This window comes from Microbispora sp. CA-135349 (assembly GCF_050947365.1).
GTDB lineage: Bacteria > Actinomycetota > Actinomycetes > Streptosporangiales > Streptosporangiaceae > Microbispora.
Genome location: NZ_CP192001.1, coordinates 5,168,273 through 5,223,792, shown reverse-complemented (window position 1 = coordinate 5,223,792; position 55,520 = coordinate 5,168,273). Strand labels below are relative to the sequence as shown.

At 73.4% G+C, this 55,520-nt stretch carries 53 protein-coding genes and 1 pseudogene (2 of these 54 running past the window's edge); 30 read left to right on the top strand and 24 right to left on the bottom strand.

Annotated features, from left to right (window positions below):
- Both ACQPZZ_RS24120 and ACQPZZ_RS24115 read right to left on the bottom strand, forming a co-directional pair.
- Nucleotides 1-191, bottom strand: partial view of an isoprenylcysteine carboxyl methyltransferase family protein gene (locus ACQPZZ_RS24120; RefSeq protein WP_432922298.1) — the 5' end (the start) only. It extends 397 nt beyond the left edge of the window; 191 of the gene's 588 nt are visible here — the first part of the coding sequence; the start codon lies at nt 189-191; the stop codon falls past the left edge of the window.
- Between the two features lie 39 nt (nt 192-230).
- Entirely contained in the window at nt 231-1,298 is a 1,068-nt protein-coding gene (locus ACQPZZ_RS24115; protein ID WP_432922295.1) for a type III polyketide synthase, read from the bottom strand.
- 117 nt (nt 1,299-1,415) lie between these two features.
- Between ACQPZZ_RS24115 and ACQPZZ_RS24110 the strand changes: the two genes are divergently transcribed.
- The gene (locus ACQPZZ_RS24110) at nt 1,416-2,624 is read left to right on the top strand and encodes a UbiA family prenyltransferase (RefSeq protein ID WP_432922292.1); all 1,209 of its coding nucleotides are present in this window, start codon (nt 1,416-1,418) and stop codon (nt 2,622-2,624) included.
- A 97-nt stretch (nt 2,625-2,721) separates the two neighbouring features.
- On the opposite strand, the gene ACQPZZ_RS24105 is transcribed toward ACQPZZ_RS24110, so the two are convergent.
- Complete coding sequence (locus tag ACQPZZ_RS24105; RefSeq protein ID WP_432922289.1) at nt 2,722-3,879, bottom strand: MFS transporter; 1,158 nt, start codon at nt 3,877-3,879, stop codon at nt 2,722-2,724.
- Between the two features lie 75 nt (nt 3,880-3,954).
- Here ACQPZZ_RS24105 and ACQPZZ_RS24100 point away from each other — a divergent pair, with 75 nt between their 5' ends.
- Entirely contained in the window at nt 3,955-4,698 is a 744-nt protein-coding gene (locus tag ACQPZZ_RS24100; RefSeq protein ID WP_432934508.1) for an AraC family transcriptional regulator, read from the top strand.
- Nucleotides 4,699-4,887: 189 nt separating this feature from the next.
- Here the strand turns inward: ACQPZZ_RS24100 and ACQPZZ_RS24095 are convergent.
- Nucleotides 4,888-6,261: pseudogene (locus ACQPZZ_RS24095) on the bottom strand (DUF2079 domain-containing protein); the annotation flags it as partial.
- A 187-nt stretch (nt 6,262-6,448) separates the two neighbouring features.
- On the opposite strand from ACQPZZ_RS24095, the gene ACQPZZ_RS24090 reads away from it, so the two are divergent.
- From ACQPZZ_RS24090 to ACQPZZ_RS24080, 3 genes are all read left to right on the top strand, one after another.
- Nucleotides 6,449-9,139 (top strand): helix-turn-helix transcriptional regulator, encoded by a 2,691-nt coding sequence (locus ACQPZZ_RS24090; RefSeq protein ID WP_432922286.1) that lies wholly within the window; start codon nt 6,449-6,451, stop codon nt 9,137-9,139.
- Between the two features lie 79 nt (nt 9,140-9,218).
- Entirely contained in the window at nt 9,219-10,466 is a 1,248-nt protein-coding gene (locus ACQPZZ_RS24085) for a M24 family metallopeptidase (protein WP_432922283.1), read from the top strand.
- Nucleotides 10,463-11,461: an MBL fold metallo-hydrolase gene (locus ACQPZZ_RS24080; RefSeq protein WP_432922280.1), complete on the top strand. Its 999-nt coding sequence runs from the start codon at nt 10,463-10,465 to the stop codon at nt 11,459-11,461. The genes ACQPZZ_RS24085 and ACQPZZ_RS24080 overlap by 4 nt, the downstream gene beginning before the upstream one ends.
- A gap of 75 nt (nt 11,462-11,536) precedes the next feature.
- Here the strand turns inward: ACQPZZ_RS24080 and ACQPZZ_RS24075 are convergent, their stop codons facing one another.
- Genes ACQPZZ_RS24075 through ACQPZZ_RS24065 form a run of 3 tightly spaced genes read right to left on the bottom strand, consistent with a single transcriptional unit; the run spans nt 11,537 to nt 13,523 of the window.
- Nucleotides 11,537-12,223, bottom strand: a complete 687-nt coding sequence (locus ACQPZZ_RS24075) for a methyltransferase domain-containing protein (RefSeq protein ID WP_432922277.1) — start codon at nt 12,221-12,223, stop codon at nt 11,537-11,539.
- Nucleotides 12,220-12,882 carry a TIGR04282 family arsenosugar biosynthesis glycosyltransferase gene (locus tag ACQPZZ_RS24070; RefSeq protein WP_432922274.1) on the bottom strand — a complete coding sequence of 221 codons (663 nt, stop codon included), beginning with the start codon at nt 12,880-12,882 and terminating at the stop codon, nt 12,220-12,222. The genes ACQPZZ_RS24075 and ACQPZZ_RS24070 overlap by 4 nt, the downstream gene beginning before the upstream one ends.
- A complete protein-coding gene (locus ACQPZZ_RS24065) occupies nt 12,879-13,523 on the bottom strand; it encodes a glycosyltransferase family 2 protein (protein ID WP_363641211.1) in 645 nt (214 codons plus the stop codon). The genes ACQPZZ_RS24070 and ACQPZZ_RS24065 overlap by 4 nt, the downstream gene beginning before the upstream one ends.
- Nucleotides 13,524-13,676: 153 nt before the next feature.
- Between ACQPZZ_RS24065 and ACQPZZ_RS24060 the strand changes: the two genes are divergently transcribed.
- On the top strand, nt 13,677-14,939 hold the full coding sequence (locus tag ACQPZZ_RS24060; RefSeq protein WP_432922271.1) for a hypothetical protein: 1,263 nt from the start codon (nt 13,677-13,679) through the stop codon (nt 14,937-14,939).
- A 1-nt stretch (nt 14,940) separates the two neighbouring features.
- Here ACQPZZ_RS24060 and ACQPZZ_RS24055 read toward each other — a convergent pair whose 3' ends face one another.
- Nucleotides 14,941-15,960: an NAD-dependent epimerase/dehydratase family protein gene (locus ACQPZZ_RS24055; protein ID WP_432922268.1), complete on the bottom strand. Its 1,020-nt coding sequence runs from the start codon at nt 15,958-15,960 to the stop codon at nt 14,941-14,943.
- A 155-nt stretch (nt 15,961-16,115) separates the two neighbouring features.
- Between ACQPZZ_RS24055 and ACQPZZ_RS24050 the strand changes: the two genes are divergently transcribed.
- Together ACQPZZ_RS24050 and ACQPZZ_RS24045 are read left to right on the top strand one after the other, a co-directional pair.
- Nucleotides 16,116-17,303 carry a cellulose binding domain-containing protein gene (locus ACQPZZ_RS24050; RefSeq protein WP_432922265.1) on the top strand — a complete coding sequence of 396 codons (1,188 nt, stop codon included), beginning with the start codon at nt 16,116-16,118 and terminating at the stop codon, nt 17,301-17,303.
- Nucleotides 17,304-17,391: 88 nt separating this feature from the next.
- Nucleotides 17,392-18,675, top strand: a complete 1,284-nt coding sequence (locus ACQPZZ_RS24045) for a cytochrome P450 (RefSeq protein ID WP_432922262.1) — start codon at nt 17,392-17,394, stop codon at nt 18,673-18,675.
- Here the strand turns inward: ACQPZZ_RS24045 and ACQPZZ_RS24040 are convergent.
- Nucleotides 18,663-19,817 carry an RtcB family protein gene (locus ACQPZZ_RS24040; RefSeq protein WP_432922259.1) on the bottom strand — a complete coding sequence of 385 codons (1,155 nt, stop codon included), beginning with the start codon at nt 19,815-19,817 and terminating at the stop codon, nt 18,663-18,665. The two genes, ACQPZZ_RS24045 and ACQPZZ_RS24040, sit on opposite strands and share 13 nt — an antisense overlap.
- Nucleotides 19,818-19,936: 119 nt before the next feature.
- Between ACQPZZ_RS24040 and ACQPZZ_RS24035 the strand changes: the two genes are divergently transcribed.
- The gene (locus ACQPZZ_RS24035; protein ID WP_432922257.1) at nt 19,937-20,980 is read left to right on the top strand and encodes an aminoglycoside phosphotransferase family protein; all 1,044 of its coding nucleotides are present in this window, start codon (nt 19,937-19,939) and stop codon (nt 20,978-20,980) included.
- A gap of 252 nt (nt 20,981-21,232) precedes the next feature.
- Complete coding sequence (locus ACQPZZ_RS24030) at nt 21,233-21,667, top strand: hypothetical protein (RefSeq protein ID WP_432922254.1); 435 nt, start codon at nt 21,233-21,235, stop codon at nt 21,665-21,667.
- Here ACQPZZ_RS24030 and ACQPZZ_RS24025 read toward each other — a convergent pair.
- The gene (locus tag ACQPZZ_RS24025) at nt 21,664-21,840 is read right to left on the bottom strand and encodes a hypothetical protein (protein WP_432922251.1); all 177 of its coding nucleotides are present in this window, start codon (nt 21,838-21,840) and stop codon (nt 21,664-21,666) included. The two genes, ACQPZZ_RS24030 and ACQPZZ_RS24025, sit on opposite strands and share 4 nt — an antisense overlap.
- Before the next feature lie 251 nt (nt 21,841-22,091).
- Between ACQPZZ_RS24025 and ACQPZZ_RS24020 the strand changes: the two genes are divergently transcribed.
- The 4 genes from ACQPZZ_RS24020 (at nt 22,092) to ACQPZZ_RS24005 (ending at nt 24,560) form a co-directional block, all read left to right on the top strand.
- The gene (locus tag ACQPZZ_RS24020) at nt 22,092-22,514 is read left to right on the top strand and encodes a YjdF family protein (protein ID WP_432922248.1); all 423 of its coding nucleotides are present in this window, start codon (nt 22,092-22,094) and stop codon (nt 22,512-22,514) included.
- Nucleotides 22,515-22,596: 82 nt separating this feature from the next.
- Nucleotides 22,597-23,586 carry a GTP 3',8-cyclase MoaA gene (gene moaA / locus ACQPZZ_RS24015; RefSeq protein WP_432922245.1) on the top strand — a complete coding sequence of 330 codons (990 nt, stop codon included), beginning with the start codon at nt 22,597-22,599 and terminating at the stop codon, nt 23,584-23,586.
- Nucleotides 23,587-23,643: 57 nt separating this feature from the next.
- Entirely contained in the window at nt 23,644-24,276 is a 633-nt protein-coding gene (gene mobA / locus ACQPZZ_RS24010) for a molybdenum cofactor guanylyltransferase (protein ID WP_432922242.1), read from the top strand.
- A gap of 11 nt (nt 24,277-24,287) precedes the next feature.
- Nucleotides 24,288-24,560 carry a DUF6457 domain-containing protein gene (locus tag ACQPZZ_RS24005; RefSeq protein ID WP_432922238.1) on the top strand — a complete coding sequence of 91 codons (273 nt, stop codon included), beginning with the start codon at nt 24,288-24,290 and terminating at the stop codon, nt 24,558-24,560.
- A gap of 422 nt (nt 24,561-24,982) precedes the next feature.
- Here ACQPZZ_RS24005 and ACQPZZ_RS24000 read toward each other — a convergent pair whose 3' ends face one another.
- Nucleotides 24,983-25,306, bottom strand: coding sequence for a DUF3099 domain-containing protein (locus ACQPZZ_RS24000; RefSeq protein ID WP_363641235.1), 324 nt, complete (start codon nt 25,304-25,306; stop codon nt 24,983-24,985).
- An 86-nt stretch (nt 25,307-25,392) separates the two neighbouring features.
- Between ACQPZZ_RS24000 and ACQPZZ_RS23995 the strand changes: the two genes are divergently transcribed.
- The gene (locus ACQPZZ_RS23995; protein WP_363641237.1) at nt 25,393-25,608 is read left to right on the top strand and encodes a dodecin; all 216 of its coding nucleotides are present in this window, start codon (nt 25,393-25,395) and stop codon (nt 25,606-25,608) included.
- A gap of 17 nt (nt 25,609-25,625) precedes the next feature.
- Here ACQPZZ_RS23995 and ACQPZZ_RS23990 read toward each other — a convergent pair whose 3' ends face one another.
- Both ACQPZZ_RS23990 and ACQPZZ_RS23985 read right to left on the bottom strand, forming a co-directional pair.
- The gene (locus ACQPZZ_RS23990; protein ID WP_432922233.1) at nt 25,626-27,008 is read right to left on the bottom strand and encodes a metallopeptidase TldD-related protein; all 1,383 of its coding nucleotides are present in this window, start codon (nt 27,006-27,008) and stop codon (nt 25,626-25,628) included.
- Complete coding sequence (locus tag ACQPZZ_RS23985; protein WP_432922230.1) at nt 27,005-28,501, bottom strand: TldD/PmbA family protein; 1,497 nt, start codon at nt 28,499-28,501, stop codon at nt 27,005-27,007. Before ACQPZZ_RS23985 ends, ACQPZZ_RS23990 begins: the two co-directional genes overlap by 4 nt.
- Nucleotides 28,502-28,578: 77 nt before the next feature.
- Between ACQPZZ_RS23985 and ACQPZZ_RS23980 the strand changes: the two genes are divergently transcribed.
- The 3 genes from ACQPZZ_RS23980 to ACQPZZ_RS23970 all read left to right on the top strand — a co-directional run bounded on the left by ACQPZZ_RS23980 (nt 28,579) and on the right by ACQPZZ_RS23970 (nt 31,262).
- A complete protein-coding gene (locus tag ACQPZZ_RS23980) occupies nt 28,579-29,283 on the top strand; it encodes a beta-ketoacyl-ACP reductase (RefSeq protein WP_432922228.1) in 705 nt (234 codons plus the stop codon).
- A 24-nt stretch (nt 29,284-29,307) separates the two neighbouring features.
- On the top strand, nt 29,308-30,072 hold the full coding sequence (fabI, locus tag ACQPZZ_RS23975; RefSeq protein WP_432922225.1) for an enoyl-ACP reductase FabI: 765 nt from the start codon (nt 29,308-29,310) through the stop codon (nt 30,070-30,072).
- Between the two features lie 236 nt (nt 30,073-30,308).
- On the top strand, nt 30,309-31,262 hold the full coding sequence (locus ACQPZZ_RS23970; RefSeq protein ID WP_432922222.1) for a helix-turn-helix domain-containing protein: 954 nt from the start codon (nt 30,309-30,311) through the stop codon (nt 31,260-31,262).
- Nucleotides 31,263-31,327: 65 nt separating this feature from the next.
- Here ACQPZZ_RS23970 and ACQPZZ_RS23965 read toward each other — a convergent pair whose 3' ends face one another.
- From ACQPZZ_RS23965 to ACQPZZ_RS23945, 5 genes are all read right to left on the bottom strand, one after another.
- Nucleotides 31,328-31,951, bottom strand: coding sequence for a DUF2690 domain-containing protein (locus ACQPZZ_RS23965; RefSeq protein ID WP_432922219.1), 624 nt, complete (start codon nt 31,949-31,951; stop codon nt 31,328-31,330).
- Between the two features lie 207 nt (nt 31,952-32,158).
- On the bottom strand, nt 32,159-33,316 hold the full coding sequence (locus ACQPZZ_RS23960; protein WP_432922216.1) for an LLM class flavin-dependent oxidoreductase: 1,158 nt from the start codon (nt 33,314-33,316) through the stop codon (nt 32,159-32,161).
- 127 nt (nt 33,317-33,443) lie between these two features.
- Nucleotides 33,444-34,652 (bottom strand): SfnB family sulfur acquisition oxidoreductase, encoded by a 1,209-nt coding sequence (locus ACQPZZ_RS23955; RefSeq protein ID WP_432922213.1) that lies wholly within the window; start codon nt 34,650-34,652, stop codon nt 33,444-33,446.
- A gap of 4 nt (nt 34,653-34,656) precedes the next feature.
- Nucleotides 34,657-35,790, bottom strand: coding sequence for a dimethylsulfone monooxygenase SfnG (gene sfnG, locus ACQPZZ_RS23950; RefSeq protein ID WP_432922210.1), 1,134 nt, complete (start codon nt 35,788-35,790; stop codon nt 34,657-34,659).
- Nucleotides 35,791-35,894: 104 nt separating this feature from the next.
- On the bottom strand, nt 35,895-36,815 hold the full coding sequence (locus ACQPZZ_RS23945; RefSeq protein ID WP_432922207.1) for a LysR family transcriptional regulator: 921 nt from the start codon (nt 36,813-36,815) through the stop codon (nt 35,895-35,897).
- Nucleotides 36,816-36,967: 152 nt separating this feature from the next.
- On the opposite strand from ACQPZZ_RS23945, the gene ACQPZZ_RS23940 reads away from it, so the two are divergent.
- Nucleotides 36,968-38,191, top strand: coding sequence for an acyl-CoA dehydrogenase family protein (locus ACQPZZ_RS23940; RefSeq protein WP_432922204.1), 1,224 nt, complete (start codon nt 36,968-36,970; stop codon nt 38,189-38,191).
- Between the two features lie 17 nt (nt 38,192-38,208).
- Here ACQPZZ_RS23940 and ACQPZZ_RS23935 read toward each other — a convergent pair whose 3' ends face one another.
- Together ACQPZZ_RS23935 and ACQPZZ_RS23930 are read right to left on the bottom strand one after the other, a co-directional pair.
- On the bottom strand, nt 38,209-39,294 hold the full coding sequence (locus ACQPZZ_RS23935) for a hypothetical protein (RefSeq protein ID WP_432922201.1): 1,086 nt from the start codon (nt 39,292-39,294) through the stop codon (nt 38,209-38,211).
- Between the two features lie 151 nt (nt 39,295-39,445).
- Nucleotides 39,446-40,384 (bottom strand): aldo/keto reductase, encoded by a 939-nt coding sequence (locus ACQPZZ_RS23930; protein WP_432922198.1) that lies wholly within the window; start codon nt 40,382-40,384, stop codon nt 39,446-39,448.
- Between the two features lie 35 nt (nt 40,385-40,419).
- On the opposite strand from ACQPZZ_RS23930, the gene ACQPZZ_RS23925 reads away from it, so the two are divergent.
- From ACQPZZ_RS23925 to mshC, 6 genes are all read left to right on the top strand, one after another.
- A complete protein-coding gene (locus ACQPZZ_RS23925; protein WP_363641265.1) occupies nt 40,420-41,238 on the top strand; it encodes an undecaprenyl-diphosphate phosphatase in 819 nt (272 codons plus the stop codon).
- The gene (locus ACQPZZ_RS23920; protein WP_363641267.1) at nt 41,235-41,936 is read left to right on the top strand and encodes a histidine phosphatase family protein; all 702 of its coding nucleotides are present in this window, start codon (nt 41,235-41,237) and stop codon (nt 41,934-41,936) included. The genes ACQPZZ_RS23925 and ACQPZZ_RS23920 overlap by 4 nt, the downstream gene beginning before the upstream one ends.
- Nucleotides 41,937-41,945: 9 nt before the next feature.
- A complete protein-coding gene (locus ACQPZZ_RS23915; protein WP_363641269.1) occupies nt 41,946-42,512 on the top strand; it encodes a DUF3090 domain-containing protein in 567 nt (188 codons plus the stop codon).
- Between the two features lie 43 nt (nt 42,513-42,555).
- A complete protein-coding gene (locus ACQPZZ_RS23910) occupies nt 42,556-43,317 on the top strand; it encodes an SCO1664 family protein (RefSeq protein WP_432934506.1) in 762 nt (253 codons plus the stop codon).
- Between the two features lie 94 nt (nt 43,318-43,411).
- A complete protein-coding gene (locus ACQPZZ_RS23905) occupies nt 43,412-44,176 on the top strand; it encodes an NRDE family protein (RefSeq protein ID WP_432922193.1) in 765 nt (254 codons plus the stop codon).
- Nucleotides 44,177-44,186: 10 nt separating this feature from the next.
- Nucleotides 44,187-45,398 (top strand): cysteine--1-D-myo-inosityl 2-amino-2-deoxy-alpha-D-glucopyranoside ligase, encoded by a 1,212-nt coding sequence (gene mshC, locus ACQPZZ_RS23900; protein ID WP_363641275.1) that lies wholly within the window; start codon nt 44,187-44,189, stop codon nt 45,396-45,398.
- An 81-nt stretch (nt 45,399-45,479) separates the two neighbouring features.
- Here mshC and ACQPZZ_RS23895 read toward each other — a convergent pair whose 3' ends face one another.
- The 3 genes from ACQPZZ_RS23895 to ACQPZZ_RS23885 form a co-directional block, all read right to left on the bottom strand.
- On the bottom strand, nt 45,480-46,100 hold the full coding sequence (locus ACQPZZ_RS23895) for a snapalysin family zinc-dependent metalloprotease (protein WP_432922190.1): 621 nt from the start codon (nt 46,098-46,100) through the stop codon (nt 45,480-45,482).
- A gap of 181 nt (nt 46,101-46,281) precedes the next feature.
- Nucleotides 46,282-46,422, bottom strand: a complete 141-nt coding sequence (locus ACQPZZ_RS23890) for a hypothetical protein (RefSeq protein ID WP_363641279.1) — start codon at nt 46,420-46,422, stop codon at nt 46,282-46,284.
- A gap of 16 nt (nt 46,423-46,438) precedes the next feature.
- A complete protein-coding gene (locus ACQPZZ_RS23885; protein ID WP_432922187.1) occupies nt 46,439-47,089 on the bottom strand; it encodes a class E sortase in 651 nt (216 codons plus the stop codon).
- A 300-nt stretch (nt 47,090-47,389) separates the two neighbouring features.
- On the opposite strand from ACQPZZ_RS23885, the gene ACQPZZ_RS23880 reads away from it, so the two are divergent.
- Complete coding sequence (locus ACQPZZ_RS23880) at nt 47,390-48,976, top strand: hypothetical protein (RefSeq protein ID WP_432922184.1); 1,587 nt, start codon at nt 47,390-47,392, stop codon at nt 48,974-48,976.
- A gap of 102 nt (nt 48,977-49,078) precedes the next feature.
- Here ACQPZZ_RS23880 and ACQPZZ_RS23875 read toward each other — a convergent pair whose 3' ends face one another.
- Nucleotides 49,079-49,900, bottom strand: coding sequence for a peptidoglycan recognition protein family protein (locus ACQPZZ_RS23875; RefSeq protein WP_432922181.1), 822 nt, complete (start codon nt 49,898-49,900; stop codon nt 49,079-49,081).
- 470 nt (nt 49,901-50,370) lie between these two features.
- Here ACQPZZ_RS23875 and ACQPZZ_RS23870 point away from each other — a divergent pair, with 470 nt between their 5' ends.
- The 4 genes from ACQPZZ_RS23870 to nirB all read left to right on the top strand — a co-directional run.
- Nucleotides 50,371-51,741 carry an MFS transporter gene (locus tag ACQPZZ_RS23870; RefSeq protein ID WP_432922178.1) on the top strand — a complete coding sequence of 457 codons (1,371 nt, stop codon included), beginning with the start codon at nt 50,371-50,373 and terminating at the stop codon, nt 51,739-51,741.
- Nucleotides 51,742-51,977: 236 nt separating this feature from the next.
- Entirely contained in the window at nt 51,978-54,065 is a 2,088-nt protein-coding gene (locus ACQPZZ_RS23865) for a molybdopterin oxidoreductase family protein (protein ID WP_432922175.1), read from the top strand.
- On the top strand, nt 54,062-55,468 hold the full coding sequence (locus ACQPZZ_RS23860; protein ID WP_432922172.1) for an FAD-dependent oxidoreductase: 1,407 nt from the start codon (nt 54,062-54,064) through the stop codon (nt 55,466-55,468). Before ACQPZZ_RS23865 ends, ACQPZZ_RS23860 begins: the two co-directional genes overlap by 4 nt.
- A 32-nt stretch (nt 55,469-55,500) precedes the next feature.
- Nucleotides 55,501-55,520, top strand: partial view of a nitrite reductase large subunit NirB gene (gene nirB, locus ACQPZZ_RS23855; protein WP_432922169.1) — the start only. The gene runs 2,434 nt beyond the window's last position; 20 of the gene's 2,454 nt are visible here — the first part of the coding sequence; it begins with the start codon at nt 55,501-55,503; its stop codon lies off the right edge, out of view.

Below are 55,520 nucleotides of genomic sequence, written 5' to 3'. Positions count from 1 at the left end.
AGCAGGCCGCTGTGCAGGGCGACCATCCAGGGATAGTGGCCCCTGCCGTACACCACGCCGCCCCGGTCGAGGCTCCAGCGGGCGTTGCGGCGCGCGACGAGGAGCTCGGCGAGGCGCTCCACCGCGACGAGCGCGATGAGCAGCACGTACCAGAACGACACGGGCCAGAACGACACGGGCCAGGACGACATCCGTCCCTCTCCCTCCTCACCGGCTTCCCGCCGGCCGCTTCACCAGTTGAGCAGGACGAGTTCGGAGCAGAAGCCCGGGCCCATGGCCAGCAGCAGACCCGGTGTGCCCGGCGGCGGCCGCAGGGCGAGGGTGTCGCGCAGCACGTGCAGCACCGAGGCGGACGACAGGTTGCCGTTGGCGGCCAGCGATCCCCAGGTGAGGTCGAGCGCGCCGTCGGGAAGCGCGAGCGTCTCCGCGACGGCCTCCAGCACCTTGGGGCCGCCGGGGTGGCAGACCCAGGCGGTGACGTCGCCGGTGGTCAGGCCGTGATCGGCGAGGAATCCGTGCACGTCGTCGCCGAGGTACGCGCGGACCACGTCGGGCACCTTGGCGTCCAGCACCACCCGGAAGCCGCCGTCGCGGACGTCCCAGCCCATCACGCGTTCGGTGTCCGGGTAGAGGTGGCTGCGCGTCGAGACGACCTCGGGCCCCGCCGCTCCGTCCGCCCCGGGCGGCTCGCGGTCGTCCCCGTACGCGACCACGGCGGCGGCGCCGTCCCCGAACAGGGCGCCCGCCACGAGGTTGGCCGTGGAGGTGTCGTCCCGTTGCAGGGTGAGGGAGCACAGTTCGACCGACAGCAGCACGGCCACGTGGCCGGGCCAGCCGCGCAGGTAGTCGTGCAGCCGGGCGATCCCCGCCGCTCCCGCGACGCACCCGAGGCCGAACACCGGCACCCGCTTCACGTCCGGGCGCAGCCCGATGCGGTTGACCAGCCGGGCGTCCAGCGACGGCGCGGCGACGCCGGTGACCGACGTACACATGATCATGTCGACGTCCGCGGGGGTGAGGCCGGCCGCCTCCAGCGCCCTGGTGACGGCCTGCGCGCCCAGGTCGAGCGCGGCCTCGACGAACAGGTCGTTGGCCGTGCCGAAGCCGTCGAGCTTGCCGTACTGGTCGAGCGGCAGCACCAGGTTGCGGTGCTCCACCCGGGCACTCGCGTGCAACCTGTCGAGGAGCCGGCGGTCGGCGCCCGGGGGAAGACAGACCCTCGCCAGGGTGTCCGTGATCTCCGCCTGCGAATAGCGATGAGGGGGAACGACACCATGGACGGCCGCGATCCGCGTCATCTCACATCCTCAGGCTGGCGAAATCGTGACAAGTCCCTCTTGCCCGTTGGGGGGAGCTGCAAGCCTTACGGGACTGATCGTGATCCTAATCCGCGAAGTCCGGTTACGCTCGGGATCGTGACCGGCTCAGGGGCGTCACCCGAGGACACGGCGGCCGAAATCGGCCCGGGCGCCGCGGTGCCGGTTCGCGGCCCGCGTCCCGGGAACCCCACCTCTGCCGACATCACGGGCGACGAGGCGGCCGAAATCGGCCCGGGCGTCGCGGTGCCGGTTCGCGGCCCGCGTTTCGGGAACCCCACCTCTGCCGACATCACCGACATCACGGACATCACGGACATCACGGGCGACGAGGCGGCCGGACACCCCCCGATGGCCCCGGCGGCGGTCCCGACAGCGGTCCCGACAGCGGCCCCGGGGGCGGTCCCGGTGGTGGTCCCGGTGGTGGTCCCGGCGGCGCGGACGGTGGCCGGGCTGGCCCGTGCGTGTCACCCGGGCCCGACCGCGGCGGTGACGACCCTGGTCGCGGCGCTCGTGGCGCTCGCCGGGTGGGGCCCGGCGGGGACCGCGCTCGCGGCCCTCGCCGTGCTGACCGGCCAGCTCTCCGTGGGCTGGTGCAACGACGCGGTGGACGCCACCAGAGACGCCGCGGCGGAGCGGACCGCCAAGCCGATCGTCGCGGGACTGGTGACCGTGCGGACGGTGCGCGCCGCGGCGTTCGCCGCGCTGGCGGCCTGCGTGCCGCTCTCGCTGGCCTGCGGCGTGACGGCCGGGGCGACGCACCTGGTCGCCGTGGCCGCGGCCTGGGCCTACAACCTGTGGCTCAAGGGCACGGCCGCCTCGTGGGCGCCGTACGCCGCAGGGTTCGGCGCCGTGCCGGTGTTCGTGGCGGCCGGGATGCCAGGCCGTGCCCTGTCCGTCTCTCCGCCCGCCTCCCCGCCGGACCTTCTGCCGGCCCCGCTGCCGGCCTGGTGGGCCGTGCTCGCAGCCGGGCTGCTCGGCTGCGCGGCACATCTCGCCAACGTGCTTCCCGACATCGAGACGGACGTCGCCACGGGCGTGCGGGGCTGGCCGCAGCGCCTCGGCCCCGCCCGGGTGCGGGTTCTCCTGCCGCTGCCGTTGCTGGCCGCGTCCGCGCTGCTGGTGGTGGCCCCTCCGGGACCGGCCCGCGCGGGCGGATGGCTCGCGCTCGCCGGGGTGGCCGTGTGCGCCGCGGCCGGTCTGCTGCTCGGCCGGCGCGTGCCCGCGGCGCCCTTCGTCGCCGCCGTCGGCGCCGCCGGGATCGACGTCCTGCTGCTCGCGGTCACGCCGGGCGCCTTCACCGCCTGAGCCACCTGAGCCACGGCCCGAGGTGGCCTGATCCGTAACCTGATCCGTAACCTGATGCGCGGCCTGAGCCGGCGTCGCGGCCGGGCCGCGACGGCGGTCATTCGCGCCGCAGGAACAGTCCGAGTCCCACGGCCGCGATCGGCACCAGGCAGAGGATCGTGAAGACGCCCTGCGGGCCGTACGTCTCCGCCGCGACGCCGAGCACCGGCGCGGCGAGCCCTCCGACGCTCACGGCGAGCCCGAGCGTGACCCCGGCGGCGGTGCCCGGCCGGTTCGGCAGGTAGTCCTGGCCCAGCTTCACCAGCACGGCGAAGGGGATGTTGATCGCGATGCCCGCCAGCAGGGCGAACAGCAGCGGCAGGTAGGGTCCCGGCAGCAGGCGCAGCCCGGCGAGCGCGGGGATGGCCAGCAGGCCCCCGATCTGCACGGTCCGCACGAGCCCGATCCGGTCGGCGAGCCGCCCCCCGAGCAGGGTGCCCGCCACCCCGCCGACCAGGAAGGAGGCCAGCGCCGCGCCCGCGAGGCCGCGTGCGGCGTGCAGGTGCCTGATCCAGAACAGCTCGATGAAGGTGAGCACGCCGAAGAACGTCACCGACCTGACGATCTCGATGCCGGTGAGGACCAGGAACGGCGCCCACCTGTCGGTGCCGGCGCGCGTGCCCGCCGTCGCGGCCCGGGCCGAGGGCCGCTTCCTGAGCAGCACGAACGCGATGAGCAGGGCCGGCGGGATGAACAGCGCCGTCGCGCCGACGCCCATCGCGATGAGGGCGGGCGTGGCCAGCACCGGCGCGAGGAAGAAGCCGACGCTGCCGCCCGCCGCGAAGACGCTCATGGCCGCGGCGCTGTCACCCGCCGTCTCCCTGGCTCCCTTGCCCGCCGCCGGATGGAACATGGCCACCCCGAGACCGGACAGCAGGACGAGGGTCCAGACCGCGGCGTACGGCTCCACGAGTCCGGACAGCCCGAGGCCGAGCCCGGCCAGCGCGACGCCCGCGGCGGCCAGCCAGCCCAGGCGGAAACGGTCGACCGCCAGGCCGATGAACGGCTGCGGGATCGAACTGCCCAACGCCGCGGCCAGCGTCAGCCCGGAGGCCGCCACGTAGCCGTAGTGCCGGTCGAGCACGAAATAGGGCACGCAGGCCGGCACCAGTCCCTGGTAGAGGTCGTCGACGGCGTGCGCGGCGGCCCACAGCCACATGCGCCGCCACGGGGACGTCGCCCGCGCCGCCGGCGCCCGTACGGATGTCTGTGTCACTGATCGTCTCCTTGAGAGGCTCCAACGAGCATCGCGGAGGACCGCGGCGGCGAACTATCGATACTCTGCCGATTCATGTCGGCAACCCGCCATCCGCGAAGCGGCGGCCCGTCCCGCGTGCCGCTGGCCCACCGCCAGCGCATCGACTGGCACGACCACGCCGCGCACCAGCTGATCCACCCGCACCGCGGGGTGCTGCGGATCTCGACCCCGGTCGGGGACTGGGTGGTGCCGCCGCATCGGGGCGTGTGGATACCGGCCGGGGTGGCGCACGCGCACGAGGCGTACGGGCCGACCGAGATGCGGGCGCTGGTCTTCGACCCCCCGGTCAACCCGCTGCGGCTGGACCGGCCCACGGTCCTCGCGATCACACCGCTGCTGCGTGAGGTGGTGGTCGCCCTGACCGGCGACGACGACCTGCCGGCGGAGCAGCGGGCCAACCTCGAACGCGTCCTGCTCGACCAGCTCCGCAAGGTCGAGGCGCTGCCGCTGTGCCTGCCCGCGCCGTCCGATCCCCGGCTGCGCGACGTGGCCGCGATCCTGGAGGCGGATCCGGCGGACGGCCGGACCCTCGCCGAGCTGGGCGCGGCGGTGGGCGCCTCGGAACGCACACTCAGCAGGCTCTTCCGCGCGGAGACCGGCATGAGCTTCCCGCAGTGGCGCACCCAGCTGCGGCTGCACCGCGCGCTCATCCTGCTGGCCGGCGGCCGGTCGGTGACCTCGACGGCCGCCGCCTGCGGCTACAGCGGGCCCAGCGCGTTCATCCAGGCGTTCAGGCACGCCTTCGGCACGACCCCGCACGCCTACGTGCGGTCCTGAGGCGGACGGCCACGACCGGGTGAGCACCACGTATCCGGCCTCCCGGAACACCACCCGGTAGCCCTGCTCGCGCAGCGCCTCGACCCGGGCGATCTGCCGGCGGACCGAGTCGAAGGGAAAGGTCCTGACCCCCACGTCGGCGGCGACCCACGGCGCCCCCCGCGGCGTGCGGTCCCACAGTAGGGTCCGCGTACGCGGCGACAGGGCCGGAGCGAGGGAGCCTGCCGCCTCGACCAGCACGCCGTCCGGGACGGCCGCCACGGCTCGCTCCGCGGCGCGGGTCCGGACGGTCTGCGCGTAGAAGGAGGGCGTGAACAGCGCACCGAACGAGAAGAACGGCACCAGCGCGAGCGCGGCGCCGAGCACCAGCAGCGCCCATCCCCGCACGAGCCTTCCGGGCCGGCCGGGAAAGCGGGCGGCCGCCCGCAGCGCCCCGTCGACACCGGCGGCGAAGACCACCGCGACGACGAAGGCCGTGTAGTGGTATCGCGGCGTCCACCAGTTCGGGTACGTGCTCGCGAGCATGCGTTCCAGCAGCGGCGGCAGCAGAGCGAGGCCCAACGGGGACAGCACGGCGGTGAACAGCACGGGAGTGAGCGTCAGCACGAGCGTGCGCGGCTTCAGCGGCGGGTCGGCGAGCAGCGCGACGACGTCGCCGGGCCGCGTGACGGCGTGAACCACGGCGCGGGGGAGGTCGGGGCCGAGCGTCCAGTACGCCCAGTAGTAGCCGGCCCTGCCGCCGAAGTGCGGGATGAGGACGCGCGTCGCCACCAGGGTCGCGGCGACGCCGCCGGCGACGAGCAGCGCGCCGAGCCTCCGGCCGCGGCGGCGGGTGAGGAGATACAGCCCGAACCCGGCCAGCAGCAGGCCCATGTCCTCCTTGACCAGGAGAAGGGCCGTCCCCGCGAGGACCGCCGCCCGTTCGCGCCCGGCCTGGCACCGCTCCAGCACGACCGCCGTGAGCAGCGGCGCGAACGCCACCTCGTGGAAGTCGAAGGCCACGGCCTCGGTGATCGGCCATGACAGGGCGTAGGCGGCCGCGACGGGATAGGCGACGCGACGGCCGTCCGTGACCGGCGAGGAGGCCGGCGAGGAGGCCGGCGAGGAGGCCGGCGAGGAGGCGCGGAAGGAGGCCCGCGAGGAGGCGCGGAAGGCGTACGCCCACACGAACGGGATCGACAGCGCGAGCAGGACGGCCTGCGCGACGAGCAGCGTGGCGGGCCCGTCGTGGATCCAGTACAGCGGCGCCAGCAGCGCCAGCGCCGGGGACCAGTGGTCGCCGAGCACGCAGAACCCCGGTCCGAACCCGTTGTGCACGCCCTTCAGCATCGAGACCGGCGCCTGGAAGCGCGCGTACGAGCGGATCGCCTGATCGAATATCACCAGGTCGTACGCGCCGGCCCGGAACCGGGCGAGCGTCGTGAGGGAGTACAACGCGTAGAGCGCCGCGGCCGCGGCGGTGAGGGCCGCGACGCAGGCGACGTCCCCACGGGTGAGTTTCCCGGTGGAGGGGGCGCCGCCGAAGTGGTCCCGGCGCCGTGCCCGGCACCATCGTGCGGCCATCCCTGCGACTGCTCGCGCGATCCCCGCCATCCGTCCCGTTCGCTTCCGCCCGCTCCCTGCGGCAGCCTAGCGGCGCCGCACGGCGCGGCCCGGAACCGCCACGTGAGCGGCGGCGTTCCCTCCGGCCCGGAGCGGCCGGGATGCGCGAGCGGATCATCCCGCCCCTGTCTGCGGCAGACTATGAGTCATGCTCCACGGCCGCGAAGCGGAACAGGCCGAGATCGACCGGCTGCTGGCCGATCGCACCGGTGTGATGATCCTCCGCGGCGAGGCGGGGATCGGGAAGACCGCGCTGCTGGAGTACGCGGCCTCCGCCGCGCACGGCCGCGTCCTGCGGGTGAGCGGGGTCGAGTCGGAGGCGGAACTGCCGTTCGCGGCTCTGCACCTGCTGCTGCGCCCGATGCTCGACCGCCTCGCGGCGCTGCCGGACCAGCAGGCGGACGCCCTGACGAGCGCCCTGGGGCTGGGCCGGGCGGCGCCTGGTGACCGCTTCCTCGTCCGGCTCGCCACGTTGAGCCTGCTGACCGAGCTGGCGGCCGACCAGCCGCTGGTCTGCCTGGTCGACGACGCCCAGTGGCTGGACCAGGAGTCGGCGGACGCGTTGCTGTTCACGGCCCGCCGCCTGCATGCCGAGCCGATCGCGCTGATCTTCGCGGCGCGCGACGACGGGACGTCGTTCCCCGCCCCCGGACAGCCGGAGCTGTGGCTGACCGGGCTGGCCAGGCGACCGGCCGCGCGCCTGCTCGCCGAGCGGGCCGGAGAGCTCCCGCCGGCCGTACGCGAGCTGATCGTGAACGAGGCGCAGGGCAACCCCCTGGCGCTGCTGGAGCTTCCCCGCACGCTCACCGCCGAGCAACGGGCCGGAGCCATCGGGCCGCCGGTCTTCTCCCTCGGCGGCGCCGAGCCGGTCTCCGGCCGGGTGCTGGCGGGCTTCCGCGCCGCGATCCTGGAGCTTCCCGCCGCGACCCGGTCATGTCTGCTGGTGGCGGCCCTGGACGACAGCGGCGACATCGACACGCTCAACCGCGCCCTGCACGGCATGGGCGTCTCGCTCACCGACTTCGCGCCCGCGGAACGCGCGGGGCTGGTCGGGGTCACCCCCACGGGTGTGGCCTTCCGTCACCCTCTGGTGCGTACGGCGACTCGGCTCGCGGCGGACGTGGCACAGCGCGTCGCCGCGCACCACGCCCTGGCCGGGGCAACGGACGAGGACCGCCGTGCCTGGCACCTGGCGGCGGTGGCCACCGGGCCCGACGAGCGGGTGGCGGGGGACCTGGAGGAGGCCGCGATCCGCGCCGCGAGGCGCAGCGGCCAGGCGGCGGCGTCGGCGGCGTACGAGCGGGCGGCGCGGCTTTCCGCCGATCCGGGGGCCGCGGCGCGCCGCTGGGCCGCCGCCGCGGCGGCCGCCCTGGACGCCGGCCTGCGGCGGCGCGCCGAGGAGCTCACCCGCAGGGTCTGTCCTGCGGCCGACCCCGCGGTGGCGGCCGAGCTGGCGAGGGTGCGGGCCACGCTGGCCTTCGAGGCGGGCCGGCCGCTGGAGGCGATCCGGCTGTCCCTCGACGGCGTCGAGGCCCTGGCCCCGGTCGACCCCGAGGCGGTGCTGCCGATGGCGAGCATGGCCAGCGTCTACATCTGGAGCAGCACTCCCCATCCCGACCAGCTCGGCCTGGCCCGCCGTATCGCGGACCTGACTCCGCGCGTCGAGGGCCCCCTGAGCGTGCTCAAAGAGTTCAGCATGGACGTGGTCCACCTGCTCGAGGGCGACGACACGGCCGTCTTCGGCATGCCGTACTCCAGGCTGGGGCATCAGTCGGCGCTCCCGTTCGAGCTGCGCGCCATAAGAACCTACCTCGGCTTCGTCCACGGCCGGCAGCGCATGATGCTGGAGGACGCGAACGGCCTGGTCGCCGAATGCCGCCAGGCCGGGCGGGTCGGCCGCCTCCCGCAGGCCATGCTGCTCCAGGCCGTGGCGCAGATCCTCAACGGGCGCCACCGCGCCGCGCGGGCCGGCGTGAGCGAAGGCCTGCAGATCGCGGCGGACAACGACCAGCCGTACTGGGACAACTACCTCACCGGCGTCTCCGCCTGGCTCGCGGCGGTGGCCGGGGCGGAGGAGGAGTGCCGCCGGCTGATGGCGCGGGCATGTGCGGCCGAGACGTGGATGACCGGCGCCACCTGGGCCACGTACGCGGCCATCATGCTGGACCTGGGGGCGGCCCGCTACACGTCGGTGCTGGAGCGCATGGACGAGCGCATGAGCGGGCCCGGCCGGCACGCCTTCATCTGGCGGTACGCCTACCCCGACTACGTCGAGGCGGCCGTCCGAGTGGGCACCCCCGAGCGGGCACGTGACGCGATCGAGCGCTTCGCCACGTGGGCGCGTGCCATCGGGCAGCCGTGGGCGCTCGCCGTGCTGGAGCGCTGCCGTGCGCTGGTGACCGGCGACGAGGCGGCGTACGAGCGGGCGCTGGCCCTGCACCGCGAGGCCGACCACCCCTTCGAGCAGGCCCGCACGGAGCTGCTGTACGGCGAATGGCTGCGACGTCACCAGCGCCGCGCCGAGGCCCGCATCCGGCTGAACGCCGCCATGGAGACCTTCGTCCGCCTCGGCGCGGCCCCGTGGTCCGCCCGCGCGGCGGCGGAGCTGCGTGCCACCGGCGTCTCGCCGTCCCCCCGCGACCACGGCCGCGACCCGCTGGCCACGCTCACCCCGCAGGAGCTCCATGTGGTGCGGCTGGCGGCGGGCGGCGCGTCGAACCGGGAGATCGGCGCGCAGCTCTTCCTGAGCCCGCGTACGGTCGCCTACCACCTGTACAAGGCGTTTCCCAAGCTGGGCATCAGCTCGCGTGCCGAACTCGCCAGGTTCGTGATGACCTAAGCGGACCCCGCCGACGTGCCCGGCAATACCGTCACATGACGGAGGCGGTGCGGGCGCGTCCGTTCCTAGCCTCGGCGGCGTGAGCATTCCCACCTATTCACTGGCGGAGCGGGACCGCCGCTGGGCACTCGCCCGCGGCATCATGGAAGCCGAGGGCGTGCAGGCGCTCATCGCGTACGGCGAGCACGAGTGCGTGGATCTCGCCCCCTTCGCCCCGGACGCCTACTTCACCAACGACCGGCCCGGCGCGATCGTCGTCTTCTGCGGCGACGCCGATCCCGTGGAGCTGACCTGGTCGACGCTTCCCGTCGCCGACCACATCCAGGCGAGCAGACGCGGCGAGGAGCTGTGGATTTCCCCTGAGCGCGTCCGGGTGGCCAAGCACGCGGCGGGCGTCGCGGAGGTCCTCAGGGAACACCGCCTGGAGGCGGCGTCCGTGGGGGTGCTGGGCCTGGACCCCTACCCGCCGTTCCACATCAACCCGATCATGCCGTACGGGCTGTGGTCCCAGGTGCTGGCCGAGCTGCCGGAAGTGACCTTCAAACCCGTCGGGTTGAGCTTCCTGCTCGCCACCGTGCGGCAGTCCGAGGAGGAGCTCGCCGTCATCGGGTATTCGGCCGAGACGGGCGACGTCATGGCCGAGGCCATGCGGAGGGCCGCCCGGCCGGGGGTGAGCGAGGCGGAGATCTACGCGGCGGGGATGGCGGCGGCGTTCCGGCGCGGTCTGGCCGCCCCGGGCATGTTGCTGTCGTCCGGACCGGGCTTCGTCTCATGGGGGCCGCCCGCCTGGTCCTACCGGCCCCAGGCGCCGCGCGTCGTCGAGGAGGGCGACGTCGTCATGGCCGAGGTGTTCTGCCGCTTCGGGATGAAGGAGACCCAGCACCAGGTGGCCATCGCCGTGGGCGAGCCGCACCCGGACATCGAGACCGGTGCGAAGGTGGCCCGGGCCAGCTACGAAGCCGGCCTGGCCGCGGCCCGTCCCGGCGCCACCTTCGGCGACCTGGTGGAGGCCATGGAGGGTCCGCTGCGCGACGCCGGCGCGTGGAACGTCCACCCGCTGGTGCACCTGCTCAACCCGATGGGGCCCGTCGGAGGCTTCGGCGCCGGCCTGCGCAGGCTGCCCGAGGCGGCGCGGTACGGCCGGCTGTTCGACCTGCCGACCATGGGCGCCCAGCTTCCCCTGATGCCCGGGATGACCTTCGCCTTCGAGCCCAACGCGGTCGTCGGCGAACGCCTGGCCAATCTCGGCGGCACCGTCGTCATCGGCGAGGACGGCCCCGTCGAGCTCAACCCCTTCACCGCCCAGCTGCTGAGGAGCGAGGGATGAACGCCACGAGCCGCATTCCGGAACGCGAGCTGGCCGAGCGGCCGAGCGGATACTCGGGGCCGAACCTGTCGCCCTCGGGCCTGAGGCTGGTCCCGCACGCCCTCGCGGACGGCGTCCACGCGCTGATGGCGACCATCCCTCCCAAGGACAACAACGGGCTCGTCGTCGGCCGGGACGCCGCCCTGGTCGTGGACGCGGGAATCACCCCGGAGGTGTCCGACCGGATCCAGGGGCTGGCCGCCGAGCTGACCGACCGGCCGTTGCGGTACCTCGTCAACACGACCTACCACGGTGATCACACCTTCGGGAACATGGCCTTCCCCGCCGCGACCGTCATCGTGTCGTCGCGGCACAACAAGGAGAACATGGCCGACCTCGCCTACGAGAAGCGGGTCAGGTCGGGCAACATGTACGGCGACGAGGCGCTCTTCGACGCGGTGACCCGATGGCGCACCCCGGACCTCGTGTTCGACGCCTTCGCCGAGATCGACCTGGGCGGGCGAAGTGTGCAGCTGTGGCATTTCGGCCCGGGGAACGGGCCCGGCGACACGGTGGTGTACGTGCCCGACGCCCGCGTGGCGTGGACGGGTAACCTCCTGTGCCACGCCGGCATCGCCCACATGCTGTTGCAGGGCGGTCCCGAGCCGTACGCCGGCACCCTGCGCCGGATGAAGGAGGCGCTGCCGGATCTGGTGACCATCGTGCCGGGTCACGGACCCTCCGGAGACGGCCACGCGGCCATCGACGCGCTGATCGCCTACCTCGAGCGGCTGCACGAGGAAGTCCTCCACGCCGTGGAGGCGGGCCGTACGGTGGAGGAGACCATGACGGCGTGCACCGACCCGTGGGCGGAGGGTCTGGACCCGGCGCTGTCCGCTGCGCTCGCGTGGTACCGGATCCCGCAGGACGTCGCCCGGCGCGGCATGCTCGACCTGTGCCGGAATCTGCACCGCCTCAACATCTTGGCCACTCACCGTCTCTACGCCCGTCCCTGAACCGGGCCCCGAGTGACGGGGCGTCCACGTCCGGCCGCGTGCCCGGCCTGCCTCGCTCCCGGGCGCCGGACCGGGTCAGCGCAGGACGGAGAACCAGCGGCCGGCCTCGGTCCACACCTCCGTCCGGCCGAAGCCGGCGCTCCGGGCCAGCGGGACGATGCCGGACACGCCGACCCGCGCCCAGGCGAACCATCCGGTGACCCTGCCCTCCCTGCGCAGCCTGACCCGCAGCGCGCGGGTCGCGGTGCCGGGCGGATCGAGCTCGGCGACGACCTCGCCGCCGGGCCGCAGCAGGTCGCGGACCCGCCGCAGCAGGGCGTCGGGGTCGCCGCCGATGCCGATGTTGCCGTCGGCGAGCAGCACGGTGCCCCAGCGGCCCGCGCCGGGCACGTGGCCGAACACGTCGCGGCACAGGGCCCGCCCGCCCGCCAGGCGGGTCAGCCGGACGGCCCGGGGGGCGACGTCGATGCCGAGCGCCCGCACCCCGCGCCTCGTCAACGCCACGGTCAGCCGCCCCGGCCCCGAGCCCACGTCGAGTGTGGGGTCGGCGCAGCGGGCGAGCATCGCCTCGTCCCCCTCGGCGCCGTCGAGCCAGCGCCACGACTCCAGCGGCCGTGTCGTGCCGTCGGCCGACTCGACCTCGACCAGGGCGCCGTCGAGCGCCTCCGCGTACAGCGCCCCCGGATGCAGGGCCTTCGCATGCGGCACCTTCGGACGCGGCGGTTCCGCACGCGGCGCCTCCGGGAGCAGGGGGCTGATCACGCGGGGACGTCCGCGCCGAGGGCCGCGAGCGTCGCCGCGAACCGGGAGGAGGGGACCAGCGCGGCCACCGCGCGCGCGTCGGCGGCGGTGTCCACGTCGGTCAGCTCGGGCAGCAGCGCGGCCCGCACGCCCGCGGCGCGGATCCGCTCCATCAGCAGGGGCCCGGTGTCGGGCCGGGACATCGGCAGCCCGGCCAGCAGGGCGGGGTCGGGCCTGCGCTGCCCGAGCAGCCAGAACCCGCCGTCGGAGGCCGGGCCGACCACGACCTCGTGCCCGTGCAGCAGCCGTCCCGCCTCGGCCAGCAGAGCGGGGGTGACCTGCGGGGTGTCCATGCCGATCAGCACGGCCGGGACGGGCAGGGCCGCCCAGGCGTCGGCGAAGGCGGCGGCCAGCCGTGCCGCCAGGCCGTCCCCCCGCTGCGCCACCACGTCGTACCCCGCGGGCAGCCACGGCCCCGGCTCGCCGAGCAGGGCGAGCACCCGGCGCGCGGCGGGAGCGGCCGTGACGGCCGCCAGCGTGTCGCGCAGCGCCGCCTCGGCGAGCGCGGCGGCCTCCCGCGCGGTGTACGGCGGCGTGAGCCTGGTCTTGACCGCCCCCGGCACGGGCGCCTTGGCGATGACGACGATCTGCGTCGCGTCCCGGGTGATGTCCGGCGTCACGCCGCCCGCCACATGTCGCGGACCGTCCGCACGGTGCCGCGGACCGTCCCCGTCACCTTCGAACGGCCCACCCGCGGCAGGTAGTCGACCTCGACCTCGCCGATGCGCCAGCCCGCCTCGCTCGCCCGCAGCACCATCTCCAGCGGATAGCCGAACCGCCGGTCCCGCAGCCCCAGGGCGAGCAACGCCGTACGGCGGGCCGCCCGCATCGGGCCGAGATCGTGCAGCGGGGCGCCGGTGCGGCGGCGCAGCCGCCAGGCGAGCACCCGGTTGCCCAGCCGGGCGTGCGCCGGCCACGCCGATGCGGTGACGGGCCTGCGGCGGCCCAGCACGAGGTCGGCGGCGCCGCTCACCACCCCCTCCGCGACGTACGGCACCTGCCGGGGGTCGAGGGACGCGTCGGCGTCCATGAAACACACGACGGGGGCGGTCGCGGCCTCCAGGCCCGCGTGACAGGCGGCGCCGAAGCCCGGCCGCGGCTCGGTCACCACGAGCGCGCCGTGCCGGGCGGCTACCTCGGCCGACCCGTCCGTGGACCCGTTGTCCACCACGACGGCGCGGCAGCCGTCCGGCATGCGCCCGAGCACCCAGGGCAGCGCCGCCGCCTCGTCGAGGCAGGGAAGCACCACATCGATCTGCATGCCGCAGAAGTTAGGGCCGCCGGGACCGCGCAGTTCTTACGAAGTGACTACGCCTGCGGCCCGCCCGCCGGGACCGGGGCGAACGCGGGGCGAGTTCTTACGAAGTGACTACGGGGCGGGGAGAGGGACCCCGCCGGGCCTAACGTGTGGGCCGTGATCACACGACGGCGTGCGACGGCGGCCTGGGCGGCGCTCGTGGCGGGCGCGTTCGCGGTGGGCGGGCTGCTGCATGCCCGCGGGGTGCTGCGCATCGACCATCTCCCGCCGCTGCACGCGCTGGCGCGGCTGCCCACGGCCGCGCTGCTTCCGGCGGCGGTCTTCGCCGTGGTCGCGGTGCCGGTGCTGCCCCGGCTGACCGCGCACCTGCCGATGCGCGCCGCACTGGCGGCGGCCTTCGCCGCGTCGCTCGCCTGGACGGTCCTGCTGGCCGTGTCGGGGGAGGGGCTGGCGTGGCCGTTCACCCACCCGCAGGAGTACCTGGCCGGGCTCGGGGCCGTGGGCGGCGACCCCCTCGGCTGGCTGGCTCACTTCACCCGCGACCTGCCGGCCTACCCCACGCACGTACGCGGCCATCCGCCGCTGCCGGTGCTGGTGCTTTGGGCACTGGCCGCCGTGGGCCTGCCGGGACCGTTCTGGGCCGCCGTCCTCGTGGTCGTGACGGGGTGCTCGGCCACGGTCGCGATCGGGCTGGCCGTGTGGCGGGTCGCGGGGGAGGAGGCGGCCCGGCGCGCGCTGCCGTACCTCGCCCTGAGCCCGGCGGCGGTGTGGATCGCCACGACCATGGACGCGTTCTTCGCGGGTGTGGCGGCGTGGGGGACGGCGCTGCTGGTGCTCGGCGCGCGGAGCCGGGCGGGCCGGGCGGGCCGGGTGGCGCTCGGCCTCGGTGCGGGGCTGGCCCTGGGCGCGCTGCCCTACCTCAGCTACGGCCTCGTGCCGTATCTGCTCGTTCCCTTCGTCGCGGCGGTCGCGGTGGGAGTGCCGCGGGCGGCCGTGGCCGCCTGCCTGGCCGGGATGGCCGCGGTGAGCGCGTTGTTCGCCGCCGTGGGGTTCTGGTGGCCGGCCGGTGTGCTCGCCACCCACGCCGAATGGGCGGCCGACCCCGGCGCGGACCGGCCGTATCCGTACTTCCTGGTCGCCAACCTGGCCGTGCTCGCCCTGGTCACCGGTCCCGCCACCGTTGCCGGGCTCGTGGCGCCGGGGCGGGCCGGGGAGCGGATCCTGCCGCTGGCGGCGCTGGCGGCGGTGCTCGCCCTCGACGTCAGCGGCGTCACCAGGGGCGAGGTGGAGCGGATCTGGCTGCCGTACGCGCTCTGGATCGCCGCGGCGGGAGGGCGGACGGGGGGAGACCGCCGCCTGCTCGCCGCGCAGGCGGTGCTCGGCCTGCTGCTGCAGGGGTTCGTGAGATCTCCCTGGTGATTCAGCCGGCCGTCGCCAAAGGGGCGTGGGCGAACTCGCGCATGCCGTCGGCGAAGCGGATCCGCGCCCGGAAACCCAGCTCGGCGGCGGCGCGGTCCGGGGAGGCCACGACGTGCCGCACGTCGCCGAGCCGGTAGCGGCCGGTGACCTCGGGGGCCGGACCGCCCCGCGCCGCGCTGAGCGCGTCCGCCAGGTCGCCGATCGTGCGGGGCTCACCACTGGCCACGTTGTACGCCCGGAGCCGCCCGGGCGGGGCGGACTCCAGCGCGTCCAGCGCGGCGAGGTTGGCCGCCGCGACGTCCCCCACGTGGACGAAGTCCCTGCGCTGGCCGCCGTCCTCGAACACCAGCGGCGCCCGCCCGGCCTCCAGCGCGGACCGGAAGATCGCGGCCACCCCCGAGTAGGGGGTGTCACGCGGCATGCCCGGCCCGTACACGTTGTGGTAGCGCAGGGCGACCGCCGCGCCGCCGGTCTCGCGGGCCCAGCCGGCCGCCAGGTGCTCCTGGGCGAGCTTGCTCGTGGCGTACGCGTTGCGCGGATCGGGCGGGACGTCCTCGTCGACGGTCCCCGGCGCCAGCGGGGCGCCGCAGCGCGGGCACGCCGGCTCGAACCGGCCCGCGGCCAGGTCCGCCTCGTCCCGGGGGCCGGGGCGCGCGCGGCCGTGCTCGGCGCAGTCGTAGACGCCCTCGCCGTAGATCACCATCGACGACGCCAGCACCAGCCGGGCGACCCCGTGTCGCGCCATGGCGGCGAGCAGCACCGCGGTCCCGAGCGCGTTGACCGACACGTACGCCGGCAGGTCGGACACGTCGACGCCGAGGCCGACCTTGGCCGCCTGGTGCACGACGGCGTCGACTCCGGCGAGCGCGCGGCCGACGGCGTCCTCGTCCCGCACGTCGCCTCCCGTGACGCCCGCGCCGCCGCGCAGGTCGAATCCCCGCACCTCGTGCCCGGCGTCCCGCAGCAGATCGGCGACGCGGCTCCCGATGAAACCGGCCGCGCCGGTGACCAAGATTTTCATTGCGCCACGGTAGCGACGGCCCGGCTCGCTGAAAGTTTCAAGTTCCTTACGCGATGACCGGCGGAGACAGGGGCGATCCTTTGACGGGGACGCACGGCCGACCGATGATCCGGGCACATCGTCGGGGGATCTTCGTTTCAGGAAGAGGTGGAACCGTGCCCAGACTGTCATGGCCGGCCGCGTGGGCGGCGGCGGGCGCCGTCGCCGCCGCGCTGCTGGCGGCCAACGTCGCCGCGCCGCCCGTGCTCGCGGGCAGCGTGGCCGGAACGCAGGCCGTCCGCGCGCTCTACACGACACCGGCGCACCCGTCGCCTTCGCCGGGGTCGGACGTGACGCCGCCGACGGCGCCGGGCGACCTGCGGGCGTGCCCGCCGCCCCCGCCCCCGAGCGGGAGCTTCCAGGGTGTGGCCGGCCTGTGCTGGACGGCGTCCTCCGACGCCGTCGGGGTCGCCGAGTACAGGGTGATGATGCTCACGGACAACGGCTTCTTGGAGGTCGCCTCCACCTCCCGCACGACGGCCGTCGTCCCCGGGCTGGTCCACGGGCGGACCTACACGTTCTACGTCATCGCCAGGGACGCCGCCGGAAACGCCGGTCCGCCCTCGGCGCTGCTCAGCACCCCCGCGGTCTCCGGCGCGAACGTGACGCCGACCCCTGCCACGGGCGACACCACGCCGCCGACCAGGCCGACCGGGATGCAGGCCGACTGCCTGCCCGACTTCAACGGAACGTCGTTCTGCTGGACGCCGTCCACCGACGACGTCGGCGTCGCGGGCTACGACGTCTACCGGCGCGTCGCCACCGGCTGGACGCGGGCCGGCAGGGATCTGCCCGGCACGGCGCGGTCCTTCACCGAGGCCGGCTACAGCTCCATCCCCGGTCAGCAGTACACCTACTTCACCGCCGGTCAGTCGTACGTCTACTTCGTCGTGGCCAAGGACGCCGCGGGCAACGTCAGCCTGCCGTCCGACCTGGTGACGGCCACGGTGCCGGCCGACTACCCCACGCACTCGGCGTCCCCGGCGACGTGCAGGGTCGACTACGACACCTGGACGTGGCCCGGCGGCTTCGCGGCCACCGCGAAGATCACCAACATCGGCTCCGCCGACATCGACGGGTGGGAGCTGCGCTTCGCCTTCCCCGAGCAGGGACAGGAGCTCACCAGCGGCTATTCGGCGACGTGGTCCCAGTCGGGCAGGGACGTCAAGGCCGTGAACGCGGACTGGAACTCGAGGATCAAGCCCGGTGCGACCGTGCAGATCGGGTTCAACGGCACCCACGGGGGTGCCAATCCCGATCCCCGGAGCTTCACCCTCAACCTTCGCAACTGCGTGGTGAGCTGATCCCCGCCGCCGTACGGCCGGCCTCCGCCCGGGGCGGGCCGTACGGCGGAACCCGTTTCTCCGGGACGGACGCGGGCAGTCAGGACGTATGCCGCTGCTCGACACCACGCTGCTCCTGCTGCTCGAGGGCTACGCCTGGCTGCCGGCCCGCTGGCGGGAGACCCAGGGGGAGATGGTCCACACCCGGCTGATGGGCCAGCGCGCCGTCGTGCTGCGCGGGCCGGACGCCGTCCGCTTCTTCTACGACGACAACCACATCCAGCGCGCTCCGGCGCTGCCCGAGCCGATCAAGAGCACGTTGTTCGGCCACGGCGCCGTGCACACGCTCGACCAGGCCGCGCACCGGGCGCGCAAAGGCATGTTCATGTCGCTCATGACCCCGCAGAGCGTCGCCGCTCTGGTGGGCGAGACCACCGCGGCGTGGGACGCTGCGGTGGCGACCTGGCCGCACAGGGCACACGTCGTGCTCTTCGACGAGGCCGCCCGCGTCATCACGCGGGGGGCGTGCCGGTGGGCGGGCATCCCGCTCACCGAGGAGGAGACCGGACCCCTCGCCGACGACCTCGTCGCGCTGGTCGACGGCTTCGGGTCGCCCGGCCCGCGGCACTGGCGGGCCCGCGCCGCGCGCAGGCGCCGCGAGGCATGGCTGGCGGGACTGGTCGAGGACGTGCGGCGCGGCGCCCTGCGGGTGCCGGACACCTCGGCGCTCGCCGTGGCCGCCCGCCACCGGGAGCCCGGCGGAGAGGTGCTCGCGCCCCGGATCGCGGCGGTCGAACTGCTCAACCTGGTGCGCCCCACCGTGGCCGTGAGCTGGTTCCTCGCGTTCGCCGCGCACGCGCTGCACTGCTGGCCGGTCAACCGCGTCCGCCTGCGCGAGGACACGGACGGCACGTACGCCGAGGCGTTCGCGCACGAGGTGCGGCGCTTCTACCCCTTCGCGCCGTTCGTGGCGGGCAAGGCCGTCAAGGATCTCACCTGGAAGGGCGAGCCGATCCTGGCGGACTGGCTCGTGCTGCTCGACATCTGGGGCCAGAACCACGACCCGGCCCTGTGGCCGAACCCGTGCGCGTTCGATCCCCGCCGCTTCGACGGGCGGGAGATCGGCCCGTACGACCTGATCCCGCAGGGCGGGGGCGACCCGGCGACCGGCCACCGGTGCCCGGGCGAGCCGGTCGCCGTGGGCCTGCTGGAGGCCCTCGCGCCACGGCTGGCCCGGCTTGACTACACCGTGCCGGAGCAGGACCTCACCATCTCGCCGTACCGGATCCCGGCCCGGGTGGCGAGCGGATTCGTCCTGCGTCCGGCCGGCGCGGCCGTGCCCCTAGAGGCGGTGGGGGCGGAACGGCCGCGCCCGGCGGTTCATCCCTTGTAGTTGAACACCTGGCGCAGCGTGTGCCGGACCTCCACGAGGTCCTTCTGGTCCGCCATCACCTGGTCGATCGGCTTGTACGCCTCGGGGTGCTCGTCGACCAGGGCGGCGGCCCGGTCGGCGTTCCAGGTCCGGCCGCACATCGCCTCCCGCAGCGACGCCGCCGACAGCTCACGCTTGGCCCGGCTCCTGGACATCCTGCGCCCCGCGCCGTGCGAGCAGGAGTTGTACGACAGCGGGTTGCCCCGCCCGCGCACGATGTAGGACCGGGTGCCCATCGACCCCGGGATGACGCCCTCGTCTCCGGTGTCCGCCTTGATCGCGCCCTTGCGGGTGATCCACAGCTCCTTGCCCTGATGGGTCTCCATCTGGGTGAAATTGTGGTGGCAATTGATGGTCCGGACCCGGGCGCCGGTCCCGACGACGCGGAACAGCGCCTCGCTCAGCACCTTGTCCATCCGCGCCCGCGACCCCATCGCGTACCGCTGCGCCCACAGCATGTCCTCGATGTACGCGGTGAACTCCGCGGTGCCCTGGGTGAAGTAGGCGAGGTCGTAGTCCTCCATCCCGATCCCCAGGTTGCGCATGAGCCGCTTCGCACCGTTGATGTGCGCGGTGGCGAGCTGGTTGCCGATCCCGCGCGAGCCCGAGTGCAGCACGGTCCAGACCCGGTCGCGCTCGTCGAGGCAGACCTCCACGAAGTGGTTGCCCGAGCCGAGGGTCCCGAACTGGCAGGCCACCGTGTTCTCCTGCTTGGGGGTGAGCGAGGTGTGCGGCCGGCCCAGCTCGGCGAGCGCCCGGTCCACCGCGCGGTCGTCGTGCCCCTTGCCCACGCCCGCCGGGATGCGCCGCTCCACCAGCCGCATCAGCGGGTCGAGCGAGTCGGGCAGGTCGGCGGCGGTGAGCGTGGTCTCGGTTGCGACCATGCCGCAGCCGATGTCCACGCCGACGGCGGACGGGATGATCGCGCCCTCGGTGGGGATGACGGAGCCGACCGTCGCGCCGATGCCGACGTGCGCGTCCGGCATGAGCGCGACGTGGCCGGGCACGAACGGCAGGCGCGCCGCGCGGGCGGCCTGGTCGATCGTTCCCTCGTCGATCTCGCTCGCCCAGGACAGCAGCTTCGGGGCGATGTGCTTCGGCATCGTGGATCTCCTCCTCGGTCGAGATCCACTGTGCCGGGGAGGCGGGTGGGATCCCAACCGAATTATTCGCGCGCGAAAGTCGTTTGCCGCCCTACCCGCCCGCCGCGCATCATGCCGCAATGCGCGACGATTCCCTGGAGCCCGATGGCCGGACCGAGGCGGAACGGCATCGCCGCGCCGGCGGCGACGCCCCGCCCCCGCCCGCCAGGGGCGTACGACTGCCGTGGACCGCGGTGCCCGCGCACCTGCGGCTGGCGGTCGAGACGCACCTCGGGGACCGCGTGACCGAGGCCGTCACCCAGCCCGGCGGCTTCTCCCCGGGCGTGGCCGCCCGCCTGCGGCTCGCCGGTGGCGGCAGGGCCTTCGTCAAGGCGGTCGGGCCCGAGCCGAACCCGCTCAGCCCCGCTATCCACCGATCGGAGGCCCGGGTGGCGGCCGCCCTGCCGGTCACGGCGCCCGCGCCCCGGCTGCTCGCGTCCTTCGACGAGGACGGCTGGGTGGTCCTGCTGTTCGAGGACGTCGAGGGACGGCAGCCGGCCCAGCCCTGGGTCGCGGCCGAGCTGGGCCTCGTGCTGGGCGTGATGGCCGAGCTGGCCGAGTCGCTCACCCCCTCGCCCGCGGCCGTGCCGCCGGCCGCCGAGCGGTTCGCGGAGGAATACCGGGGATGGCGGCGCCTGGCGGCCGGCCCGGACGTCCTCGGCCCGGACGTTCTCGGCCCGGACGGATCCGACGTCGCGTGGGCCCGGCGGCACCTGGACCGGCTGGCGGAGCTGGAGGCGGGCTGGGGCCCGGCGGCGGAGGGCGACACGCTGGCCCACGCCGATCTGCGGGCCGACAACCTGCTGCTCGCCGCGGACGGGCGTGTTCACGTGGTGGACTGGCCCTGGGCGTGCCTGGCGGCCCCGTGGTTCGACCTGCTCGGGATGCTCCCGAGTGTGGTCATGCAGGGCGGGCCACCGCCGGCCGAGGTCTTCGACGGCCACCCGGTCGCGGCGAAGGCGGACGGCGACGCGGTCACCGCGGTCCTGGCCGCCGTGACCGGCTTCTTCCTGCAGCGGGGAAGCCTCCCCCCGCCGCCGGGCCTGCCCACGCTCCGCGCGTTCCAGCTCGCGCAGGGCCGGGCGGCGCTGGCCTGGCTGCGGCGGCGGACCGGCTGGCAATGACAGCGGCGACCGCGCCGCGATCGGGCCCATGCTCGCGGTGCGGCCGGCCATCTCTCCGAAGTCATGAGGGCGGCGAAGGGGCAGGGATGAAGCGGTGATCTCCGGTTGGCGCATGACCCTGGGTCGGAAACCGGGGAGCCCGCGTGGAACCCTGGGCGAGGGCGGCGGCGGAAGCCGTGACCGGCGGGACGGCTCGGCCGGGACGCGGTCCCGTCCGTCCGCCGATTTCGCGTGCGCGAGAGGAGAGCGAGAATGAATCCCGCCTCGGCCGCCGTGGGCGGCGCGGCCACCTTCGTCTGGCTCGGGATGGTGCTGGCGATCTCCTTTCTGGAGGCGCCCCTGAAGTTCCGCGCGCCGGGGGTGACGATTCCGATCGGGCTCGGCATCGGCCGGCTCGTCTTCCGCGCGCTCAACGCCGCCGAGGCCGTGCTGGCGGTCGTCGTGATCGCGGCGGTCGCGACCGGATCGCCCGCCACCGCCGCGGTGGTGCTCACGGCGGTCGCCGCGGCCGTCCTGGTGATCCAGGTCGCCGTCGTACGCCCGCCGCTCAACCGCAGGTCCGACCGCGTCCTGTCCGGCGAGGACCCGGCGCTGCACCGGTCGAGGGCGCACCTCTACTACGTGGCGCTGGAGGGCGTGAAGGTCGTGTCGCTGCTCGCCCTGGGCTGTGTCCTGCAGGCCGTCTAGCGGTTCCTCCCGCCGGCGGGCCGCAGGCCGGTCCCGGCGGTCGGGGCGAGCAGCGTCTGACGCAGCGCGTGCTCGTGGCCGCCGTGCACGGTGTCGGCCGCGCGCCCGCTGGGCGCCGCGGCGGCGCGTTCGAGTAGTTCCCCGGCACGTACGCCGAGACGGATCGGCTCCATGTCCGTCAGTCCGCCCCGGGCTCCACGCGGTGCCGCGAAAAGGCGATGGCCGTGGCCGGGACACGGGCGTTAGGCTGGGCCGAGCACACGAAAACGCGGTCCCGGTTGGTAGCCCGGGCGCCCGCCGGGTCCTTCCGGGCCGGTGGTTTCCGTATCCGCCTCTCGTGTCCCCTCGGGGAACCTCGAAGGATGTCCGGTGTGCCGGAAAGCGGCTTCGCCAAGCCGCCTGTCGGCATACCTGTGGAGGCATCGTGGTTTCCCTGTCCGTCTGTTTCGAAAGCCCGTTCTGGGTGGGCGTCCTGGAGATCGTCGAGGACGGCGAGCTCCGCGCGACCCGGTTTGTTTTCGGATCGGAGCCCACCGACCCCGAGCTGCATGAGTTCCTCATGCGGCACGGGGTCGCCCTGCTCGAACGCGCGGAGGCGGCCCCCGCCGTACCCGTGGGGGAGAGCGGTGAGCGGCGGGTCAATCCCAAACGCGCGGCCAAGCTGGCCGCGCGCGCGGCGGCGCAGGTCACACGGCGCGGCACGGCCGCGCAGGAGGCGGTGCGGCTCGAACTGGAGAGCACCAAGAGTCAGGCGCGCGTCAACCGGCGCGAGCGCGAGCGCGCGCTGGCCGAGCACCGGCGCGAGGTCGCCCGCCGCAAGCGGATCGAGCGCCGCCGTGATCGCTGACTTCGCCCGTGGCCACCGAGGTTGCCGCCATCGTGACGGCAGGGCTTAGGCTTGAGGCTCTCTGGGGGTTGGAGGTCCTCTCGTGCTGGTTGACTCGTTCGGCCGGGTCGCGACCGATCTGAGGGTGTCGCTGACCGACCGGTGCAACCTACGGTGCGCCTACTGCATGCCGCCCGAGGGCCTCGACTGGCTGCCCAAGCCCGACCTGCTCACCGGCGAGGAGATCGTCCGCCTGGTGACGATCGGCGTGGAGCGGCTCGGCGTCCGGGAGGTCCGCTTCACCGGTGGCGAACCGCTGCTGCGGCGCGAACTCGTCGAGATCGTGGCCGCGACCGCCGGGCTGAGCCCGCGCCCCCAGGTGTCGCTGACGACCAACGGCATCGGCCTGGCCCGCCTCGCGGAGCCGCTCGCGCGGGCCGGCCTCGACCGCGTCAACGTCTCCTTGGACACGCTCGACCGTGACGTGTTCGTCCGGCTCGCGCACCGCGACCGGCTGCGCGACGTGCTGGACGGGCTCGCCGCCGCTACGGCCGCGGGGCTCACTCCGGTGAAGGTGAACGCGGTGCTGATGCGCGGCGTCAACGAGCACGAGGCCGTGCCGCTGCTGCGCTTCTGCCTCGACCGGGGATACGAGCTGCGCTTCATCGAGCAGATGCCGCTCGACGCCCAGCACGGCTGGCGCCGCGAGGAGATGATCACGGCCGACGAGATCCTCGGGCTGCTGAAGGACTCCTTCGACCTCACCGAGGACGACCCGCGCGAGCGGGGCAGCGCGCCCGCCGAGCTGTTCCAGGTCGACGGCGGCCCGCACCGGGTGGGCGTGATCGGCTCGGTCACCCGCCCGTTCTGCGGCGCCTGCGACCGCGTCCGGATCACCGCCGACGGCCAGGTGCGCAACTGCCTGTTCGCCACCGAGGAATCCGACCTGCGTACGGCGCTGCGCTCGGGCGTGCCGGACGAGGAGCTGGCGGCGCGGTGGATCGCCGCGGTGCGGGGGAAGAAGGCCGGGCACGGCATCGACGATGCCGCGTTCCTCCAGCCGGCCCGCCCGATGTCGGCCATCGGCGGCTGACGAAGCCCGGAGAAAGCCCCGAGAGCCGAGAGCCAGAGAGAGTTCAGGGAGCGACCCGTGCTTCCCCGTTCCGGAACCGGCGCCGATGAGGCACCCTGCTTGCCGCCCTGCCCGCCGCCGTACGACGCCGTGATCCTGGCCGGCGGCCGGGCCGAGCGGCTCGGCGGCGCGGACAAACCCGGCGCGCTCGTCGGCGGGCTGCCGCTCGTCGAGCGCGTGGCGGCGGCGGTCCGCGACGCCCGCGCCGTGGTCGTGGTGGGCCCGCCGAGAGACATGCCGGGCGTGTCGTTCACCCGGGAGGACCCGCCGGGCGGCGGGCCGGTGCCGGCGCTGCGCGCCGGGCTCGCCGAGGTGACGTCCCCGATGGTCGTCCTGCTCGCCGCCGATCTGCCGTTCGTCGTCGCCGGTCACGTCGGTGCGCTCCTCGCGGCGGTGCCCGAGAGCGGTGCGGGGGCGGTGCTCGTGGACGACGAGGGCCGCGAGCAGTGGCTAACCGGCGCGTGGCGGACGGCGGCGCTGCGGACGGCGCTCGGCGCCTACCGGGGGCGGTCGCTGCGCGGGCTGCTCGGCCCGCTGGGGCCGGCGCCCGTACGCCCGCCGGTGGCGCCCGGCGAGACCCCGCCGTGGTTCGATTGCGACACCGTCGAGGATCTCCGCGCGGCCCGGGAGCGGGCCCGGCGGCACGGGTGAAGGGAGTGCGCATGAACGTACTGGAGGAATGGACGGCACTGGTCTGCCGTGAACTGGGCATCGACCCCGCCCGGGTGGACCGGACCGCGGTGCTCGACCTGACCAGGGATGTGGCACACGGTGTGGCGCGGCCGGCCGCCCCGTTGACCGCCTACCTGGTGGGGCTGGCGCAGGGGGCGGGCACCGCGCCGCCGGACGTGGTGGAGCGGGTGTCCCGGATGGCGAACGACTGGGCGGCGGCGACCGCGGAAACACCCGCGACTCCCGACACCCGCGATTCCTGACACCACGCGGCCCCTGACACGCCGCGATTCCCGAGGCGCTGCGATTCCCGAGGCGCTGCGATTCCTGACACGCGCGGCTTCTGACACGGCCGCGATTCCCGAGACGCTGCGATTCCTGACACGCGCGGCTTCTGACTACGGCTGCCGCGGTCCCGGCGCGCCGCGAAGAGGGGAAGGGCGGGCGCCGGGGCCGCTCGGCGGAAGGGCCATCCCCTGCGGGGGACGACCGCGACGGCCGGTCCGTATGGCCATGCCACGTTGTAAAAAGGGCGACGCCGGGTGGTTACGGGGGCAAACCACCCGGCGCCGCTTCATCGGCGTTCCGACGGGGGCCCGGAACGCCGGCACCAGCGCTCCGACGGGGGACCAGAGCGCTTGGCTAAACTGTACACCTCTAACCACTGGGTTGCGTCAAGACTTTGTCACGACCCGATCTCGCGTCGATGCCGTGGTATCTCGTTTTGGTTAGACGAGGTCAAGTCCGGGGGTGGAGGAGGCTCGTGACCTCTTTGATTGGCCCCGATAACGGCAAGGTATGGCAAAAGGACCGCCCCCGCGACGAACAGGGCCTTGACCGGCCAAGGGGCCGGCACCGCCACGGCCAGAATGAGGCAGGCGAGCCGGATGCCCATCTTGATGAGATAGCTGATCTCCCGCTTGCGCACGTCGTCGGACAGCGACGGCTGGGCGTCCGTCACCTGGTGAACGACCGGGCGGTCTTTTCTCAACCAGCGCCATGGATTCACGATTTCCACGGTAGACCCCGAGGGAGGCGGGGGTGACGCCCGCACCGGCGTTACGATCACGCGACAGGCACAGGCAGGAGGACGTGATGTCGGATCGCACCTACCGGGTGACCGAGATAGTGGGCACCTCGGCCGAGAGCGTCGATCAGGCCATTCGCAACGGCGTCAGACGGGCCGCGCAGACGCTGCGGCATCTGGACTGGTTCGAGGTGACCGAGGTGCGTGGGCACATCGTGGACGGCGAGGTGGCCCACTTCCAGGTCGGCATGAAAGTGGGCTTCCGCCTCGAGGACACCGGATGAGGCCGGGCCGGCTGTGATCAGCTGGCCTGGCTGACCGTCGACATGTTGAAGTCGGGCACCCGGACCGGCGGCATGACGGCACGGGTGAACCAGTCGTTCCACTCGCGCGGCAGCGTCTGCTCGCTCGCGCCCACCTCGGTGAGGCGGCCGAGCAGGTCGACCGGCGACTCGTTGAACCGGAAGTTGTTGACCTCGCCCACGACCTCGCCGTTCTCCACGAGGTAGACGCCGTCCCTGGTCAGGCCGGTCAGGAGCAGCGACTGCGGATCGACCTCGCGGATGTACCACAGGCAGGTCAGCAGCAGGCCCCGCTCGGTCGAGGCGATCATCTCCTCCAAGGAGCGGCCGCCGCCGGGCACCGTCATGACCAGGTTGTCGATCTGCGGGGTGGTGGCGAGGCCGGTCAGCTCGGCGGAGTGCCGGGTCTGCACGAGGTTGGCCAGCGTGCCGTCGCTGATCCACTCCGTGCGGGCCAGGGGCAGGCCGTTGTCGAAGACCGACTGTTCCCGGCCGGAGGAGTGCGCGACGACGAACGGGGCGCACTCGACGCCGGCCCCTGCCGGATCGCTGCGCAGCGAGATCGGCAGCGTCGAGAGCCGCTCACCCACCCGGGTGCCGCCGCCGGACCGGGAGAACACCGTGCGGCCGTCGGCGGCGTCCCGCGCGCCGGCCGACCAGTACAGGTAGATCATCAGGTCGGAGACCGCCGTCGGCGGCAGGAGCGTCTCGTAGCGGCCCGGGTCCAGGCTGATCCGCCGCTTGCCCCACTCCAGCCGCCGGACGAGCGTCTCGTCCAGGGCGGCCACGTCCACGTCGGAGAAGTCGCGGGTGGCCACACCCGTCCACGCCGAGCGCGACATGTCCGACGACTTGGCGTTCAGTTCGAGCCGCCCGGTCGGCTGGTCGTGGCGCAGCCGCAGGCCCGTGGACGAGCCGACGAACGTGGAGGTCATGATGTGTTCTGCGAAGCCGTACAGCCTGCGTCCCGAGGCGTCGGCGGCGGCGAACGCCTCCCCGAGCGCGGGAGCGAAGGCCCCGAACACGTCGATGGAGGTCGGCTCCACCGGACGCTCCCAGCCCTCCCCGGCCGTGCCCTCGACCAGCGGCCGGGCGTCCTCCGACGGCCGGGCCTCCCGTGCGGCGCGGTCCGCCGCGGCCACCACGCCCGCGAGCTGATCGGCGCGTACGGCGGAGCGCGAGACGACCCCCACCCCGGCGCCCACGACGGAGATGACGGTGAGCCGGGACGAGCGCGCGACCCCGTTGGTCGTCAGCGTGTTGCCGGCGAAGCGCAGGTTGGCGGTCGAGCCCTCGTCCACGATGACGACGCAGCCGTCGGCCTCGCTCAGCGCGAGCGCCCGCTCCACCGTCTCCTGCGGTGTGGTCACCCCGTCGCTCACTTGCTGCCACCCTCCTGGACGGTGTTGAGGATCCGTACGCCGCGGAACAGCGCCGCGGGGGCGCCGTGACTGACCGGCGCGACCTGGCCCGGCTGGCCCTTGCCGCAGTTGAAGGCGCCGCCGAGCACGTACGTCTGCGGGCCCCCGACGGCCTCCATGGAGCGCCAGAAGTCCGTGGTGGTCGCCTGGTAGGCCACGTCGCGCAGCTGCCCGGCCAGGCGGCCGTTCTCGATGCGGTAGAACCGCTGGCCGGTGAACTGGAAGTTGTATCTCTGCATGTCGATCGACCAGCTCTTGTCGCCGACGACGTAGATCCCGCGCTCGACCCGCGAGATCAGCTCGTCGGTGGACGGGCCGTCCGCGGCCGGCTGGAGCGACACGTTGGCCATCCGCTGGATCGGCACGTGCCCGGGGGAGTCGGCGAACGCGCAGCCGTTCGACCGCCCGAGGCCCTTCAGCAGCGCCATCCGCCGGTCGAGCTGGTAGCCCACCAGCGTGCCTTCGCGGACGATGTCGAACGACTGGCCGGCCACGCCCTCGTCGTCCCAGCCGACGGTGGCCAGGCCGTGCTCGACCGTGCGGTCGCCCGTCACGTTCATCACGGGCGAGCCGTAGTGCAGGGTGCCCAGCTGGTCGAAGGTGGCGAAGGAGGTGCCGGCGTAGGCCGCCTCATAGCCGAGGGCCCGGTCCAGCTCGGTCGCGTGGCCGATCGACTCGTGGATCGTCAGCCACAGGTTCGACGGGTCGACCACCAGGTCGTACGGCCCGGCCTCGACCGAGGGCGCCTTGAGCTTCTCGTCGAGGAGGTCGGGGATCTCGGCCAGCTCGGCGGGGAAGTCCCAGCCGGTGCCGGTCAGGTACTCGTACCCCCGGCCGGCCGGCGGGGCCAGCGTGCGCATGTCGTCGAACCGGTCGCCGTCGGCCCGCATCGCGGTCAGGACGGGGTGCAGCCGCACGCGCTGCTGCGTGGTCACCGTGCCGGCCGTGTCGGCGTAGAACTTCTGCTCCTTGACCTGCATGAGCGAGGCCGAGACGTGGTCGACCCTGCCGAGCAGGCCGGACGACCACTCCGCGAGCAGCGCCGCCTTGTCCGGCAGCGGCACGTCGAACGGGTCGACGTCGTAGGCCGACACCCAGGTCACGTCGTCGTACACCGGTTCGGGGGCGAGCTCCACCGGCTCGCGGTTGATGGGCGCGCTGACCGCCGCCACCCGCACGGCCTCCTCGGCGGCCCGGGCCGCCGCCTCCGGGGTCAGCTCGATCCCGGACGCGAAGCCCCACGTGCCGTCCTTGATCACCCGTACGGCGAAGCCGAGGTCGTCGGCGTCCGAGGACCCCTCGAGCCGGGCGTCGAACAGGCGCAGCGTCTCCGCGCGTACGCGCTCGAGCCGGAACGAGGCGTGCTCGGCTCCCAGGTCACGGGCGCGCTGCAGGGCCGCGTCCGCCAGCCGCCGCAGCGGCAGGGCGAGGAAGTCGGGGTCGATCTGGCGCATGTCCACGATCCTAACCCTGTGATCTTGTGCCCAGCGGACAAGTGGAATACCCCCGGGTAGCCGATACGGTCGGTCGCATGGTTCGCTCTGTTCTCGTCACCGGCGGAAATCGCGGCATCGGCCTCGCGATCGCCCGCGAGCTGTCCGCCGCGGGGGACGCCGTCGCCGTCACCTACCGTTCCGGCGAGCCCCCGGAGGGGCTGTTCGGGGTTCGCTGCGACGTGACGAGCTCCGCCGACGTCGACGCCGCCTTCGAGAAGGCCGAGGCCGAGCACGGCCCGGTCGAGGTGGTCGTCGCCAACGCGGGGATCACCAAGGACACGCTGCTGCCGATGATGAAGGAGGAGACCTTCACCGACGTCATCGACACGAACCTGACCGGCGCCTACCGCGTCGCCAAGCGGGCCGTGCGGCCCATGCTGCGGCTGCGGCGCGGGCGCATCATCCTGATCTCCTCCGTCGTCGGCCTGTCCGGCTCCGCAGGCCAGACCAACTACGCCGCCTCCAAGGCCGGCCTGGTCGGCTTCGGCCGGTCGCTGGCCCGTGAGCTCGGCTCGCGCGGCATCACGGTCAACGTGGTCGCGCCCGGGTTCGTGGAGACCGACATGACCGCGGTGCTCGACGAGGCGCAGCAGGAGCAGATCCGCAAGAGCATCCCGCTCGGGCGGCAGGCGCACGCCGAGGAGATCGCCCGGGTCGTCAGGTTCCTGGCGAGCGACGACGCCTCCTACATCACCGGGGCGGTCATCCCCGTCGACGGCGGCCTCGGCATGGGCCACTGAGCGAACGACAGACTGGAGCTGGACATGGGTTTGCTGGACGGGAAGCGACTGCTGGTCACCGGCGTCCTCACCGACTCGTCGATCGCCTTCAACGTGGCGAAGCTGGCCCAGGAGGAGGGCGCCCAGGTCGTGCTGACCGGTTTCGGCCGCCTCAGCCTGGTCGAGCGCATCGCCAAGCGGCTGCCCGAGCCGCCGCCGGTGATCGAACTGGACGTCCAGAACAACGACCACCTCGACACGCTCGCCGACCGGGTCGGCGCGCACCTCGACGGACTGGACGGAGTCGTCCACTCGATCGGGTTCGCCCCGCAGTCCTGCCTCGGCGGCAACTTCCTCAACACCTCCTGGGAGGACGTCGCCACGGCGGTCCACGTCTCGACGTTCTCGTTCAAGTCGCTCGCCGTCGCCTGCCTGCCGCTGATGAAGGAGGGCGGCGCGGTCGTCGGCCTGGACTTCGACGCCACCAAGGCGTGGCCGGTCTACGACTGGATGGGCGTGGCCAAGGCCGGGCTGGAGTCGTGCTCCCGCTACCTCGCCCGCGACCTGGGCAAGCACGGCATCAGGGTCAACCTCGTCGCCGCCGGTCCGCTGCGCACGATGGCGGCCAAGAGCATCCCCGGGTTCAAGGAGTTCGAGGAGGCCTGGCCCGAGCGCGCCCCGCTCGGCTGGGACCTGGCCGACACCGCCCCCGCCGCCAAGGCGTGCGTGGCGCTGCTGTCCGACTGGTTCCCCGCCACCACCGGCGAGATCGTCCACGTCGACGGCGGCGTGCACGCGATGGGTGTCTGACGGCGCCCCCTCGCGTCGTCCCGCGTTCCGCGGGCTCAGGGGCCGCGGCGCAGTCTTGCCGCGGCCCGTCCCCGCGCTTAGCATCTGGGCGTGTCTGACTCCCGCCCGTTCTCGTGAGTGGGCATGGGCTGTCAGCGAGCGTGGTGCCCGGGCCGCCCCGTCCCCGTACGTCCCCGTACGCCGCCGGACGGCGTCGCCCGCGGCGACGTGGCCGCCGAGACTCCGGTGTGGGGACCATGGGACGACCAGAGCGCGACCTCAGCCCCGAGGAAGGGCCCGTACAGGCGTTCGCCGTCGCGTTGCGGCGGCTGCGCGAGGAGGCCGGGTCGCCCCCCTACCGGGCTCTGGCGGAAAGGGCGCACTACTCGCCCACGGTCCTGTCGCGGGCCGCGGGCGGCCGCGCACTCCCGAGCCTGGAGGTCACGCTCGCCTTCGTACGGGCCTGCGGCGGCGACGAGGACGCGTGGGCGCGGCGCTGGCAGCAGGTCAGTGAGGAGCTGTCGGCGTCCGCGAGGGCATCGGCGGAGCCCGCCGTCGACGCCGATCCGTCCCCGGCGCCCGGCGCAGCGGGGGCCGTATCGTCCGGCGCGTCCGGCGGGGCGGAAGGCCGGCCCGCCGCCGATGTCGTGCGCGGCAGTGCCGGCCGGTCGACAGGCCGCCGGAGCCTGCCCGCACCGGTCGCGGCCCTCGCCGTCCTCGTGGCCCTCGGGGCCGCCGGCGCGACGGCGCTCGGTCTCGCCGGGCACGACGGGCTCGCGCCCGGCTGGCGGGCGCGCAACCAGCACGTCACCGAACGGGTGGTGGACGCGAGCAGGGCCGAGGACATGGACGGCGACGATCCCCGCGCCCGCGGGTGCGGGGCCGACCTCGAGACCATCGAGACGCTCGACGCGGTCCCGCTCGACCTGCCGGACGGCACGAGGTTCGGGACGCTCCGGCTGCGGCGCAGCCCCGGGTGCGACACGGCCTGGGCGTCGGCGTACTTCGACAATCCCCGCCTTTACACGGTCTGGCTCGCCGCGCACCGCCCGGCGGACAAGGCCCAGGTCCGCTCCCAGTGGTCCAACAACACCCCGCCCGGCAGCTACGGCGACATGCTCTCCCTCGCTCCCGGGTGCGTGTGGGTGGAGGGATGGGTGGTCACCGGGCAGGGGGAAGGCCCCCACGCGAGGACCCGCTGTCTGCGCTGACCCCGCCCGGCTCCCCTCACCCGCCCGCTCGGCCTCGCGCTCGGGCGTTCGCGCCGCGGGGCCGCTCACCCCCGTGCCCGGGCGCTCGCGGTGCCCGGCCCGGCGCCACAGCACCAGGCGTACGCCGTGGCGACCACGTCCGGCGCGTAGACCTGGTCGGAGTACGCGTCGGTGCCATAGGAGACGTAGGCCTCCGTACAGGCGCCGGAGCCGGTGCCGCGGCACACCTCGACCGTCAGCGGGCCCCTGTGCCCTCCGCCGACCGTGACCCTGGACCAGTTGGTCCGGCACGTGCGGGAGTAGCGCAGTTCGACCGTGGCGTCCGCGCGCCAGGCCGGGCGTCCGTTCCGGTCGTGGAACCAGAGCCTCGAACTGGCGACGGTGTACGCGTCGGAGTCGCATCCGGTGTCGACGGGGTCGGTTCCGTCGCACAGCCCCCTGCCGGGGTTGAGCGAGCACAGTGTTCCCGAGCGGTGGGGCAGGCGCCCCGGCTCGGTCCCCGTCGGCGCCGGTCCCGCGTTGGCCCCTCGCGATCCGGAGGGAGCCGGCGGGGAACCCGATCCCGAACCCGCGCCCGATCCCTGCCCGGCCCACGCTCCCGTAGCGGTCCCCGCGAGCACGACGGCCGCGGCGACCGTACCGACGGCGAGTGCCTTGAGACCGGCGCGCAGGACGCTCCACCTCGTCACGGAACTTCTCCCTCCCTGCCCGGCACCCTTGCCGGTGCCACCGGGGAATGGATAACCCGCCGCGATCGGATGTGGCGACGGCAGGGCGCGCAGCCGCACCAACGGGCATCAACGCGCACCAACCCGTCACACCGGTGCGCCGCGCATCAACGCGTGAAGCCGGGCGGCGTCACACGGCACGCGGCGCCCGCGAACCCGGGCGGGACATCACCGGGACGCGGCGCCGGCGAACGGGATGGCGGCGGGGGACGTGTCTTCGGGCGCGTCCACCGGGTGCCGCCACAGTCCCCTGCGGCGCAGCAGGGGCAGCACGCCCTCGCCGAACCAGTAGGCCTCCTCCAGGTGCGGGTGACCGGACAGCACGAACTCGTCGATGCCGAGCGCGTGGTACTCCTCGATCCGCTCCGCCACCTCGGTGTGGCTGCCCACCAGCGCCGTGCCCGCGCCGCCGCGGACCAGGCCCACCCCGGCCCACAGGTTCGGCGAGACCTCAAGCGCGTCGGTGCGGCCCCCGTGCAGGGCCCGCATCCGCCGCTGCCCCTCCGACCCGCTGCGCGACAGACCCGCCTGGACCGACGCGACGACCTCCGGATCGAGCGCGGACAGCAGGCGCTCGGCCTCCGCCCACGCCTGCGCCGAGGTGTCCCGGCTGATCACGTGGAGCCGGATGCCGAAGCGCACCTCGCGGCCGGCGGCGGCGGCCTCCCGGCGGATCCAGGCCAGCTTCTCGGCGACCTGCGCGGGCGGCTCGCCCCAGGTCAGGTAGACGTCGCTGTGCCGCGCCGCCACCCGGCCCGCGGCCGGGGACGATCCGCCGAAGTACACGGCAGGCACCGGGGTGGGCACCCGGCTCAGCGTGGCGTCCGCGACCCTGACGTGCCTGCCCTCCAGGGTGACCCGTTCCCCGCGCCACAGGGCGCGTACGACCGTGAGGAACTCGCCGGTGCGCTCGTAGCGCTCGTCCTTGGCGAGGAAGTCGCCGTAGGCGCGCTGCTCGTGGTCCTCGCCGCCGGTGACGACGTTGACCAGCAGGCGCCCGGACGAGTGCCGCTGGAACGTGGCGGCCATCTGCGCGGCGAGCGTGGGCGACAGCAGCCCGGGCCGGAAGGCGACCAGGAACTTCAGCCGCTCGGAGTTCGCGACCAGCATGGCGGTGGTCAGCCAGGCGTCCTCGCACCAGGCGCCGGCCGGGGTGAGGGCGCCCTCGAACCCGAGTTGCTCGGCGGCGCGCACGATCTGGCCCAGGTACGTCAGGGTGGCCGGCCGGTCCCCGCCTGCCGTGGTGATGTCCGTGCCGTGCCCGCCGCCGACGAGGTAACGGCTGTCGCCGTACGTGGGCAGGAACCAGTGGAACGTCAGTGTCATGGGACTCCCCTCAGGACGCGGCCGGCAGCCGACGGCGCGGCGGAGGGCTGCCGGACAGGACGACGATGGTGGACATGGCGGAACCTCCGTCAGACGGGGACCGGACGCGGATGGGCCGGATCCGGGATCAGATCAGGCCGTGCCGTGGGGGCGGGGTCCGGTTCAGCGCGTACCTGCCGATGTGCTGGATCTTCCAGCGCACGGGATCGTGCAGCGTGTGGGTGCGGGCGTTGCGCCAGTGCCGGTGCAGGTTGAGCGAGTCGAGCGCCGACCTGGTGCCGGACACCTCGAACAGGGCGTCGGTCACCTCGACGGCGGCCGGGTCGGCGAAGGCCTTCGCCGTGGCGACCGCGATGGACGCCGCCGCGGCGGTCTCGTCGTCGAGCCGTTCCCGCGCGCGGTCGACCGCCCGCCCGGCCTCGCTGAGAAGCGCCTCCGCGGCCCGTACGGAGACCTCCAGCTCTCCGAAGCGCTGAATCGTCAGGGGATCGTCGGCGGCGGCGTCGAGGCCGCTCTCGAACCACGGCCTGCTGCGGGTGCGCACGAACTCGGCCGCCTCGGTGAGCGCGGCGCGGGCGATGCCCACGTCGATCGCGGCGTGCAGCAGTTGCGCGTGGGCGCCGTGCAACTGCGGCCCGGTGAACGTCAGGTGATGGGGGACCACGCGGTCGGCGGGCACCCGCACGCCCTCCAGCCGGACGGTGCCGCTGGCCGTGGTGCGCTGGCCCATGCCCTCCCAGTCGTCCACGACCGTGAGGCCGGGCGCGCCGGCCGGCACGTACGCGACGACGAGCCGGTCGGCGGGGTCCTTGGCCAGCACGGTGATCCAGTCGGCGAACAGGGCTCCGGTCGAGTAGTGCTTGACGCCGTCGAGGACGAAGCCGCCGTCGTCGGCGGGACGCAGCCGGGTGCGGTAGTCCTGCACGTGCCGGGTGCCCGCCTCCGACTGGGCGTTGCCGAACCGCCTGCCCGCAAGGACCTCGGCGAAGAAGAACGCGCGCTGCGCCGCCGACCCCTGCTGCCGCAGCACGTTGACGTACACGAAGTGGCTCTGCGGGATCTGGGCGATGTTGGGGTCGGCGGTGGCGAGCAGGCGGACGACCTCCGCCAGTGTCGCGGTCCGCACATCGGCGCCGCCGTGCTCGCGGGGGACGGTGACGCCGAGCAGGCCGCTCGCGGACAGCTCGGCCAGCTCGGCGTGCGGGAGCTCGCGGCGGGCGTCGCGTCCGGCGGCGCCGCTCGCGAACCGGCGGGCCAGCTCGGCGGCGACGGCGAGGGCCTCCTCGTCGCCGGCGACAACGTGCGCGGTCCCGGGCGTGTCGACGAGATCGGTCATGGGATCAGGCCCGGGCCGGTTCCACCGGAAAGGCGCCCTTGGCCGCGAGTTCGTCCTCCAGCTCGCGGATGATGGGCAGCACGTGGCGGCCGAAATACTCGACCTCCTCGTGGTAGTGCAGGAAGCCGAGCAGGAGCAGGTCGACGCCGCGCTTCTTGTATTCGATCGCCCGGTGCGCGATCTGCTCCGGCGTGCCGATGAGGCGGGTGCGGAAGCCGTCGTTGTACTGCACCAGGTCCTCGAAGGAGGAGTCGGCCCACATCCCCCGTCCGTCCTGGGTGGACCGGCCGGCCTGTTTGACCGCGTCGCGGAACCCGTGGACCGCCTCGACGTCGGCCTTGGCCACGATCTCGCGCAGCGTCTCGCGCGCCTCGGCCTCGGTGTCCCTGGCGATGAGGAAGCCGTTCAGGCCGAACCGCACCCGGCGGCCGTGGGCCCGCGCCGCCGCGCCGACCTCCTCGATCTGCTCGGTGACGCCGTCGAAGTCCTTGCCGTTGCTGAAGTACCAGTCCGACACCCGGCCGGCCATGGCGCGCGCGGCCGTGGAGTTGCCGCCCTGGAAGATCTCGGGGTGCGGGCGGTCCGGCCCGGAGAGAGGCTTGGGCTGCAGGTCGTATCCGTGCAGCCGGTAGAAGTCACCCTGAAACCGGGCCTTGTCCTCGGTCCAGCTCGCCCGAAGGACGCGGATGAACTCCTCGGCCCGGCGGTAGCGCTCGTCGTGCTCCAGCCACGGCTCGCCCAGGGCGGTGAACTCGCCCTTGAACCAGCCGCTCACCACGTTGACGGCGGCCCGGCCGCCCGAGAGGTGATCGGCGGTGCTGAGCAGCTTGGCCAGCACCGCCGGATGCCACAGGCCCGGGTGCACGGCGGCGATCACCTTCAGCCGCCGGGTGGCGAGCAGCAGCGCCAGGCTGAAGCTCGTCGACTCCTGCTGGAAGGCGGCGCCGTAGCTGGCCATGTACCGCACCTGGGACAGGGCGTACTCGAAGCCGTTGTTCTCCGCGAGCACCGCCAGCTTCCGGTTGTAGTCGTAGCTCCAGTCGGTGCGCTGCTCGATCGTGCTGGTGACGAGCCCGCCGCTGACGTTGGGCACCCAATAGGCGAACCGCAGCGGCTCGGAACTGACGTTCGCGGACACGAAGGACCCCTTCCAGGCATTTCCTACTCAAACAATAGGAATCGTACGGCGGTCATGCCGGGAGTTCCACACACGATCGGCGGGGGAGTGATAGGGCCGCCCTTTCAGCCCGCGGCGCGCGTGCCGTCACGGCACTCACGCGCCCGGTCCAGGAGGAACCGGTGCAGGTCGCGGGCGACCCGGGGGCCGGACGCGGCGCGCTGTGACTGGATCACCAGGAGGACCTCCGCCACGCGCCGCGCCAGCGGCCGGTAGGTGATCGCGCCGCTGCGCAGGAGAGGGTCGCCGGCCACGCTGAACTCGGGAAGCACGGTGGCGCCGAGCCCCTCGGCCACCATCAGCTTGCCCATCTCCGCGCCGTCCGTCGAATACGAGAACGACGGCGTCCTCCCGCCGAGGAGGCGGTGCACCAGGCGGTGCATGACATAACCGGCGCGCATCACGATCAGAGGCTCGAGGAGGAGGTCGGCGACCTCGACCGCGGGCAGCGAGGCGAGCGGGCTGTCCGGGCGCACGCACACGACGGGGCGGCCGCGCAGCAGTTCGGTCGTGGCGAGGTCGGGCGGCAGGTCGTCGCCGCTCAGGTAGTTCACCAGGCCGAGGTCGAAGCTCCCCTCCCGGATGCGCCGGTGGATCTCGGCCTGCTGTGCGCCGACGACCTCGACCTGCGTCGCCGGATGGGCCTCGCGGAACGCCCGTACGGCGGGGATCAGCAGCGGGACGGTGGCCGCGTTGACCGTGCCCAGCCTGACCAGGCGGGCCGTGCGGTGCTGCTCGTCGGCCGCGCCGCGCAGGCGGTCCACCGCCTCCAGCACTCCGTTGATGTACGGCAGCAGCTCGCGGCCCTTGTCGCTGATCGTGGCGCCGGACCGGCGCCGTTCCAGGAGGTCGACGCCGAGCTCGCGCTCCAGGTTGCGCACGGTCTCGCTCAGGGCCGGCTGGGACAGGTGCAGATGGTCGGCCGCACGGCGCAGCGAGCCGAGGCGGGTCACCGCACGGATGTACTCAAGCTGCTCGATGCGCATCGTCGTCCACCTCGTCCAAGGGGTTCGCCGGTGGTGTTCAAGGGCGACCCTACCGGCCGTTCGGCAATTTTCCTACTTAACAAGTAGAGAATGTTGCCTAACCTGGTGAGCGAGAGACGGCGCGACGCGCCGCACACGAGAGGAGACGACACGTGACCATCGCTCACGCCGGCCGGACGGACTGGACGGACGGCCCGACGCCGCGCACTCCCGACGAGTGGATCGCCCGTGCCGGGGAGGTGGCGGCCGTCCTCGCCGTGGACGCCGCCGAGCGTGACAAAGCCGCGAAGACGCCGTACGCGGAGATCGGGCTGCTCAAGGACTCCGGCCTGGTCACGCTGCTCGGACCGGCCGAGCACGGCGGCGCGGGGCAGGACTGGCCCACCGCCTACCGTGTCGTCCGCGAGGTGGCCGCGGCCGACGGCTCCATCGGGCAACTGCTCGGCTACCACTACCTGTGGAACTGGGCGGCGCGCCTGGTGGGCACCCGCGAGCAGTGGGAGCGCGTCGAGGCCGACGCCGCCCGGCACCGGTGGTTCTTCGGCGGGGCCGTCAACCCCCGCGACCGGGACATCGTCGTGCGCGACGAGGGCGACACCCTCGTCTTCGACGGCCGCAAGACCTTCTCAACCGGCAGCAAGGTCTCCGACGTCACGGTCCTGGAGGGCGTGCTGGAGGGCACGGACAAGCACGTCTTCGCCATCGTCCCGTCCGCCGCCGAGGGGCTGACCTTCCACGACGACTGGGACAACATCGGCCAGCGGCTGACCGAGAGCGGCAGCGTCACGGTCGCCGGCGTGCGCGCGCCGTGGAGCGACGCCCTCGGCTACGTGGACAAGGAGTTCCGGCCGCGCGTCTACGCCACCCTCAACGTGCCGACCATCCAGCTCGTGTTCGTCAACTTCTACCTGGGCATCGCCCGCGGCGCGTTGGAGACCGCGCTGGCGTACACGAGGGAGCACACCCGCCCGTGGCTGCACGGCGGGCACGAGCGCGCGGTCGACGAGCCGTACGTCATCGACCTCTACGGCGACCTCACCGCCAAGCTGTGGGCGGCCGAGGCGTTGGCCGACGAAGTCGCGAGGGAGGGCCTGTGGTTCCACCTCAACCCGGACGAGGTCACCCCCCGCCTGCGCGGGGAGCACGAGGTGCGGGTGGCCGCGGTCAAGGCCCACGCCACCGACGTGGCTCTGGAGGTCACCTCGCGGATCTTCGAGGCGACGGGAGCCCGCTCGACCGCGTCCCGATACGGGCTCGACCGCTTCTGGCGCAACGTGCGCACCCACACCCTGCACGACCCCGTGGCGTACAAGCGCCGTGAGGTGGGCGTCCACCGCCTGCGAGACGAGATCCCCGAGCCCACCTGGTATTCCTGAGCGCCGGGGCCCCGGGCTCAGGCGAGCCGGTGGCGGCCGGTCTTGCCCGGCAGCCGCAGGCCGCCCTCGAACGGGATCGACTCGCGCGGCTCCTGCTGCCCGGCGCGCGCCCGCCGGGCGGAGACGACGCGCGTGGCGAGCAGCGCCGACAGCAGCAGCGCCGCGGTGAGGGCCGTCCCCAAGGTGTCGTAGGACCGGTGGGCCCGCGCGGACGCGCCCGCCGGGCCGCCGTGCAGTTCGGGCAGCCGGGGGAGCTTCTGTCCGGGCCACAGGAGGGGGATCACGCCCTCCTTGTCGGGATTCACCTTGGACGGGTGGGCCGTCTCCGGCGCGTCGTCGCGCGCCGCGACGAGACGCGGCCGGTACGGCTCGGCCGGAAGGGTGCCCCCGGGCGTCATGGACGCCTTCGGCCGTGCCGTCTTCTTGCCGGCCGGCCGCGCCTTTCGCGTGCTCTGCGCGCCCTCGGTCCCCTCGTGGTCATCGCGGGACGCGCAGCCCTCGCCAGCGACCAGCGGCAGGCAGGTGTCCTGTACGGTACGCGTCAGGCCGTCGGTGAGCTGCTGGACACCGGGAGCGGGGCTGTGCCCGCCCGCGGACGCCCCCGCGTCGCCGCCCGTCACCGCTTCCGTCGCCGCCCGCGTCGCTTCGGTGGCCGCGCCGACCGCGGTGTCCGCCGCTTCGCTCACCTTGCCGGCCGCTCCGGATGCGGCGCCGGTCGCGGCGGGCGCGGCACCGGATGCCGCGCCCGCCGCGGTGTCCGCCGCCCCGGTGAGCGTCCGTCCGGCCTTGTCGACCGTCTTGCCGACGTCGTGCACCGCCGTGCCCGCGGCTCCGGTGGTCGTCTTCAGGGTGTTGTCCACGACCTTGGTCACGGGTTCCGTCACTCCGCCGGTGGCCTTGTCCGCGACGTCGGTCACGCCGTCCGCCAGGCGGCCCACGCCGTCCACGAGGGAGCAGACGCCGCCGGTGATGCCCGAGACCAGCCCGCCGCCTCCCGTGCAGTCGAGCGCCTGTGCCGGGGATGCGGCGAGAGGGAGTCCTCCTGCCAGGGTGATCGCGAGAGCCCCGGCGGAGATCGCGGAGGCCTTGCCTACGATCCCCATGTGTCCCCTTCCGCAGTGCTCTGGTCCATCCCCCGACATACCCGCCACTCTTCGCCAGAGCGCGGGGTTATGCAGTAGAAAGTTGCAGTTCGGTATCGATGTGTGATACGTGAGGACGATTCTCGTTCGCCCCCCGGTCCCGGCGCGGGGATCAGGGGTCGGAGACGTCGTCCAGAGCCTCGCGTATCTCCCACGGCAGCGTCAGCTTCTCGGCCTGCAACACGCCGAGGAGCTGCGCGTGGGTGCGCGCGCCGACGATCGCCGACGACACGCCCGGGCGGTCGCGCACCCAGGCGAGTGCCACGGCGAGCGGCGACACGCCGAGTCCCTCGGCCGCCGTGCTCACCGACTCCACGATGCTGCGGCACCGTTCGTCCAGGTACGGCCGGACGAATTCGGCGAAGTGCGGGGTGGCGGCGCGGGAGTCCGCGGGGATGCCGGTGCGGTACTTGCCGGTCAGCACGCCGCGTCCCAGCGGCGACCAGGCGAGGACCCCGGCGCCCACGTGCCCGGCGGCGGGCAGCAGCTCCTCCTCGGCGTCCCTGGCCAGCAGGGAGTACTCCACCTGCGCCGCGACGATCGGCGCCCGCGCGTCGCCGCACCGCTGCCACGTGGCGGCGGCCGCGAGCTGCCAGCCCGTGTAGTTGCACACGCCCGCGTAGGCCGTACGCCCGGTGGAGACGGCGAAGTCGACCGCGGCGAGGGTCTCCTCCAGCGGTACGCGGGGGTCGAACGCGTGGAGCTGCCACAGGTCGACCTCGTCGAGCCCGAGCCGGGCCAGGGAGGCGTCGAGCGCGCGGATGAGGTGGCGGCGGGAGGCGTCGCGCTCACCGCCGGGGGCGAGCACGGCCTTGGTGGCGATGACCAGCTCCGAGCGTGGCACCACGTCGCGGATGAGCCGTCCGATCAGGCGCTCCGCGTCGCCCCCGCCGTACACGTCGGCGGTGTCGATCAGCGTGCCGCCCGCTTCGGTGAACGCGGTCAGCTGTGCGGTCGCCTCCTCTGCGGAGGTGTCGCGGGCCCAGGTCATCGTGCCGAGACCGATCCTGGACACCGACAGGCCGCTGCGCCCGACTAATCGCTGGTCCATTGTGCCGACAGACTAGCCGATAGGCTGTCCGCACCATGGACGTACTACAGGCGATCGTGCTCGGGCTCGTGCAGGGTCTCACCGAGTTCCTGCCCATCTCCAGCTCGGCCCACCTGCTGATCGTGCCCAAGCTGGCCGGATGGGACGACCCCGGCGCCGCGTTCAGCGCGGTGATCCAGCTCGGCACCATGCTCGCGGTGCTCATCTACTTCTGGCGCGACATCGTTCGCATCTTCTGGACCTGGCTGCGCAGCCTGTGGACGCCGGAGCTGCGCGGGGACCTCGACGCGCGGATGGGCTGGTACATCGGGCTCGGCACGATCCCGATCGGCGTCGCCGGCCTGCTGTTCAAGGACGCGGTCGAGGGCCCCGCCCGCAACCTGTGGCTGAACGCCGCCATGCTCATCGTCTTCGGCCTGCTGCTGCTCGCCGCCGAGCAGCTGGGCCGCAAGAAGAAGGAGGTCGCCGACCTCACCATGCGCGACGGCCTGATCATCGGTGTCTGGCAGATGGCGCCGCTGATCCCCGGCGCCTCCCGCTCGGGCTCGACGATGACCGGCGCGATGTTCCTGGGCTACACGCGCGAGGCCGCCGCCCGCTACTCGTTCCTGCTGTCGATCCCCGCCGTGGTGCTGTCCGGGCTGTTCGAGCTGCGCGACGTCGGGGAGGGCGGCGGGCCGCCGGTCGTGCCGACCCTGATCGCGACCGTCGTGTCGTTCGTGGTGGGCTACGCCGCGATCGCCTGGCTGCTGCGGTACGTGGCGCGCCACTCGACCCTCGTCTTCGTCGTCTACCGCGTCTTCGCCGGAACGTTCCTCCTCACGCTGCTGGCCCTCGGGGTGGTGCAGTCATGACGACCGTCCTGCTCGTACGGCACGGGCTCACCGCGATGACCGGCCCGGTGCTGGCCGGCTGGACCCCGGGCGTCCATCTGGACGAGCGTGGCAGGGAGCAGGCACGGGCGGTGGCCGAACGGCTGGCGCCCCTGGAGCTGGACGCCATCGTGTCCAGCCCGCTGGAGCGGTGCCGGGAGACCGCCGCCGCCATCGCCGAGGGGCGCGCGCTCACGGTCGAGACCGACGACAGGTTCGGCGAGTGCGGCTACGGCGACTGGACGGGCAGGCCGTTGAAGGAGCTCGCCGAGGAGCCGCTGTGGCGGGTCGTGCAGGCCCATCCCAGTGCGGCGGTGTTCCCCGGCGGCGAGGCCCTGGCGGAGGTGCAGAGCCGGGCCGTGCGGGCCGTACGCGACTGGAACGAGCGGCTCGGCGAGAAGGCCACCTATCTGGTGTGCAGCCACGGGGACGTGATCAAGGCGATCGTGGCCGACGCGCTGGGCCTGCACCTGGACCAGTTCCAGCGGATCACCGCCGATCCCACGTCGGTCACGGTGATCCGCTACACCCCCCTGCGTCCCTTCCTGCTCAGGGCGAACGACGTGGGCGGGGGAGTGGCCAACCTGGTTCCTCCGCCGGAGGTGTCGGGGGACGGCGACGGGGGAGAAAACAGCACCGGAAGCGACGCCGCCGTCGGCGGCGGACCCGGGACCACATAAGGTCGGGCTATGCCGGTCTTCGACTACGATCCGCCTGACAGGTTCGTGGCCGGTGCCGTGGGGCAACCGGGCGCACGAGCCTTTTTCCTGCAGGCCCGAGGCCAGGGCAGGATCACCACGGTGGCGCTTGAGAAGTTTCAGGTCGCCGTGCTGGCCGACCGCCTCGACGAGCTGCTCGACGAGGTGCTGCGGCGCAGCGGCGGGCGCGCGCCGGTCCCTGCCATGGCCCCCACGGAGCTGGCCGACGAGGGCCCGCTCGAACTGCCGATCGACGAGGACTTCCGGGTGGGGACGATGGCGCTCGCCTGGGATCCCGAGACCGCGCAGGTGATCATCGAGGCGCAGGAGGCGACCGAGGGCGACGAGGAGGACGAGCCGCCGCTGGACGACCGGCCCGAGCCGGCCGTCCTCAGGGTGCGGATCAGCGCCGCCGCCGCCCGCGCGTTCAGCCGCCGCGCGCTGGAGGTGGTCGCCGCGGGCCGCCCGCCGTGCCCGTTGTGCGGCCGGCCCCTCGACCCCGAGGGCCACATCTGCGTACGGCTCAACGGCCACCACCCCGGGAGACTGTCGGCATGAGCGGGTGGAAGCGCGGCCTCGCGCCGTGCGGGCGGGGAAGCGGATGACGGCCGAGGGCGAGGCGAGTATCAGCGACGTGGACGGGCCGGGGCTGGACGACGCGGCGGCCATCCGCCTGCTGCGGGAGGGCACCTTAGAAGTGGCCGGACGACTCGTCGAGGCCACGAACATGACTCTCTACTGCTCGATCGGCAATGGCGAGCACGCGGCGGCGTGCGTGTACAAGCCGGTGCGCGGGGAGCGTCCCCTGTGGGACTTCCCCGACGGAACGCTGGCGGCCCGGGAGGTGGCCGCCTACGAGGTGGCGGCCGCGACCGGATGGCGCATCGTGCCGCCGACCGTCTACCGGGACGGGCCCTTCGGCCCGGGGATGGTGCAGCTGTGGATCGACGCCGATCCTGAAACCGACCTGATGGCCCTGATGCGCAGCCGCAACCCCGCCCTGCGCCGCATGGCCGTGTTCGACGCGGTGGTGAACAACGCCGACCGCAAGGGCGGTCACCTGCTGCCGCTGCCCGAGGGGCACGTGTACGGGGTCGACCACGGGGTGTGTTTCGCGGTGGAGGACAAGCTCCGCACCGTGTTGTGGCAGTGGCGCGGCAAGACGCTCCCGCGCGAGGCGGTCAACGTGCTGGTGCGGCTGGAGCGCGAGATCGAGCGGGGGCGCCTCGGCAGGCGCCTGCGTGAGCTGCTGACCCAGGCCGAGGTGGAGGCCACGTGGGAGCGGGTCAAGAGGCTGCTGACCACGGGGGTCCACCCGCACCCCTCCGAAGACTGGCCGGCGATCCCCTGGCCTCCGATTTGATCACCGCAGGTAGGCTTGCGCAAAACGCGTGGATTGTGCACTCTGCAGGGGTCTCTACCGTTATTGGAGGGAACACGCGTTGTGTACGGTCATCGTGAGCGTCGAGCCGGAGGCCGCCACGCCGGTGCTCCTCGCGGGAGTGCGTGACGAGTTCGTCACGCGGCCCTGGATGTCGCCGGATCGTCACTGGCCCGCGTATCCGGGGCTGATCGGAGGCCGCGACCTGGAGGCGGGCGGCACCTGGCTGGCCGCCGACCCCGCCGGGCGGCGCGTGGCCGCGCTGCTGAACGGCGAGGGTGTCGCGGCCCCGGCCGGACGCCGCCACTCCCGAGGTGAGCTGCCGCTCCTCGCCGCCGCCGCGGGGGAGCTGCCGCCGCTCGACCTGTCCTGGTACGACCCCTTCCATCTTGTTCTCGGTGGGCTCGACGGCGTACGGCTGTGGAGCTGGGACGGTGAGACCCTGTCCGAGGAGAAGCTGCCCGAGGGCGTGCACGGGATCGTGAACAGCGGCTGGGACCGGAGCGAGGGCCGGCCGCGCACCGCCTGGTTCGTGCCCCGCTTCGCCAGGGCCGTCCGGCCCGGGTGGACCACGGGCGGCTCGTCCGAGCGGTTCTGGGGGGAGTGGCTCGACCCCGCGTCGGGCGCGGGGATGCCGTGGGACGATCCCCGCGCGCTGGTCATGCGCCGGCGGCTGCCGGACGGGCGGGTCTTCGCCAGTCTGTCGGTGACGCTGGTCGCCCTCGCGGAGGAGGGGCTGCGCTACGACTTCTGCCCGCAGCCGGACGACACCGCCACCTGGCACGAGATCGACGTCTCGTGGAGCAGACCGGCTGAACCGGTCCGCCGCGCTCGCGGATAGGCTTCACACCATGCGATCGTGGTCTGCTCCGAATGTCCCCGAACTACCTGGTTTGGGCATTCCGCTCCGCTTGTACGACACCGCCGCCCGTGAGGTGCGGGGGACGGCCCCCGCCGGTGAGGCCCGGCTGTACGTCTGCGGTATCACGCCGTACGACGCCACCCACCTCGGGCACGCGAACACCTATCTCGCCTTCGACCTGGTCAACCGGGTGTGGCGGGACAACGGCCACGACGTGCACTACACCCAGAACGCCACCGACGTGGACGACCCCCTGCTGGAGCGGGCCGCGGCCACCGGGACCGACTGGCGCTCGCTGGGCGAGCGCGAGATCGAGCTGTTCCGGTCCGACATGGAGGCGCTGCGCATCCTGCCGCCCCGCGAGTACGTCGGAGTCACCGAGACCGTCGGGGAGATCGCCGACCTGATCGCCCGGCTGGCCGAGCGGGGCGCCACGTACGAGATCGACGGTGACGTCTACTTCTCGGTCGCCGCCGCGCCCAAGTTCGGCGCGGTCTCGGGCTACTCCGAGGAGACCATGCTGGAGCTGTTCGCCGAGCGCGGCGGAGACCCCGGCAGGGAGGGCAAGCGCCACCCGCTCGACTGGCTGCTGTGGCGGGCCGAGCGGCCGGGAGAGCCGTCCTGGGACTCGCCGTTCGGGCGCGGCAGGCCCGGCTGGCACGTGGAGTGCACCGCCATCGCCCTGCGCAACCTGGGCAGCGGCTTCGACGTCGCGGGCGGCGGCTCCGACCTGATCTTCCCGCACCACGAGATGGGCGCCTGCGAGGGCCACGTGGCCACCGGCGAGTGGCCGTTCGCGCGGGCCTACGTCCACGCGGGGATGGTCGGCCTCGACGGCGAGAAGATGTCGAAGTCCCGGGGCAACCTCGTGTTCGTCTCCAAACTGCGGAAGACGGCCGACCCCATGGCCGTACGGCTGTCCCTGCTGCCGCATCACTACCGCACCGACTGGGAGTGGACGCCGGATCAGCTCGCCGCCGCCGAGGACAGGCTGGCGCGATGGCGGGCGGCGGTGACGCGTCCGGCCGGCCCCGCGGGCGGCCCGGTGCTGGCGGCGGTGCGCGAGCGTCTCGCCGACGATCTCGACGCCGCGGGCGCGCTCACGGTGATCGACGCCTGGGCGGCGGCGGAGGGAGACGACGCCTCCTCCCCGGCGCTGGTGCGCGACGTCGCCGACGCGCTCCTCGGCATCGCCCTCTGATCCGCGCTTCGTGACGCTCTCCCGGCCGCGTGGCCGTCCCCGGGCCCGGGCCTCGGGGGCGGTGACCGCGCCGGACGCGTGCTAAGGCGCGGAGACCAGGTCGCCGGCGGCGTCCGCCCGGTCGACGAAGAGCCCGGCGGCGAGGTCCCCGGCGACGAGGTCCCCGGCGGCGAGGGCGGAGCCGGCGAAGTTCGCGTCGACCGTGCGGCGCTCCGCTGCGCTGGGGTTGGCGTTGGTGCAGCTCACCGGGGCGCTGTGACCGGACATCAGGTCGGTGCACAGGCCGGTGCGCCGGTCGGGCAGGCCGAGGATGTGGCCGATCTCATGGGCGGCGATGCGCAGGGGGTAATAGCCCTCGGCGGTCGCCTCCCTGCCCATCCAGATCGTGCCCCGGCCCAGCCTGCTGACGCTCGTACGGGGCCAGCCGTCGTCGGCGAGCACCACGAAGTCGGCGGGCGTGCCCGCCACGAGCCGGACGTTGGCGACGGCGGCGTTCCAGACCTGTGCGGCCTGGTCCACCACCGTGCGGAACTCGGCGGCCCGGCTCGCGTCGTACCGCAGCACGCGCACGGCGCTCGCCGCCGCGCCGCTCGCCGCCGGTTCACCCGCCGGTGTGGCCGCCCGGGTCGGCGACGCCGTGACCAGCACGGCCAGTCCCAGGAGCAGGGCCGAGACGGCCCGGAGGAACCTTGGGTTGTGCATCGGGTCTCCTCAGTCGGGGGATGACCACCGCGAGGCGCGCCGGGAGAATCGGCGGCGCGGGCACGCCGATGATCGGTGGAGTCTCGGGTGGGGCACCCGCCACGGTACGTTCGGCGGGCTCGGCGGGGGACAGGCCAGTTTTCCCCTACCGCCGTGTTATGGGGGCACGGGACGCGCTCCGCTAACCGAGCGGCACCCGGGGGGCCAGCCAGGGGAACACGACGTACCACAGGGCGGCCGCCGCGACGCCGGTAAGCAGTAGCACGACGGCCAGCCGGAGCGCGGTGCCGCCGGGCAGACGCCGCCAGAGGTATCTGTACACGCCGGATCTCCCTCGGTCAGCTCTGGCGTTCCTCGCGGCGGACGAGCACGCCCTGGACGATCAGGCGCTGCGCCGCGGAGAACTCGGGGTGGCAGGTGGTCATGGTGATGAGCGCGGCCGTGGGCCGCCGTCCGGGGTGGCCGGGGACGGGAGCGACGACGTCGATCTCGCCGGGATCCACGACCTCCTTGCGGGTGACCTCGTAGGTGTAGCGGGCGTCCCGTGCGTCCACCACGATGTCGTCGCCGCGCCGCAGCTCGTCGATCCGGTTGAACGGCGCGGCGTATGTGGTCCGGTGCCCGGAGAGCACGAAGTTGCCCAGCTGGCCGGGCAGCGCCGTGCCGGGATAGTGGCCGGGGCCTTCGCGTAGTTCCTCCGGGCCGACGCCTTCGACGACGGCGAACCGGTAGCCGGCGCCCAGCCGGGGGATGCGCAGCAGCGCCAGGGCGTCGCCGAGCCTGATCCCGTCCGGGCTCGCGCGCACCCTGTCCCTGGTGAAGACCTCGCCGAGCCGCTGCTGCAGCACGCGCTGCTCCCGCTCGGTCTGGGCTCCGGTGCCCCAGAGCAGGTACGCGTAGAACAGCAGCAGGACCAGCCCCGTGGGCAGGCACAGCTCGCCGACGACCCGTACGGCCGTTCTCGCGGCCCCGTCGTTTTCTCCGCGCACGGACCGAGTATCGCCGCCGGGTGCGGCCCGGCCCCGTCCATATGAAGGCCACATGGGGGCCATTGGTGAATTCTTTGGCACGCCGCCCCCACGGGTGGCGAACACGGCGGCGCCCCTGTGGCCCGTACGGTCCTCCTGGCCTGTCCTTTCGCCCGGCCGGCGAGGTTGTGGTCAATGAAGCGAAAGCCTGGACGATCCTTCGGTAAGCACCGTGTGCCGAAATGAGGTGGCTCCGCGCCGGGCGCATACAACAGTCGGGCAGCGAAATGTCGCTGGCAATCCGGGCAAATGCTCTATTGATTGAGCGACCGTTATCGGGAGTCCAAAGTGGCGCGAAAAAATACTGTACCTGTTCTTCTGGCGGTGACGGTCGCGGGCGGCCTGACACTCGGCACCCACGGGATCGCCAACGCGCAAACCAGCTCGCCGGAGCCGACGGCCGCCACTCAGCCGGAGCAGTACTCGCCCCCGCTTGACAATCCTCAGGCGTCGGAGAACGCGAACGAGGGCGGCGCGGTCCAGGGCGAGAAGGCCGCGAATTCGACGGATCCGAACGCGGAAGACCCGGCCGCGGACGCGGTTCCGGTGGCGGCGGACACCGAGAGCGATGCGGTCACGGATGCGGTTCCGGTGGCGGCGGACACCGAGAACGACGCGGTCACGGATGCGGTTCCGGTGGCCGCGGACGCTAAGGGCGATGCGGTCACGGATGCGGTTCCGGTGGCGGCGGACGCTAAGGGCGATGCGGTCACGGATGCGGTTCCGGTGGCGGCGGACGCTAAGGGCGATGCGGTCACGGATGCGGTTCCGGTGGCGGCGGACGCCGAGAGCGACTGTGCCGACGGCGAGAAGGCCGTGGCGGACACCGCGGATGCCAAGCCGGTCGAGAGCGAGCCGGCCGAGGAGCCGGCGCCGGTCGCGGCGGAAGCCCAGAACACCCAGAACACCCAGAACACCCAGAACACCCAGAACACGACGGACGCCAAGACGGTCAGTGCTCTCGCCCCGGCCGCCGCCGGCGCGCAGGAACCCGCGGCCGCCGGCACACTGGCCCTGGCGGGGGACAACGGCCCGGTGGGAGACGACGGCCTGCTGGCGGACGGCACGTTCGTCGGCGACGGCGTATCGGGCGAGGACGACTCGGAGGACGCCGAGGATGTGAAGGACGCCCGGGACACGGTGGCCGCGGACGACGACGCGGACGACGACGCGGACGACGACGCGGACCACGACGGTGTGCGACAGGCCCGGAACGACACCGAGCCGGTCGTGGAAAGCGAGCCGGTGGTGGAGCGTGAGCCGGTCGTGGAGACCGAGCCCGTCGCCGTGACCCAACAGGCCGCGGAGCCGGAGGCGGTGGAGAACGGCAACTGCCCGAACGGCAACTGCAACAACAACAACTGGGTTCAGCCGAGGAACTGGTCATGGAGCAACTGGCCCCAGACCTACACCTACAACGACACCCAGAACAACAACGGCAACAACCAGGCGCAGCCCGTCGTGGCGCCCGCCGCCGGCACGGGTGACAACGGCGGGGTCGCTCCCGTGCAGAACGCCATGCAGCAGGCCGACTCCTCTCCCGTGGCGGCCCTCGCGCCCGAGAAGCAGGCGGACGAGGCTTCCACGGAGGAGGAGCCCGAAGAGAGCCTCGAAGAGGATCACGAGGACGAGCCGGAGATGTCGGAGTCCGAGGAGGCTCCCGGGGAGGAGGAGGCTCCCCCGATGATGGGCGGTGCGCCCGAAGGCCCTGGCGGCCCCGGCGGCGCGCAGCTCCCGTTCACCGGCGCCCCCGCGGGCGTGGGCGCGGCGGGCGCGGGTCTGCTGGCACTCGCCCTCGGATGCGGCCTGCTGCCGTGGCGGCGCCGCCGGTCCACCGGTACGGAGTAGACCGGCGCCGGTGCGACGGACGCGCCGGCCGAGAGTCGGACACCGAACGTCTCCACGAACGGTCACGGGCGGCACCTCAGGGGGCCGCCCGTTCCGTTTCCGTCAGCCGCGCCTCGTGAGGTCGTGCGGGCCCACCGCGGGGCCGTGCTCGTACGGCAGGTCGCCGACGAGCGCGGTCCCCCCGTACGGGCCGGCCGGCAGCGCGAGCCGCGGCGGCGGGGCCTCGGCGCGCGCGGGCACCCGCTCGCCGAGCCGGCGGGCGACGTCGTCCCGCAGTTGGGGCAGGTACGCGTAGAGGCGGTCGCCGGGGCAGGCCGTCCGGTTGAGGTCACGATGGCCGATGACGGCCTCGTGCGGGTCGAGGTCGTACACGTCGCACAGCCAGGCCAGCAGCGCGGTCAGCGCGGACAGCTGGCGGGCGGGAGGCAGGCCGGCGGTGTACGTCCCCTCGGTCTCGATGCCCAGCGTGTGATTGTTGTGGTCGGCCGCCTGCGCGCCCATCACGTGCTTGCCCGCCTCGACGGCTGGTAGAGAGCGGTTGCGGCCCTCCATCACATAGCCGCCCCTGCTGACGGTGAACTGCTCGCCGATGTCCTCCCAGCCGTTGTGCTTCATGTGGTAGCGCTGGATCGTCCGCGACAGCCGGAATGCCGCCTCGAGGTCGGTGGGGCCCGTGTTCGCCGTCGCCGTGTGGTGGACGACGAGCCGGTCGGGCGCACGGTCGAGCACCTCGGCCTTGCTTCTGGGCGGATCGGCCTTCCAGTCCGACCGGGTGTACACGCGCGGCCGCCGTGGACGGCCACCGGCCCAGGCGGGCGTGGCCGTCGCGATGATCCTGCTCTGCGCGGTCAGGATCGCGGCGGGCAGGCATGCCGGCCAGAGGAGTCCCGTCGAAAGAAACGCGCGGCGTGAGATCGCTGGCATCCGTCCTCCCCGAGTGCGTGCGGGCCCTCGGGGGCCCTCATACGGCGGGAGGCGGCATCGATATCCCCTTTCCCTGTCGCGGATATTCCTGCCGACGCAAAACCGGTCGCATGTCAACCGAAATGTCCGTGCCATTCCTCCGACGGAATTCACGCAGGCCGGTCATCGAATAGCACTACCGTGATCGCGGTAATTATCCGAAATACCCGCGTACGGGCCGGGGCCGGTGTGCTGACCTTGCGTGACGGCGCCGCGCGGGCACAGGTCGCGCGATGTCACGCGGGCGAAACGCGGGCCGCGCGAAGGGCGCGCCCGTGTTAACCCGACGTTGCATCCGTTATGCCTGTGGATTGCATGTTTCGCGGGTGCGGCACATGTAACGGCCGCACGGTCACGCATGGTCAATGTGCGTAACGCGCTCTTCCTAGCTTCTGTTATCAGCCCCAGCTGACAAGGACCCAGGAGGAGCGATGACGGCGACGCAGGCGGCGCGCACGGCCCCGGAAGAACCCCGGAAGGGCCGCTGGATCGGCGACTGGAAACCGGACGACCCCGTCTTCTGGGAGCGCACCGGCAAGAAGACGGCACGGCGGAACCTGGCGTTCTCGATCCTGGCCGAGCACCTGGGCTTCACCCTGTGGACCGTGTGGAGCATCGTCGCCGTCAAGCTCGGCGCCTACAAGTTCTCCACCGACCAGCTCTTCTGGATCGTGTCGCTGCCCAACCTGGTGGGCTCCGCGCTGCGCATCCCCTACACCTTCGCGCCCGCCCGGTTCGGCGGCCGGAACTGGACGGTCGTCAGCGCGATGCTGCTGCTGGTCCCCGCCGTCCTGCTCGCGGTGGCGGTGAACGACCCGGGCACGCCCTACTGGGCCTTCCTGGCGATCGCGGCGACGGCCGGGCTCGGCGGCGGAAACTTCGCCTCCAGCATGGCCAACATCACCTACTTCTATCCGCAGAGCAGGCAGGGCGCCGCCCTCGGCCTGAACGCCGCCGGCGGCAACATCGGCGTCAGTTCGGTGCAGTTGCTCATGCCGCTGGTCATCGCCGGGTTCGGGCTGGCCGCCGCCGGACTGTTCTGGGTGCCGTTCATCCTGGCCGCGGCCGCCGGGGCGTACTTCTGCATGGACAACCTCACCTCGGCGAAGGCGGAGCCGAGGGAGATGGCCAAGGCGGCAGGCCGGGCGCAGACCTGGATCATGTCGGTGCTCTACATCGGCACGTTCGGCTCGTTCATCGGCTACTCGACCGCGTTCCCGCTGCTCATCAAGTCGCAGTTCCCCGAGCACGCCGCGCTGACCTCGCTCGCGTTCCTCGGCCCGCTGGTCGGCTCGGTCATCCGGCCCGTCGGGGGCTGGTTGTCGGACCGCCTCGGCGGCGCCTCGGTGACGTTCTGGAACTTCGCCGCGATGATCGCCTCGGTCCTGCTCGTCTGGCAGGCCATGTCGGCCCGCAACCTCGTGCTGTTCTTCGCCGCGTTCATGCTGCTGATCGGCACGGCGGGCGTCGGCAACGGCTCCACGTACCGGATGATCCCGGCGATCTTCCGGGCGAAGGCGGTCGCTGGCGTCGAGCCCGGCACCCCCGCGTACGAGGAGGCGCTGGCGACCGGCAAGCGCGACGCCTCGGCGGCCATCGGGTTCATCTCGGCGATCGGCGCGTTCGGCGGGTTCTTCATCAACCGGGGGTTCGGCAGCTCCATCTCGGCCACCGGCGGCGCGGGGGCGGCGCTGGCGGCCTTCGCCGCCTTCTACGCGGTCTGCTTCGCGCTCACCTGGTTCTGCTACATGCGGACTTTCGGCGCGAAGGCCGCACCGAGCCTGGCGGCGGCCCGAATCTGAGACGCGGCCGCTCGCGGGCGCCCGCGCGGCGCCCGCCTTCGCCGGGCTCGCGCCTCACAGACGGCGTCAGCACAAGTCAGCTTTCGAGACGACGGGGTCTCTCACACGCCGCGCTCGCCGAAGTTAGGGCGGTTGGCGCCTTGTAGCACAGCGGTAACAGAAGGGACCCAGCGGTGAAACCGCCTGTCAGCGCCATCGGAGACATGCCGATCTCACCACACGCTCCCGGTCCTGTGATGTCACAGGCCGCCGCGGGCGCTGCCGTGGGTTCGGCCACCCACTGCCCGTACTGCGCGCTCCAGTGCGGCATGTACGTGACGAAGGGTGAGATCACTCCGCGGGAGGACATCCCGGCCAACGCCGGCGGCCTGTGCCAGAAGGGCTGGACGGCGGCCGAACTGCTGACCTCGCCCGAACGCCTCACCACCCCGCTGCTGCACGGCAGCCCGGTGAGCTGGGACGAGGCGCTCGACTACGTCGCCGCCCGGATCGAGGCCATCAGGACCGAGCACGGGCCGGACGCCGTGGCGGTGTTCGGCGGCGGCGGGCTCACCAACGAGAAGGCCTACCAGCTCGGCAAGTTCGCCAGGGTGGCGCTGCGGACCAGCCAGATCGACTACAACGGCAGGTTCTGCATGTCCTCGGCGGCGGCCGCGGTCAACCGGGCCTTCGGCATGGACCGGGGGCTGCCGTTCCCCGTCACCGACATCGCCCGCGCCGACGCGGTCCTGCTGGCCGGGGGCAACGTCGCCGAGACCATGCCCCCCTTCGTCCGGCACCTGACCGCGATGCGGTCCGGGGGCGGCAGGCTCGTCGTGATCGACCCGCGCGGCACCCAGACCGCCAAGCTGGCCGACCTGCACCTGCAGGTCACCCCGGGCGCCGACCTCGCGCTGGCGCTCGGCCTGCTGCACATCGCGATCGCCGACGGGTACGCCGACCTGGACTACCTCGCCGCCCGCACGACCGGCTTCGAACAGGTGCGGACGTCGGTGTCGGCCTGGTGGCCGGAGCGGGTGGAGCGCGTCACCGGCGTCCCGGTCGCGCGGATGCGCGAGGCCGTACGCATCCTCGGCGAGGCGAAGCGGGCGATCGTCCTGACCGGCCGGGGCGCCGAGCAGCACGCCAAGGGCACCGACACGGTCACCGCGTTCGTCAACCTGGCGCTCACCCTCGGGCTGCCCGGCCGTGAGGGCTCCGGTTACGGCTGCGTGACCGGCCAGGGCAACGGCCAGGGCGGCAGGGAGCACGGCCAGAAGGCCGACCAGCTCCCCGGCTACCGCAAGATCGACGACCCGGCGGCGCGGGCGCACGTCGCCGCGGTGTGGGGGATCGACCCGGCGGGTCTGCCCGGTCCCGGCCGGTCCGCGTACGAACTGCTGGACGCGCTCGGCACGCCGGAGGGACCGAGGGCGCTGCTGCTGTTCGGCTCCAACCCCGTCGTGTCCGCGCCGCGCGCCGGGCACGTCGCCCGGCGGCTGGACGCGCTCGACCTGCTCGTGGTCGCCGACTTCGTGCTGTCGGAGACCGCGGCCATGGCCGACGTCGTGCTTCCCACGACCCAGTGGGCCGAGGAGTCGGGCACGATGACCAACCTGGAGGGCAGGGTCCTGCTGCGCCGCCAGGCCGCCGCGCCGCCCCCGGGCGTGCTCGGCGACCTGGAGATCCTGCGGGGCCTCGCCGAGCGGCTCGGGTGCGGCGAGAAGTTCCCCGCCGACCCGCGCACGGTCTTCGACGAGCTGCGCCGGGCCTCCGCCGGGGGCGTCGCCGACTACTCCGGCATCACCTACGAGCGGATCGCGGCCGAGACCGGGGTGTTCTGGCCGTGCCCCGACACCGGAGAGGATCCGCACCCAGGAACGCCGCGGCCGTTCCTGGACCGCTTCGCCACCCCGGACGGCCGGGCCCGCCTCGTGCCGGTGGACCACCGCCCGCCCGCCGAGGACGTGGACGAGCAGTTCCCGCTTTACCTGACGTCCGGGCGGGTGCTCGCCCACTACCAGTCGGGGGCGCAGACGCGGCGGATCCGCCCGCTCACGCAGGCGTCGCCCGAGGTGTTCGTGGAACTGCACCCGGACCTCGCCGAGCGGCTCGGCGTCGCCCCCGGCGACCGCGTCCGCGTGCGCAGCCGCCGGGGCGCCGCCGAGGGCGTCGCCCGCGTGAACGCCTCGATCCGGCCGGACACGCTGTTCATGCCGTTCCACTGGGAGGGCGTCAACCTGCTCACCAACCCGGCGCTCGACCCGATGTCGCGGATGCCGGAGTTCAAGGTCTGCGCGGCCGCGATCGAGCGGTGCGCAGAAGACGGGGAGCGTGTCGCGTGAGGCTCGTCGTGGTGGGGAACGGGATGGCGGGTGCGCGCCTGGTGAGCGAGGTCCGCGCCCGGGACAAGGACGTGAAGATCACGGTGTTCGGCGCCGAAGCCTGGCAGCCGTACAACCGGGTCCTGCTGTCGAACGTGGTGGCCGGCACGTCGAGCCCGGACCAGGTCCGGCTCCTCGACCCCCGCTGGTACGCCGACCACGGCGTGACCGCCCGCCTCGGGGTCGCGGTCACCGCGATCGACCGGGACTGCCGGACCGTGGTCGCCGCCGACGGCACGCGCGAGCCGTACGACGTGCTCGTGATCGCCACGGGCAGTGAGGCGGTCGTCCCGCCGATCCCCGGGGTGGAGCGGGCGACGGCGTTCCGCACGCTGGACGACTGCGACCGGATCAGGGGGGCCGCCGCGAGCGCGCGCAGCGCCGTCGTGATCGGCGGCGGGCTGCTCGGCATCGAGGCGGCGCGGGGCCTGGCCGGGCGGGGCGTCCCGGTGACGTTGCTGCACCTGGCCGGGCACCTGATGGAGCGCCAGCTCGACGCGGAGGCCGGGCTCATCCTCCGCGAGACGCTCGGCGCGCTCGGCGTCGCCGTCCGCACGGGCGTCACGGTGAGCGCGATCCGCGAGCGGCACGTGGAACTGGCCGACGGCGAGCTGATCGAGGCCGGCCTGGTCGTGCTCGCCTGCGGCGTGCGACCCGTCGTCGGCCTCGCCCGCGACGCGGGGCTGGAGGTGGAGCGCGGCATCGTCGTCGACGACGAGCTGCGCACCGACGACCCGTCGATCTTCGCGATCGGGGAGTGCGCCCAGCACGCCGGCCGCGTCTACGGACTGGTCGCCCCCGGCTGGGAGCAGGCGTCGGTCGTGGCCGACCTCGTCACCGGCGCCGACAAGAACGCGCGATACCGCGGCTCGCGGCTGGTCACCCGGCTGAAGGCCAAGAGCGTGGAGCTTGCCGCCATGGGAGAGACCCAGCTGGGCGAGGACGAGGCGGAGATCGTCCGCTTCTCCCACCGGCACAGGGGCACCTACCGCAAGCTCGTCATCCGCGACGGCCGGCTGATCGGCGCGATCCTGCTGGGCGAGACCTCCGCCGTGGGCACGCTCACCCAGCTGTTCGACCGTGGCGGGCCCCTGCCCGGCGACCGGACCGGGCTGCTGTTCCCGGACCTCGGGCCCGTCGGCGCGGCCGTGGCCGGCAACCCCACCCGGATGCCGGACTCGGCCCGGGTCTGCCAGTGCAACAACGTGACGAAAGGCCAGATCAGGGCGTGCTGGGAGTCCGGCGCGCGGGACGTGGAGGCCGTGGCCGCCGCGACGAGGGCCACCACCGGTTGCGGGAGCTGCCGCGACGCGGTCGAGGGCATCGTCGGCTGGCTGTGTGAGCAGGAAGGCGTGAGCGCATGAAGGACCGTGAGCGCATGAAGGACCGTAAGCGGATGAGACTCGTCGTTGTGGG

Coding starts and splice junctions, on each gene's coding strand:
- ACQPZZ_RS24115 (WP_432922295.1), bottom strand. CDS start 1,298: ATGACGCGGATCGCGGCCGTCCATGGTGTCGTTCCCCCTCATCGCTAT.
- ACQPZZ_RS24100 (WP_432934508.1), top strand. CDS start 3,955: ATGTCGGCAACCCGCCATCCGCGAAGCGGCGGCCCGTCCCGCGTGCCG.
- ACQPZZ_RS24090 (WP_432922286.1), top strand. CDS start 6,449: ATGCTCCACGGCCGCGAAGCGGAACAGGCCGAGATCGACCGGCTGCTG.
- ACQPZZ_RS24080 (WP_432922280.1), top strand. CDS start 10,463: ATGAACGCCACGAGCCGCATTCCGGAACGCGAGCTGGCCGAGCGGCCG.
- ACQPZZ_RS24065 (WP_363641211.1), bottom strand. CDS start 13,523: ATGCAGATCGATGTGGTGCTTCCCTGCCTCGACGAGGCGGCGGCGCTG.
- ACQPZZ_RS24055 (WP_432922268.1), bottom strand. CDS start 15,960: ATGAAAATCTTGGTCACCGGCGCGGCCGGTTTCATCGGGAGCCGCGTC.
- ACQPZZ_RS24045 (WP_432922262.1), top strand. CDS start 17,392: ATGCCGCTGCTCGACACCACGCTGCTCCTGCTGCTCGAGGGCTACGCC.
- ACQPZZ_RS24040 (WP_432922259.1), bottom strand. CDS start 19,817: ATGCCGAAGCACATCGCCCCGAAGCTGCTGTCCTGGGCGAGCGAGATC.
- ACQPZZ_RS24035 (WP_432922257.1), top strand. CDS start 19,937: ATGCGCGACGATTCCCTGGAGCCCGATGGCCGGACCGAGGCGGAACGG.
- ACQPZZ_RS24030 (WP_432922254.1), top strand. CDS start 21,233: ATGAATCCCGCCTCGGCCGCCGTGGGCGGCGCGGCCACCTTCGTCTGG.
- ACQPZZ_RS24025 (WP_432922251.1), bottom strand. CDS start 21,840: ATGGAGCCGATCCGTCTCGGCGTACGTGCCGGGGAACTACTCGAACGC.
- ACQPZZ_RS24005 (WP_432922238.1), top strand. CDS start 24,288: ATGAACGTACTGGAGGAATGGACGGCACTGGTCTGCCGTGAACTGGGC.
- ACQPZZ_RS23995 (WP_363641237.1), top strand. CDS start 25,393: ATGTCGGATCGCACCTACCGGGTGACCGAGATAGTGGGCACCTCGGCC.
- ACQPZZ_RS23985 (WP_432922230.1), bottom strand. CDS start 28,501: ATGCGCCAGATCGACCCCGACTTCCTCGCCCTGCCGCTGCGGCGGCTG.
- ACQPZZ_RS23980 (WP_432922228.1), top strand. CDS start 28,579: ATGGTTCGCTCTGTTCTCGTCACCGGCGGAAATCGCGGCATCGGCCTC.
- fabI (WP_432922225.1), top strand. CDS start 29,308: ATGGGTTTGCTGGACGGGAAGCGACTGCTGGTCACCGGCGTCCTCACC.
- ACQPZZ_RS23970 (WP_432922222.1), top strand. CDS start 30,309: ATGGGACGACCAGAGCGCGACCTCAGCCCCGAGGAAGGGCCCGTACAG.
- ACQPZZ_RS23960 (WP_432922216.1), bottom strand. CDS start 33,316: ATGACACTGACGTTCCACTGGTTCCTGCCCACGTACGGCGACAGCCGT.
- ACQPZZ_RS23955 (WP_432922213.1), bottom strand. CDS start 34,652: ATGACCGATCTCGTCGACACGCCCGGGACCGCGCACGTTGTCGCCGGC.
- ACQPZZ_RS23945 (WP_432922207.1), bottom strand. CDS start 36,815: ATGCGCATCGAGCAGCTTGAGTACATCCGTGCGGTGACCCGCCTCGGC.
- ACQPZZ_RS23935 (WP_432922201.1), bottom strand. CDS start 39,294: ATGGGGATCGTAGGCAAGGCCTCCGCGATCTCCGCCGGGGCTCTCGCG.
- ACQPZZ_RS23930 (WP_432922198.1), bottom strand. CDS start 40,384: ATGGACCAGCGATTAGTCGGGCGCAGCGGCCTGTCGGTGTCCAGGATC.
- ACQPZZ_RS23925 (WP_363641265.1), top strand. CDS start 40,420: ATGGACGTACTACAGGCGATCGTGCTCGGGCTCGTGCAGGGTCTCACC.
- ACQPZZ_RS23920 (WP_363641267.1), top strand. CDS start 41,235: ATGACGACCGTCCTGCTCGTACGGCACGGGCTCACCGCGATGACCGGC.
- ACQPZZ_RS23915 (WP_363641269.1), top strand. CDS start 41,946: ATGCCGGTCTTCGACTACGATCCGCCTGACAGGTTCGTGGCCGGTGCC.
- ACQPZZ_RS23910 (WP_432934506.1), top strand. CDS start 42,556: ATGACGGCCGAGGGCGAGGCGAGTATCAGCGACGTGGACGGGCCGGGG.
- mshC (WP_363641275.1), top strand. CDS start 44,187: ATGCGATCGTGGTCTGCTCCGAATGTCCCCGAACTACCTGGTTTGGGC.
- ACQPZZ_RS23895 (WP_432922190.1), bottom strand. CDS start 46,100: ATGCACAACCCAAGGTTCCTCCGGGCCGTCTCGGCCCTGCTCCTGGGA.
- ACQPZZ_RS23875 (WP_432922181.1), bottom strand. CDS start 49,900: ATGCCAGCGATCTCACGCCGCGCGTTTCTTTCGACGGGACTCCTCTGG.
- ACQPZZ_RS23870 (WP_432922178.1), top strand. CDS start 50,371: ATGACGGCGACGCAGGCGGCGCGCACGGCCCCGGAAGAACCCCGGAAG.
- ACQPZZ_RS23865 (WP_432922175.1), top strand. CDS start 51,978: ATGTCACAGGCCGCCGCGGGCGCTGCCGTGGGTTCGGCCACCCACTGC.